The organism is Domibacillus sp. 8LH (assembly GCF_038806185.1).
GTDB classification, from domain to species: domain Bacteria; phylum Bacillota; class Bacilli; order Bacillales; family Domibacillaceae; genus Domibacillus; species Domibacillus indicus_A.
The window spans coordinates 1-57671 of the sequence record NZ_JAVJNG010000022.1; the positions used below are offsets into that span (position 1 = coordinate 1).

59 protein-coding genes, 2 pseudogenes and 1 riboswitch are annotated in these 57671 nt (G+C 43.0%); of the genes and pseudogenes, 52 read left to right on the top strand and 9 right to left on the bottom strand.

Going from position 1 to position 57671, the window contains the following annotated elements; translation table 11 throughout:
• The 31 genes and pseudogenes from nirD to RG959_RS18915 form a co-directional block, all read left to right on the top strand.
• The coding region (nirD, locus tag RG959_RS18765) for a nitrite reductase small subunit NirD (RefSeq protein WP_342798429.1) at positions 1–267 on the top strand (267 nt) is incomplete at its 5' end.
• Positions 268–299: 32 nt separating this feature from the next.
• On the top strand, positions 300–1121 hold the full coding sequence (locus RG959_RS18770) for a formate/nitrite transporter family protein (RefSeq protein ID WP_342798430.1): 822 nt from the start codon (positions 300–302) through the stop codon (positions 1119–1121).
• A gap of 441 nt (positions 1122–1562) precedes the next feature.
• Positions 1563–2309: an ABC transporter ATP-binding protein gene (locus RG959_RS18775; protein ID WP_342798431.1), complete on the top strand. Its 747-nt coding sequence runs from the start codon at positions 1563–1565 to the stop codon at positions 2307–2309.
• Between the two features lie 67 nt (positions 2310–2376).
• A complete protein-coding gene (locus RG959_RS18780; protein ID WP_483298906.1) occupies positions 2377–3327 on the top strand; it encodes an aliphatic sulfonate ABC transporter substrate-binding protein in 951 nt (316 codons plus the stop codon).
• Between the two features lie 41 nt (positions 3328–3368).
• On the top strand, positions 3369–4349 hold the full coding sequence (locus tag RG959_RS18785; RefSeq protein ID WP_342798433.1) for an aliphatic sulfonate ABC transporter substrate-binding protein: 981 nt from the start codon (positions 3369–3371) through the stop codon (positions 4347–4349).
• Entirely contained in the window at positions 4346–5176 is an 831-nt protein-coding gene (locus tag RG959_RS18790) for an ABC transporter permease (protein WP_342798434.1), read from the top strand. The genes RG959_RS18785 and RG959_RS18790 overlap by 4 nt, the downstream gene beginning before the upstream one ends.
• Before the next feature lie 16 nt (positions 5177–5192).
• Positions 5193–6338: an FMNH2-dependent alkanesulfonate monooxygenase gene (ssuD, locus tag RG959_RS18795; RefSeq protein ID WP_342798435.1), complete on the top strand. Its 1146-nt coding sequence runs from the start codon at positions 5193–5195 to the stop codon at positions 6336–6338.
• A 132-nt stretch (positions 6339–6470) separates the two neighbouring features.
• Positions 6471–7370: a LysR substrate-binding domain-containing protein gene (locus RG959_RS18800; protein ID WP_342798436.1), complete on the top strand. Its 900-nt coding sequence runs from the start codon at positions 6471–6473 to the stop codon at positions 7368–7370.
• A 134-nt stretch (positions 7371–7504) separates the two neighbouring features.
• A complete protein-coding gene (locus RG959_RS18805) occupies positions 7505–8521 on the top strand; it encodes an LLM class flavin-dependent oxidoreductase (RefSeq protein WP_342798437.1) in 1017 nt (338 codons plus the stop codon).
• Positions 8511–9836, top strand: a complete 1326-nt coding sequence (locus RG959_RS18810) for an LLM class flavin-dependent oxidoreductase (RefSeq protein ID WP_342798438.1) — start codon at positions 8511–8513, stop codon at positions 9834–9836. Before RG959_RS18805 ends, RG959_RS18810 begins: the two co-directional genes overlap by 11 nt.
• Positions 9837–9850: 14 nt before the next feature.
• Positions 9851–10135, top strand: coding sequence for a glutaredoxin family protein (locus RG959_RS18815; RefSeq protein WP_342798439.1), 285 nt, complete (start codon positions 9851–9853; stop codon positions 10133–10135).
• Positions 10136–10180: 45 nt separating this feature from the next.
• Entirely contained in the window at positions 10181–10711 is a 531-nt protein-coding gene (locus tag RG959_RS18820; RefSeq protein ID WP_342798440.1) for a GNAT family N-acetyltransferase, read from the top strand.
• 21 nt (positions 10712–10732) lie between these two features.
• Positions 10733–11563 carry an amino acid ABC transporter substrate-binding protein gene (locus RG959_RS18825; RefSeq protein WP_342798441.1) on the top strand — a complete coding sequence of 277 codons (831 nt, stop codon included), beginning with the start codon at positions 10733–10735 and terminating at the stop codon, positions 11561–11563.
• A 22-nt stretch (positions 11564–11585) separates the two neighbouring features.
• Positions 11586–12290 (top strand): amino acid ABC transporter permease, encoded by a 705-nt coding sequence (locus RG959_RS18830; RefSeq protein ID WP_342798443.1) that lies wholly within the window; start codon positions 11586–11588, stop codon positions 12288–12290.
• Positions 12291–12310: 20 nt separating this feature from the next.
• Positions 12311–13021 carry an amino acid ABC transporter permease gene (locus RG959_RS18835; RefSeq protein ID WP_342798444.1) on the top strand — a complete coding sequence of 237 codons (711 nt, stop codon included), beginning with the start codon at positions 12311–12313 and terminating at the stop codon, positions 13019–13021.
• Positions 13018–13842 (top strand): amino acid ABC transporter ATP-binding protein, encoded by an 825-nt coding sequence (locus RG959_RS18840; protein ID WP_342798445.1) that lies wholly within the window; start codon positions 13018–13020, stop codon positions 13840–13842. Before RG959_RS18835 ends, RG959_RS18840 begins: the two co-directional genes overlap by 4 nt.
• Positions 13832–13960 (top strand): hypothetical protein, encoded by a 129-nt coding sequence (locus tag RG959_RS18845; protein ID WP_342798446.1) that lies wholly within the window; start codon positions 13832–13834, stop codon positions 13958–13960. Before RG959_RS18840 ends, RG959_RS18845 begins: the two co-directional genes overlap by 11 nt.
• A 26-nt stretch (positions 13961–13986) precedes the next feature.
• Complete coding sequence (locus RG959_RS18850; RefSeq protein WP_342798447.1) at positions 13987–14595, top strand: GNAT family N-acetyltransferase; 609 nt, start codon at positions 13987–13989, stop codon at positions 14593–14595.
• Entirely contained in the window at positions 14519–15670 is a 1152-nt protein-coding gene (locus RG959_RS18855) for an amidohydrolase (RefSeq protein WP_342798492.1), read from the top strand. The genes RG959_RS18850 and RG959_RS18855 overlap by 77 nt, the downstream gene beginning before the upstream one ends.
• 28 nt (positions 15671–15698) lie before the next feature.
• A pseudogene (locus RG959_RS25625) lies at positions 15699–16217 on the top strand (LLM class flavin-dependent oxidoreductase); the annotation flags it as partial.
• The gene (locus tag RG959_RS18865) at positions 16148–16357 is read left to right on the top strand and encodes a hypothetical protein (RefSeq protein WP_342798449.1); all 210 of its coding nucleotides are present in this window, start codon (positions 16148–16150) and stop codon (positions 16355–16357) included. The pseudogene RG959_RS25625 and the gene RG959_RS18865, both read left to right, overlap by 70 nt.
• Positions 16358–16532: 175 nt before the next feature.
• A complete protein-coding gene (locus tag RG959_RS18870) occupies positions 16533–16961 on the top strand; it encodes a riboflavin kinase (protein ID WP_342798450.1) in 429 nt (142 codons plus the stop codon).
• Positions 16906–17229, top strand: a complete 324-nt coding sequence (locus RG959_RS18875) for a hypothetical protein (RefSeq protein WP_342798451.1) — start codon at positions 16906–16908, stop codon at positions 17227–17229. The genes RG959_RS18870 and RG959_RS18875 overlap by 56 nt, the downstream gene beginning before the upstream one ends.
• An 18-nt stretch (positions 17230–17247) precedes the next feature.
• Positions 17248–17793 carry an NADPH-dependent FMN reductase gene (gene ssuE, locus RG959_RS18880; RefSeq protein ID WP_342798452.1) on the top strand — a complete coding sequence of 182 codons (546 nt, stop codon included), beginning with the start codon at positions 17248–17250 and terminating at the stop codon, positions 17791–17793.
• Positions 17794–18879: 1086 nt separating this feature from the next.
• A complete protein-coding gene (locus RG959_RS18885; RefSeq protein WP_342798453.1) occupies positions 18880–19407 on the top strand; it encodes an immunoglobulin-like domain-containing protein in 528 nt (175 codons plus the stop codon).
• Between the two features lie 803 nt (positions 19408–20210).
• Complete coding sequence (locus tag RG959_RS18890) at positions 20211–20636, top strand: RrF2 family transcriptional regulator (protein WP_342798454.1); 426 nt, start codon at positions 20211–20213, stop codon at positions 20634–20636.
• A gap of 242 nt (positions 20637–20878) precedes the next feature.
• Positions 20879–21070 carry a YezD family protein gene (locus RG959_RS18895; protein WP_315691183.1) on the top strand — a complete coding sequence of 64 codons (192 nt, stop codon included), beginning with the start codon at positions 20879–20881 and terminating at the stop codon, positions 21068–21070.
• 104 nt (positions 21071–21174) lie between these two features.
• Positions 21175–22233, top strand: a complete 1059-nt coding sequence (locus tag RG959_RS18900; RefSeq protein WP_342798493.1) for a sulfate ABC transporter substrate-binding protein — start codon at positions 21175–21177, stop codon at positions 22231–22233.
• 64 nt (positions 22234–22297) lie between these two features.
• Positions 22298–23128 carry a sulfate ABC transporter permease subunit CysT gene (gene cysT / locus RG959_RS18905; protein ID WP_315691182.1) on the top strand — a complete coding sequence of 277 codons (831 nt, stop codon included), beginning with the start codon at positions 22298–22300 and terminating at the stop codon, positions 23126–23128.
• A gap of 11 nt (positions 23129–23139) precedes the next feature.
• Positions 23140–24003 carry a sulfate ABC transporter permease subunit CysW gene (gene cysW, locus RG959_RS18910; protein ID WP_342798455.1) on the top strand — a complete coding sequence of 288 codons (864 nt, stop codon included), beginning with the start codon at positions 23140–23142 and terminating at the stop codon, positions 24001–24003.
• 14 nt (positions 24004–24017) lie between these two features.
• Positions 24018–25067: a sulfate/molybdate ABC transporter ATP-binding protein gene (locus tag RG959_RS18915; protein WP_342798456.1), complete on the top strand. Its 1050-nt coding sequence runs from the start codon at positions 24018–24020 to the stop codon at positions 25065–25067.
• An 82-nt stretch (positions 25068–25149) separates the two neighbouring features.
• Here RG959_RS18915 and RG959_RS18920 read toward each other — a convergent pair whose 3' ends face one another.
• Entirely contained in the window at positions 25150–25776 is a 627-nt protein-coding gene (locus tag RG959_RS18920) for a YitT family protein (RefSeq protein WP_342798457.1), read from the bottom strand.
• Between the two features lie 158 nt (positions 25777–25934).
• Here RG959_RS18920 and RG959_RS18925 point away from each other — a divergent pair, with 158 nt between their 5' ends.
• From RG959_RS18925 to RG959_RS18940, 4 genes are all read left to right on the top strand, one after another.
• Complete coding sequence (locus tag RG959_RS18925; protein WP_342798458.1) at positions 25935–26381, top strand: Lrp/AsnC family transcriptional regulator; 447 nt, start codon at positions 25935–25937, stop codon at positions 26379–26381.
• Between the two features lie 155 nt (positions 26382–26536).
• Positions 26537–26740: riboswitch (cobalamin riboswitch) on the top strand.
• 178 nt (positions 26741–26918) lie between these two features.
• A complete protein-coding gene (locus RG959_RS18930) occupies positions 26919–28448 on the top strand; it encodes an ABC transporter substrate-binding protein (protein ID WP_342798494.1) in 1530 nt (509 codons plus the stop codon).
• Positions 28445–29383, top strand: coding sequence for a nickel ABC transporter permease (gene nikB / locus RG959_RS18935; protein ID WP_342798459.1), 939 nt, complete (start codon positions 28445–28447; stop codon positions 29381–29383). Before RG959_RS18930 ends, nikB begins: the two co-directional genes overlap by 4 nt.
• Positions 29384–29395: 12 nt before the next feature.
• Positions 29396–30235 (top strand): ABC transporter permease, encoded by an 840-nt coding sequence (locus RG959_RS18940; protein WP_342798495.1) that lies wholly within the window; start codon positions 29396–29398, stop codon positions 30233–30235.
• Between the two features lie 84 nt (positions 30236–30319).
• Here the strand turns inward: RG959_RS18940 and RG959_RS18945 are convergent, their stop codons facing one another.
• The gene (locus RG959_RS18945; protein WP_342798460.1) at positions 30320–31156 is read right to left on the bottom strand and encodes an alpha/beta fold hydrolase; all 837 of its coding nucleotides are present in this window, start codon (positions 31154–31156) and stop codon (positions 30320–30322) included.
• An 82-nt stretch (positions 31157–31238) separates the two neighbouring features.
• Positions 31239–31661 carry an organic hydroperoxide resistance protein gene (locus RG959_RS18950; protein WP_342798461.1) on the bottom strand — a complete coding sequence of 141 codons (423 nt, stop codon included), beginning with the start codon at positions 31659–31661 and terminating at the stop codon, positions 31239–31241.
• Between the two features lie 459 nt (positions 31662–32120).
• Between RG959_RS18950 and RG959_RS18955 the strand changes: the two genes are divergently transcribed.
• The 5 genes from RG959_RS18955 (at position 32121) to RG959_RS18975 (ending at position 38134) form a co-directional block, all read left to right on the top strand.
• Entirely contained in the window at positions 32121–32963 is an 843-nt protein-coding gene (locus RG959_RS18955; protein ID WP_342798462.1) for an STAS domain-containing protein, read from the top strand.
• Positions 32964–33347: 384 nt separating this feature from the next.
• The gene (locus RG959_RS18960) at positions 33348–34709 is read left to right on the top strand and encodes a cytochrome ubiquinol oxidase subunit I (RefSeq protein ID WP_342798463.1); all 1362 of its coding nucleotides are present in this window, start codon (positions 33348–33350) and stop codon (positions 34707–34709) included.
• A 12-nt stretch (positions 34710–34721) separates the two neighbouring features.
• Entirely contained in the window at positions 34722–35756 is a 1035-nt protein-coding gene (locus tag RG959_RS18965) for a cytochrome d ubiquinol oxidase subunit II (protein ID WP_342798464.1), read from the top strand.
• A 459-nt stretch (positions 35757–36215) separates the two neighbouring features.
• Positions 36216–37055: a class I SAM-dependent methyltransferase gene (locus tag RG959_RS18970; protein WP_342798465.1), complete on the top strand. Its 840-nt coding sequence runs from the start codon at positions 36216–36218 to the stop codon at positions 37053–37055.
• Between the two features lie 332 nt (positions 37056–37387).
• Positions 37388–38134 carry an alpha/beta fold hydrolase gene (locus RG959_RS18975; RefSeq protein WP_342798466.1) on the top strand — a complete coding sequence of 249 codons (747 nt, stop codon included), beginning with the start codon at positions 37388–37390 and terminating at the stop codon, positions 38132–38134.
• Between the two features lie 1124 nt (positions 38135–39258).
• Here the strand turns inward: RG959_RS18975 and tnpB are convergent.
• The gene (gene tnpB, locus RG959_RS18980) at positions 39259–40473 is read right to left on the bottom strand and encodes an IS200/IS605 family element RNA-guided endonuclease TnpB (RefSeq protein ID WP_342798467.1); all 1215 of its coding nucleotides are present in this window, start codon (positions 40471–40473) and stop codon (positions 39259–39261) included.
• 983 nt (positions 40474–41456) lie between these two features.
• Between tnpB and RG959_RS18985 the strand changes: the two are divergent.
• Together RG959_RS18985 and RG959_RS18990 are read left to right on the top strand one after the other, a co-directional pair.
• Positions 41457–42323, top strand: a pseudogene (locus RG959_RS18985) (PhzF family phenazine biosynthesis isomerase).
• A gap of 209 nt (positions 42324–42532) precedes the next feature.
• The gene (locus RG959_RS18990; protein ID WP_342798468.1) at positions 42533–42787 is read left to right on the top strand and encodes a DUF7660 family protein; all 255 of its coding nucleotides are present in this window, start codon (positions 42533–42535) and stop codon (positions 42785–42787) included.
• Here RG959_RS18990 and RG959_RS18995 read toward each other — a convergent pair.
• The 3 genes from RG959_RS18995 to rocF form a co-directional block, all read right to left on the bottom strand.
• Positions 42763–42903, bottom strand: coding sequence for a hypothetical protein (locus tag RG959_RS18995; RefSeq protein ID WP_342798469.1), 141 nt, complete (start codon positions 42901–42903; stop codon positions 42763–42765). The genes RG959_RS18990 and RG959_RS18995 overlap by 25 nt on opposite strands.
• A gap of 44 nt (positions 42904–42947) precedes the next feature.
• On the bottom strand, positions 42948–44378 hold the full coding sequence (locus RG959_RS19000) for an amino acid permease (protein WP_342798470.1): 1431 nt from the start codon (positions 44376–44378) through the stop codon (positions 42948–42950).
• A gap of 226 nt (positions 44379–44604) precedes the next feature.
• The gene (gene rocF, locus RG959_RS19005; protein ID WP_342798471.1) at positions 44605–45510 is read right to left on the bottom strand and encodes an arginase; all 906 of its coding nucleotides are present in this window, start codon (positions 45508–45510) and stop codon (positions 44605–44607) included.
• Between the two features lie 290 nt (positions 45511–45800).
• Here rocF and pruA point away from each other — a divergent pair, with 290 nt between their 5' ends.
• The 5 genes from pruA to RG959_RS19030 all read left to right on the top strand — a co-directional run bounded on the left by pruA (position 45801) and on the right by RG959_RS19030 (position 51272).
• Entirely contained in the window at positions 45801–47348 is a 1548-nt protein-coding gene (pruA, locus tag RG959_RS19010; protein WP_342798472.1) for an L-glutamate gamma-semialdehyde dehydrogenase, read from the top strand.
• A 93-nt stretch (positions 47349–47441) separates the two neighbouring features.
• Positions 47442–48632: an ornithine--oxo-acid transaminase gene (locus RG959_RS19015; protein ID WP_342798496.1), complete on the top strand. Its 1191-nt coding sequence runs from the start codon at positions 47442–47444 to the stop codon at positions 48630–48632.
• A gap of 176 nt (positions 48633–48808) precedes the next feature.
• Positions 48809–49321 (top strand): acyl-CoA thioesterase, encoded by a 513-nt coding sequence (locus RG959_RS19020; protein ID WP_342798473.1) that lies wholly within the window; start codon positions 48809–48811, stop codon positions 49319–49321.
• Positions 49322–49371: 50 nt separating this feature from the next.
• Positions 49372–49671, top strand: a complete 300-nt coding sequence (locus RG959_RS19025) for a hypothetical protein (protein WP_342798474.1) — start codon at positions 49372–49374, stop codon at positions 49669–49671.
• Between the two features lie 311 nt (positions 49672–49982).
• Positions 49983–51272 carry a Glu/Leu/Phe/Val family dehydrogenase gene (locus tag RG959_RS19030; RefSeq protein WP_342798475.1) on the top strand — a complete coding sequence of 430 codons (1290 nt, stop codon included), beginning with the start codon at positions 49983–49985 and terminating at the stop codon, positions 51270–51272.
• Positions 51273–51528: 256 nt separating this feature from the next.
• Here the strand turns inward: RG959_RS19030 and RG959_RS19035 are convergent, their stop codons facing one another.
• A complete protein-coding gene (locus RG959_RS19035; protein ID WP_342798476.1) occupies positions 51529–51882 on the bottom strand; it encodes a DUF5412 domain-containing protein in 354 nt (117 codons plus the stop codon).
• Between the two features lie 323 nt (positions 51883–52205).
• On the opposite strand from RG959_RS19035, the gene RG959_RS19040 reads away from it, so the two are divergent.
• Positions 52206–52946, top strand: coding sequence for an alpha/beta hydrolase (locus RG959_RS19040; RefSeq protein ID WP_342798477.1), 741 nt, complete (start codon positions 52206–52208; stop codon positions 52944–52946).
• 140 nt (positions 52947–53086) lie between these two features.
• On the opposite strand, the gene RG959_RS19045 is transcribed toward RG959_RS19040, so the two are convergent.
• Positions 53087–53959, bottom strand: coding sequence for a LysR family transcriptional regulator (locus RG959_RS19045; protein ID WP_342798478.1), 873 nt, complete (start codon positions 53957–53959; stop codon positions 53087–53089).
• Between the two features lie 137 nt (positions 53960–54096).
• On the opposite strand from RG959_RS19045, the gene RG959_RS19050 reads away from it, so the two are divergent.
• The 4 genes from RG959_RS19050 to RG959_RS19065 all read left to right on the top strand — a co-directional run bounded on the left by RG959_RS19050 (position 54097) and on the right by RG959_RS19065 (position 57454).
• Positions 54097–54672 (top strand): LysE family transporter, encoded by a 576-nt coding sequence (locus RG959_RS19050; protein WP_342798479.1) that lies wholly within the window; start codon positions 54097–54099, stop codon positions 54670–54672.
• Between the two features lie 648 nt (positions 54673–55320).
• A complete protein-coding gene (locus tag RG959_RS19055; protein WP_342798480.1) occupies positions 55321–56034 on the top strand; it encodes an ATP-binding cassette domain-containing protein in 714 nt (237 codons plus the stop codon).
• Positions 56031–56816, top strand: a complete 786-nt coding sequence (locus tag RG959_RS19060; RefSeq protein ID WP_342798481.1) for an ABC transporter ATP-binding protein — start codon at positions 56031–56033, stop codon at positions 56814–56816. Before RG959_RS19055 ends, RG959_RS19060 begins: the two co-directional genes overlap by 4 nt.
• A 497-nt stretch (positions 56817–57313) precedes the next feature.
• The gene (locus RG959_RS19065) at positions 57314–57454 is read left to right on the top strand and encodes a hypothetical protein (protein ID WP_242236026.1); all 141 of its coding nucleotides are present in this window, start codon (positions 57314–57316) and stop codon (positions 57452–57454) included.
• Positions 57455–57671 lie beyond the last annotated feature (217 nt).

The following is a 57671-nucleotide window of genomic DNA, read 5'->3' on the forward strand; positions in this document are numbered from 1 at the left end:
GAGAAAATGGGAAAAACCGTCCGGGTGGGAGAGCTGGAACTGGCTGTGTTTAAACTTGGAAATGGCACGGTCAGAGCGATTGAAAATCGCTGCCCGCATAAAGGCGGGGTGCTCGCAGAAGGAATTGTCAGCGGCGAGCATGTTTTCTGCCCGATGCATGACTGGAAAATTTGCACAACTGATGGTAAAGTGCAGGCGCCGGATACCGGCTGTGTATCTACTTATAAAGCTGTTATTGAAAATGACGACGTATTTCTACTTATATAAAAAAGGAATTTATTTAAGAGGGGAATAAAGCAATGAGTTTTGTGAAACCCGAACAGGTCGTAGAAAATATGGTTCACGCTGGAGCAGTGAAAGCGAATTTATCTGTAAAAGATTTGCTGATCCGCAGCGCACTTTCCGGTGTTTTTTTAAGCTATTCTGTTACACTCGCTATGACGGCAACAGAACAGACAGAGACTGGAATTATTGGGGCATTACTGTTTCCAGCGGGGTTTGTTTTAATCATTTTGCTTGGATTGGAATTGTTGACTGGTAATTTTGCTCTTATTCCACTTAGTGTAATTGAGAAAAAAGCATCAGTTCAGCAAATGCTATCAAACTGGTCTTGGGTATTTATTGGACATTTACTCGGTTGTTTATTTTATGCTTTTCTTTATTATGTGTCTTTTCATCATGCAGCAGACCAGTCGGTGATTGAACAAATTGTTAAAACAGCTGAAGCCAAAACAATTGGATATGCAGCACTTGGACCATCTGGACTTGCCATCGTTTTTACAAAGGCTATTTTATGTAACTGGCTGGTAGCGCTGGGTGCTGTAATGGCTATGACATCAAGCAGCGTAGGGGGAAAAATTATTGCCATGTGGCTGCCCATCTTCATCTTTTTCGCTCAAGGGTTTGAGCATGCGGTGGTTAACATGTTTGTGATTCCAGCTGGAATTTTTTTCGGAGCCAATATTTCTCTTGCCGATTGGTGGTTGTGGAATCAAATCCCTGTTACATTAGGCAATATTGTGGGAGGTTGTTTGTTTACTGGAATGGCTTTATATGCAACACATAAAAGTAAAAGAAAATCCCCTTCTACTGTTATGCTGGCGAAATCGGGGACAAAGTGAACCATTCCAACTAATTGCTATGCAATTTGAAGGAGTCTTCTGGCCGGTAATGCGATAAAAAAGGACCAGCTTGTACTTTAATGTACATATAAGCTGGTCTTTCTTTTTGCTAAAAGAGCGAAGTGAGTAATTTAAAAAGAATTAAATTTTTATCAAAAAGTGGTTGACGAATAGCTAACAACCATTTATGATAATTCTTATATAATTAATCGGATATAAAACGTGTTAGCAAACCTTATATCCCACGTGCTGATCAGACAGCTGAAAGCACACGCCTTTTTTTTATAGGCGTGTGCTTTTTTTGTTAAATAGAAAGGGTTGATGGCAATGGAAAGCGACTGCGGCATGATGGAGTAGACAATTGGATAAAAGCTGATCGGACAACCGAAGGCTCTCTGCTTTTTTTGGCAGGGAGCTATTTTTATTGAAGGAGAGGAAAACATGGTCGTTTCTATACAGGTAGCAGAAAAAGCATTTGGATCCAATGACAAACGGGCAGTTGTACTTGAAGATATACGGCTGGACATTGAGCGCGGAGAATTTTTAACGGTTATTGGGCCGAGTGGATGCGGCAAAAGTACGCTTTTAAAAATTGCAGCCGGGCTTGATACTTCATACAGTGGCAGCGTGACGGTCCATGATCGCAAGGTGACAAAACCAGGCATCAGCCAGGGATTTATTTTTCAAGAGCACCGTCTGTTTCCCTGGATGACGGTGGAGCAGAACATCGCGGCAGACTTGAATTTGCGTGATCCGGGCGTGAAAGCGAAAGTACAGGAACTCATTGATATTGTCCGGCTGACCGGTAATGAAAAAACATACCCAGCCGAATTGTCGGGAGGGATGTCGCAGCGGGTAGCGATTGCCAGAGCACTGCTTCGGGAGCCGGAAATTCTCCTGCTTGATGAGCCATTCGGAGCGCTTGATGCGTTTACCCGCAAGCACCTGCAGGATGTATTGGTCGATATTTGGCAGCGAAAAAAAATTACGATGATTTTAGTGACGCACGATATTGATGAGTCGATTTATTTGGGGACACAACTGGCCATCCTGCGGGCGAAACCAGGCCGTATTCAAAAGTGGATGCCAGTCGGGCTGCCGTTTCCGAGAAACCGTACGTCCTTATCCTTTCAACATTTACGCCAGAAAGTATTAGAGGAATTTGAAAAAACCGAACAATCTGTTTAAAAAAGAACACGGAGATTTAGGAGGAGTCCAGGTGAAAAAATGGCTGTTGCTTGTTTTAAGTGTATGGATGTTAGCCGCATGTTCCGCGGAAACAGAAGGAGAGACAAAAAAACTGAAGGAAATCAATATCGGCATTCAACAAAGCCTCAGCCCGATCTGGATTGCCAAGGAAAAAGGCTGGTTTGAAGAAGCGTTTAAAGAAGAAGGCGTGAAAGTAAACTGGATCGAGTTTCAAAGCGGGCCGCCCCAGTTTGAAGGGCTGGCAGCAGGCAAGCTTGACTTTTCTCAGGTGGGGAATTCACCGGTGATCAGCGGGCAGGCGGCAGGTGTGCCTTTTAAAGAAATTGCGATTACGGAAGAAGGACGCAAGGGCAACTCGATTATCGTCAAGAAGGGAAGCCCAATCAAATCCATTGAGGACCTAAAAGGGAAAAAGGTAGCCGTTGCGAAAGGAAGCGGAGGCTTTGACTTTCTGCACAAAGCGTTAAAATATGCGGGAGTATCCCCAGATGACGTAGAGATGATCCAGCTGCAGCCGGATGAAGCAATGCCGGCATTTGAAAATGGATCGGTCGATGCCTGGGCGATCTGGGAGCCGTTTGTTTCTTTGCAGTCGCTTAAAAATGGAGCAACGGTTTTAGCAAATGGTGAAACCATTGATACATATTCTCCGGGATTCACCATTGTGCGCAGCGAGTTCGCAGACAGTTACCCAAAAGAAGTAGAAAAATTTCTTCAAGTTTATGATAAAGCCATTCAATGGCAAAAAGAAAACAAGCAAGAAACCATTGCCATCTACGCAAAAGTAAAAGACCTTGATCCATTAATCGTAGAAAATGTGCTGAATAACACAGAAGCACTGAATGAGCCGATTACCAAAGAGATTATTCAATCACAGCAGGAAACAGCTGATTTTCAATACAAGCTTGGTGCGATTGATAAAAAGATCGATGTTTCGGAAGTAGTAGACAATCAATTTATTGAAAAAGTAAAACAGGGATCTGAAGAAGCCAAGTAAGCTGAATCAGTAAAAGAACAGATCTCGAAGGAGGAAACATCATGAGGAAGTGGCTGTTTTTAATCATCGCATCATTCCTTTTAGCTGCATGCTCCGCGAAAACGTCAGGTGAGCAGCAGGAAGTAAAAGAGATCAACATCGGCATTCAACAAAGCCTCAGCCCGCTTTGGATTGCAAAAGAAAAAGGCTGGTTTGAAGAAGAATTTGAAAAAGAAGGCATAAAGGTGAAATGGACCGAGTTTCAAAGCGGGCCCCCTCAATTTGAAGGGCTGGCAGCAGGCAAGCTGGACTTTTCGCAAGTCGGTAACTCACCGGTTATTGGGGGGCAGGCAGCGGATGTTCCGTTTAAAGAAATTGCCCTTTCCCAGGATGGACTGAAAGCCAACGCGATTTTAGTGAAGAAGGGAAGTTCCATTCAATCGATTAAAGATTTGAAGGGGAAAAAAGTAGCGGTGGCAAAGGGAAGCAGCGGCTTTGCCTTCCTGCATAAAGCATTAAAAGATGCGGGTGTATCACCAGACGATGTGGAAATCATTCAGCTTCAGCCGGATGAAGCAATGCCGGCATTTGAAAATGGATCGGTGGATGCCTGGTCGATCTGGGAACCGTTTATCTCACTGCAGACCATTGAAAATGGGGCGGAGATTTTAGCCAACGGCGAAACGCTGCACTCCTACTCACCAGGCTTTACGCTCGTCCGAAGTGAGTTCGCAGAGGCGCACCCGGAACAAGTAGAGAAATTCCTTTCTGTTTATAACAAAACGGTTGAATGGCAGAAAAAGAACCGAGACGAAGCCGTGTCCATCTATGCAAAGCTAAAAGAATTGGATGAAAACGTGGTGGAAAGTGTGCTAAACAATACCGAGCCTTTAAATGAACCCATCACAAAAGACATTATAGAAACCCAGCAGGAAACGGCTGATTTCCAATACAAGCTTGGTGTGATTGATAAAGAAATAGATGTATCCGAAGTAGTGGATAATCAATTTATCGAAAAGGTGAAGAAGGAGGAAGAAAAATGAAGTCAGCCGTATACACCGAACTAAGCACCCAGGAAAAAGCGGAAAAAACGAAAAAAGCCAGGACGGTTCCTCCGTGGCTGAAAGGATTTGTCGTTCCGATTATTATTCTGGCACTTTGGCAGTATACCGGAAGTGCCGGCTGGATTTCGGCGACCGTGCTGCCGACGCCGCTGGCCATTCTTTTATCCTTTTGGGATTTAACGGTGTCGGGAGAGCTGGCAGCGAATATGAAAATTAGTATCGCACGTGCAGCTGGCGGATTTTTGCTGGGCGGCGGGCTGGGTCTTTTATTTGGCATCCTCGTTGGATTTTCCAAAAAAACAGAGTCCTACTTGGATCCATCCCTGCAAATGCTGCGGACTGTTCCGCATTTGGCCGTCACGCCGCTTTTTATCTTATGGTTCGGGTTTGATGAGTTATCAAAAGTGCTGTTAATTGCACTTGGTGCGTTTTTTCCTATCTATATTAATACATTTCTCGGTATTCGAGGTGTAGATGCCAAGCTGTTTGATGTAGCGCGTGTGCTGGAATTCAGCTGGCGCCATCAAATTACACGCCTTATTCTGCCGGCTGCGCTGCCAAACATTTTACTTGGTGTTCGGCTGTCTCTTGGGATTGCATGGCTTGGCCTTGTAGTGGCAGAGTTGATGGGATCGAGTGCTGGTGTGGGCTACATGATTATGGATGCCCGCCAGTTTTCGCAGACAGAAAAGGTTTTTGTCGGGATTATCATTTTTGCAGTCGTAGGAAAATTAACAGATTCATTTGTGAGACTGCTTGAACGGAAATTATTAAAGTGGCGTAGCAGTTTTCAAGGAACTAACTAATAAAGGAGAGAGATAAATGGAAATTTTATGGTTTATTCCAACACATGGTGACGGTCGTTATTTAGGAACAGATATTGGCGGAAGAGAAGCAGACCATACGTATTTTCGACAAGTGGCCCAAGCGGCTGACCGGCTTGGCTACACAGGGGTACTGCTTCCAACTGGAAAATCATGCGAAGATCCGTGGCTTACTGCGGCTGCACTCGCAGCAGAGACTACAAGGCTGAAGTTCTTGGTAGCACTGCGTCCGGGTTTAATGCAGCCATCTGTTGCTGCACGTATGACGTCTACACTGGACCGCTTATCCAACGGGCGTGTGCTTATTAACGTTGTTGCTGGTGGTGATCCTGTTGAACTTGCAGGAGACGGCCTGTTTCTTAAACACGATGAACGCTACGAGGCGACGGATGAATTTTTAACAATTTGGCGCGGTCTGCTGAAGGGTGAGACGGTGAATTATGACGGGAACTATTTAAAATCAGAAGGCGGCGAATTATTATTCCCACCGGTTCAACAGCCGACACCACCTGTTTATTTTGGGGGCTCCTCACCTGCTGGCCAGCAGGTAGCAGCTGCCCATTCGGATGTGTATTTAACATGGGGCGAACCGCCGGCTCAAGTTAAAGAAAAAATTGACAGTGTACGCCAGCAGGCTCAAAAAGAAGGGCGCACAGTCCGGTTTGGCATTCGCCTTCATGTAATTGTACGCGAAACGAATGCAGAGGCGTGGGCGGCAGCAGATCGGTTGATCTTTCACTTAGATGATGAAGTTATAGAAAAAGCCCAGCAAAAACTAAGCCGTCATGATTCAGCTGGACAGAGCAGGATGGCTGCGCTTCATAGAAAAGGGAAAGAGGCAGATCTTGAGATAAGCCCGAACTTATGGGCAGGAATTGGGCTTGTACGCGGTGGTGCCGGCACAGCACTTGTTGGGGATCCTCAAACGGTTGCGGCTCGTATAAAAGAGTATCAAGACCTCGGAATTGAAAGTTTTATTTTTTCTGGATATCCTCACTTGGAAGAATCATATCGATTTGCAGAGCTTGTCTTCCCACTTCTTTCATTTGGCCAAGGTGAAGATTTAGGGCGTTCAAGAGGAAATGTTGGAGAAACGATCGGCAATAGCATTTTAGCTGGAAAAATTAAAAGTCATACAGTATAAATAAAGCAGCTGAACAAAATAGCTCTGACCTTATATGGGAAAAATAAGCCGCTGATTGGTCAGCCAAAAGCGCCTGAATGCACGAATGCGTTCAGGCGCTTTTTCTATACATTTGGGCGGGGAGGAAACCGGATGAATATTGATCACCTAGAAGCCTTTATATATGCAGTTCATTTTAATAGTATTCATAAAGCGGCGGACGCCTTATTTTTATCACAGCCCACAGTGACAGCGCGTATCAAAACACTAGAGCGCGAGCTGGAACAGCAGCTGTTTGACCGGAGCGGAAGAGGCGTTTCATTAACGGAAAAGGGAAGAGAGTTTCTGCCATATGCGGAGCAAATTGTTCAAACATACGAGCAGGCCAAAAAGCTGCTTCGGAGGGAATCTGCCCAGAAAGAATGTGTGATTGGCGCAAACCTGATTTCTTCTCAATACTTTCTTCCGCATGCATTGCCGTTATGGAAGGAAGCGTTCCCTGACTGGCGCTTTACTGTTGTATCGGCATCCAATGATCTGCTTGTTGAAAAGCTTTTACGCAAAGAATTGCACATTGCTTTTATGAAGGAAGCTGCCCATGATGCGTTAGCGCAGCAGCCTCTTCTGGACAATTCAGTCCGGCTGGTGACACTGCCGGGGCATGCCTTTGTTGGAAGAACGGATATTTCAGCGGCAGAGTTAGCGTTGGAGCCAATGGTGTTTTTTGAATGCGGCGCTTTTGACTGGAACAGGGTGCATAAAATTTTCGAGGCAGCCCATGTAAAGCCGCGTATTGAATTTCAAGTCGGGCATCTGGAAGTAGCCAAATCCCTGATTAAAAGCGGAGCGGGCATCGGTTTTTTACCCTCGTTATGCATAAAAAATGAACTGGAGCAAGGAGAGTTAATTGAAGCTGAAGCGTCTCATCTTCTTCAGTTAAAACAGCATATATATGGTGCCTATTACGGGACCGAACCGCCGCCATTATGGGAATTTGTCCAGCACTTTGCCGGTATATTCAGCGGAAGCGGCCAGCAGTTGAGCATTCATTAACTTTTTGAATGAAAACAATAAATCTTTCTATCGGCAAAAGCATTTCTTTTTCAATATCCGGGTGGTAGGATAAGTGTCAATCACCGAAAGCTGATTAATCTTACCAACTAACTATGAATAAGGAGGGAACAAAAGTGGCATACAAAATTAGTTTACTGGATCAAAGCCCGATCTTTGAAAATGAAAGTGCATTTGACTCCTTGCGGCATACTGTTCAGCTGGCACAAAGTGCAGAAAAGTGGGGATATTACCGCTTTTGGGTGTCAGAGCATCATAACGCGGAGCAGCTGGCCGGTTCATCGCCAGAGGTGCTGATTGCCTATTTGCTGGCTAAAACAAATAAAATCCGAATCGGATCGGGTGGCGTGATGCTGCAGCATTACAGCCCCTACAAAGTGGCGGAGAATTTTAATGCTTTATCTTCTTTAGAGCCAGGACGGGTGGACCTTGGCATTGGGAAAGCTCCGGGCGGGCTTCCGCTTTCCACAAAAGCACTTCAATATGGAACCGTCAATGACGGGCATGATTTTGAAGGAAGGCTGACGCTGCTTGGGCAAATTCTAGAAAATACCATCCCAGAGGGCCATCCACTTTCAGGAGTAAAAGCCAACCCTAATCCGCCAGAGCGGCCTGACTATTATTTGCTTGGTGCCAGCGCTAACAGTGCAGAACTGGCTGCAAAGAACGGCTGGAATTACGTTTTTGCCCAATTTATTAACAGTGATATCAGTATTTGGGAAGAAGCGGCTCAAGCATATCAAAAACAGAAAAAGAAAGGCAAACTTGTGATGGCATTATCGGTTTTTGCGGCTTCAAGCCAGAAAGAAGCAGAAGAGAGGGTGGAAAACCAGCTTGTTCATAAAGTCTTTTTAAAAAGCGGACGCAGCGTAACGGTTCAATCATTTGAACAGGCAGAGAAATTCGGCCGGGAGTCGGGTGAGGCATTCCAAATAAAAGAACAAAAAATAAGCACAGTAGCCGGAACACCAGATTACATTCAGGAAGTGCTCACTCATTATCATCAAGCATATGGAGTTGAAGAGTTTATTCTTCATACGCCAATCGAGGATAGAAGGGCTCGTTTTCAGTCCTTCCAGCTGCTAAGCCCCATCGAACTATTCAGTGAAAAGAGGGAAGAATATGTCTCGTAAAAAACACATTCAGTTTGGGATTATGCTGCATGGGCCGGGAGGGCATATGAATGCATGGAAGGACCCGTCCGTACCAGCAGATGCGAGTGTGAACCTGGCATACTACCAATCGGTCATTAAAAAAGCGGAAGAAGCAGGATTTACCTTTGCTTTTGTGGCTGACGGGCTTTATATCAATGAAAAGTCGATTCCGCATTTTTTAAACCGGTTTGAACCGATTACGATTTTGTCGGCTCTTGCATCCGTTACTTCTAAGATCGGTTTAGTTGGAACACTGTCGACTTCCTATAGTGAGCCGTTTACGGTGGCACGGCAATTTGCTTCACTGGATAAAATCAGCGGAGGACGGGCTGGCTGGAACGTCGTGACATCGCCGCTGGAAGGATCGGCAGAAAACTACAGCAAGGAGCAGCACCCGCCGCATGCACTTCGCTATGAAATTGCTGAAGAATACCTTGAGGTCGTAAAAGGGCTATGGGACTCGTGGGAAGACGACGCTTTTATCCGCAGCAGGGAAACCGGACAATTTTTTGACCGGCAAAAGCTGCATACCTTAAATCATAAAGGAACCTTCTTTTCGGTGAAAGGACCTTTGAACATTGAGCGGTCTGCTCAAGGACAGCCGGTTATTTTTCAAGCAGGCGCGTCGGAAGCAGGTAAAAGCCTGGCCGCAAAAGAAGCAGACGCTGTGTTTACCAATGCAGAAACATTAGAGCAGGCACAGGCTTATTATCGGGATGTGAAAAAAAGAGCGGAAGCGTTTGGTCGGAACAGGGAGGGAATCCGTGTGTTCCCGGGCATTTATCCGGTTATGGGAGCGACAGTAGAAGAAGCTGAAGAAAAGTATCGTGCGATTCAAAGCCTGGTCTCCATTGATGAAGCACTGAATTATTTAGGCCGCTTTTTTGACCACTTTGACTTTAGTGTGTATCCGCTTGATGAACCATTTCCGGAGATCGGCGCGGTTGGCCAAAACAGTTTCCGATCCACAACAGATAAAATTAAAGAACGTGCACGCAAGCACAAGTTGACACTTCGGGAAGTGGCACTTCAAGTGACAACACCGAAAAGTGCCCTGTTTGGCACATATGAGCAGGTGGCTGACCAGCTCATTCAATGGGCAGAGCAGGAAGGCGCGGATGGTTTTATTCTCGGTTTACCCGTTTTAAGCAGCGGGCTGGCAGACTTTATTGATCACGTCCTGCCGATTTTAAAATCAAAAGGATATTATGACTCAGAATATCAAGCGGATACACTGCGCGGCAATTTAGGACTGCCGTTTAAAGAAAATCGCTATACAAAACAAACCGTTTAAGGGAGGAAATAGTTATGTCAACATCACTATCAGTCGTTGTCTGGTCTAAAGAAGGCTGCCATTATTGCGGGGAAGTAAAAGAATACTTGAAGAAAAAACAAATTCCTTTTCGGACAGTAGACGTCACCAAAGCAGACGACCGCCGGGATATTTTAGAAACAAAGTATGGTGTGCGCCACGTTCCAGTTGTGGAAATCGGGAAAAACGGCATCTATGAAGGAATTACAGAGGTAGGCCTTGACCATATAAAAAAAGCGATTGCCCGCCATGCTGAGTCCGAAGAATTTTTATCACTTTAAACTGACTAAATAGATGAGAATAATAAGTTAAAAGGAGTGTTTGAAATGACCCATCTTATCCGGCTGGCATCTGCAGAAGATGCAGATGCCATTTTGGATCTCACATTGAAAGCGTATCAGCCTATTCGGGATTTGAACATTCATTTCTCCGCTGCCCATGCGGACAGGGAGCTTGTGCTTCACAATCTTACTCAAAATGCCACCTATCTGCTTGAAAAGAGTGGAAGAATAGCGGCTACCGTAACGGTTCGTTATCCATGGGTTGATCCAGGTCGTGAGACTTATCCGTTTATTTGGTGGTTTGCCGTGCATCCGGATTTTAAGCAAAAAGGAGTAGGGTCAGCACTGCTGTCTTATGTGGAAGAGGAGGTTCTGACCAAACAGGTCAAAGCGCCTGCTGTGTACCTGGCGACCGCAACGCGCCACCCCTGGCTGGTTGGAATTTATGAGAGGCGCGGCTACAAAGCATTTAAAGAAAAAGTGCATGAAGGAGATAACATTGTGTTTCTTCGAAAAATATTAAATCCATCTTTGTATGAACTGATTGAGAAAAGAGAATCCATCACCAGCACGTAAGGTGCAGACAGGAGAAGAATGATGAAAAAATATGTTGTATTCCTTTTAGCACTCTTACTGACAGCGGTAATGGCAGCCTGCTCGCCAAAAGAAAATGCCGGCACTACAGAAGCGGAAGCCGGCAGCGGAACGTCCTCTTCGAAGGCGAAAACGATTATCATCGGCACAGGGACCCAGTTTCCAAACGTGTGCTTTTTAGATGAAAACGGGAAGCTGACCGGTTATGATGTGGAACTTGTTCGTGAAATCGATAAAAAACTTCCTGAATACAACTTTGAATTTAAAACGATGGAATTTTCGAATCTTTTATTAAGCCTTGAAACAAACAAAATTGATTTTATTGCCCATCAGATGGAAGTAAATGAAGAACGTCAGGAGAAGTTTCTATTTAATAAAGAACCATACAACGTGTTTCCGCTTCATGTAGCCGTCAATCAAAAAAACAAAGATATCCACTCTATTCAGGACCTGAAAGGAAAAAAAGCAGTGGTTAGCGCTACAAGCAATTCAGCCGTCTTCCTTGAAAAATATAATAAGGAACATAATGCCGGCATTGAGATTGTCTACTCCGGACAGGGAGCGGACGACACAACGAACCAAATCCGAACTGGACGTGCGGATGCCACAATTACGACTCCGTTTGCCGTGGACTTTTTAAATGAACAGGCAGATGCCCAGCAAAAAGTAGTAGGAGAGCCTTTATTGAATTCAAAAGTTTATTTCCTGCTTCGTAAAGATGAAACAACGCTGCAGCAACGTATTGATGAAGCATTAGTAGAATTGAAAAAAGAAGGAGTGGTCAGTGAGTTGAGCAAGAAATGGCTGGGTGCTGACTACACAGTCGAATTTTAATCATAACAGGGAGGGAATTCCTATGGGCAAAGCATTCGACCTTACCTTGGTCTGGGGGTTTCTTCAGGAACTTATCCCTTATTTAGGTGTGACGCTGAATATTCTATTTGTTTCCATCCTGGCCGGAATGGTATTAGGGATTGCTGCGGCAGTCCCCAGACTTTTCCGCCTGCCCATTCTTGCACAGCTGGTGATGCTGTATGTTTCGTTCATACGGGGAACTCCGATTTTAATTCAGCTTTTCCTGGTGTTTTACGGCGTACCGGCTGTATTACTTTTCGCAGGAATCGATGTTTCCCGAATGGATGCCGTTTACTTTGTGATGATCACATATGCCATCAGCAACGGTGCTGTTTTTTCAGAAATTTTTCGAAGTGCTATTCAATCGGTTGATTATGGTCAGACAGAAGCAGCACTGTCTGTCGGGATGAAAGACTACCAAAGTTTTTTCCGTATCGTTTTGCCGCAGGCGTGGGGCATCGCTCTTCCGAACATAGCCAATTCCGTGATCGGCTCATTAAAAGATACTTCTCTTGCTTTTACGATTGGCGTCATGGATATGGTCGGGCGCGGGGAAACCTTAATTGCATCTACCGCCCATTCACTGGAAGTATATGTTTCACTTTCCATCATTTATTACATTGTTGTATGGATGATGGAGAAAGCATTCAAGGTCGTTGAAAAGCGGGCAAACCGCTATAAGGGAACCATATTCCATCCTGCTTAATGGAGAAAGGAGGAACCAGTATGACAATCGATATTCCATTTATTTGGACAGCTTTTAAGGAGATCAGCAAGGCCCTGCCTGTTACGCTGATGCTCACTGCCGTTCCGCTGGCGGCCGGCTTTTTCATTGGGCTGGCAGTAGCCCTGATAAGAATGTACAGAGTAAAAGGACTTACGGCTCTTGCGAATGGCTATGTATCGTTTTTAAGAGGCACGCCCATTATCATGCATGTGATGCTTATTTATTTCGGGCTGCCGATGCTGATCGACTCGGCTGCAGGAAAGCTGGGCCTGCAAGCACATTCTGAAGAAATCCCGATTAGTGTATTTGTTTTATTGGCCTTGTCCTTAAGTGCGGGTGCTTATTTATCAGAAATTATTCGGTCCGGTATTTTAAGTGTTTCTAAAGGACAGATAGAAGCCGCGTACTCTGTCGGGATGAGTACGTTTCAAATGATGAAGCGGATTGTACTGCCGCAGGCACTTGCGCAGTCTATCCCCAATTTGACGAATATTTTTATCGGTTTTCTGCATACCTCTTCCATCGCTTTTATTGTCTCTCAAAAAGAATTGACGGGAGCGGCGAACATTGTCGCATCCACCAACTTAAAGTTTCTAGAAGCTTTTATTGCCGCAGGCCTCATTTACTGGATACTGACGATCCTGGCAGAGAGTGTTTCATCTTTCGTTGAGAAAAAAGCAACGGCTTTTGCAAAAGGAGGAGTTCAATGATTGAGCTAAGGGGCATTAAAAAAACCTTTCACCAGCAGGAAGTACTAAAAGGGATTAGCATGGCGGTTCAAAAAGGGCAGGTCGTTACAATCCTTGGACCGAGCGGATCCGGGAAAACCACTTTGCTCAGATGCATGAATTTACTGGAACAGCCGGATGAAGGGAGCATTCAAGTGGGTGACGTGACCATTGGGGCACAGGGAGCCAAGAAAAAAGAAGTGATTGCACTGCGCAGGCAGTCAGCTATGGTTTTTCAGCATTACAATTTATTCGCCCATAAAACGGTGATTGAAAATGTGATGGAAGGCCTGATCACCGCTCAAAGAGTAAAAAAAGCGGAAGCAAGAGAGCGAAGTGAGCAGGTACTGGCAAAAGTGGGTCTATTAGATAAAGTCAATCATTATCCGAGCCAGCTTTCCGGAGGGCAGCAGCAGCGAGTCGGGATTGCCCGGGCACTGGCTTTAAATCCAAAAGTGATTTTATTTGATGAACCGACTTCCGCACTTGATCCGGAACTGGTAGGAGAAGTGCTGGCGGTCATTAAAAGTATCGCGAAAGAAGGCATTACGATGGTGATTGTTACCCATGAAATGAGCTTTGCACGTGAAGTGTCAGATCACGTTCTTTTCATGGACGGGGGGATGATTGTCGAGGAAGGAACACCAGAGGAAGTTTTTCAAAAACCAAAACAAGAACGGACAAAACGCTTTTTACGGCGGCTGTCTGGTGAAACGGATGAATTATTGCTGCAGCAGCCACAGGTGCAGCTTCAGAAAAATCCGAATACTCTGCCGAAGGGAGTTGCAGGTCATGTCGTATGAATACCGGGAAGAGCTGGAGAATGGTTTAGAAGCGTCATTCGAAATAAATAAACAAAGAAAAAGTAAAACAGCTGCTGCTGAAGAAGAGAATGAAGATATCACAAAAGCCGATAAATGAGTCCTTCAGAAAGGAGGAAGATGAAAATGATTCATCTGAAAATTGAACAGCTAATAGAATCGGACAAAGAAACTGTACGGAGATTATTATTAGAAAGCTACCATCAATATGAAAAAGAATTTACAGATAAAGAAGCTTGGAGGAACTATATTGAACAAATCAGCAGGTCAGTCGATAACCCGAATATTGCCTGCATCTTAGTTGCAAAGCAGAATGGAGAAGCGGTTGGGACGCTGCAGTTGTTCAAAAACGCTGAAGCAGCCTATGAGCGTCCAGAGCTTGATATTCAAGCCCCAATTGTCCGGCTGCTAGCCGTGCACCCGAAAGATCGCGGTCAGGGAGTAGCGAAAGCTCTGCTTAAAGAAAGCCTTTTATATGCGAGAAGCCAGGGAGCCGCTCACCTTTATCTTCACTCGGGAGACATTATGCAAAAAGCGATTCAATTATATGAATGGCTCGGCTTTAAGCGGGACCACTCAAAAGAGTTTTTTAACCGGGATGTGCATGTAAAATGCTTTCGATACGATTTAACAGAAAGGAGCGAATGGCTTGAACCGGATGACGTTAGAAAAGGATCTTATTCAGATACGCCGCCATCTTCACCAATTTCCGGAATTGTCAGAGAAGGAATTTGAAACAACGAAATTCATAGCCAGCCAGTTGCTTAAAAGAGGAATCAAAGTGCGGCCGACCGTTTTAGAGACTGGCGTATTTGCCGATATAGAAGGAACCCATCCCGGACCCACGATTGCGATTCGGGCTGACATTGACGCCCTGCCTATTCAGGAACAAACGAATCTGCCATATCGTTCCCGTATCCCCGGCAAAATGCATGCATGCGGGCACGATTTTCATACAGCGGCTGTGCTTGGGGCAGCTTACTTACTAAAAGCGGAACAGGCTGAACTGAGAGGGAAAATACGCTTGATTTTCCAGCCGGCAGAAGAATATGGGGCCGGTGCCCAAAAAGTACTACGTGATGGCCAGCTGAAGGACGTAGATGCGATTATCGGCCTTCATAACAAGCCTGATCTGCCGGTGGGGACCATTGGCATTAAAAGCGGGCCGTTAATGGCGGCAGTAGACCGGTTTAAAGTCGTCATAAAAGGAAAAGGCGCGCATGCTGCGCTGCCACAAAACGGGCATGATCCTATTACCGCTTCTGCTCAATTGATTACAGCTCTTCAGACGATTGTCAGCCGCAGCATATCGCCTCTGGAAAGTGCAGTAGTAAGTGTCACAAGAATTGAAGGAGGAAATACATGGAATGTGCTGCCGGAAACCGTCACGGTTGAAGGGACAATACGAACATTTGACCCCGAAATCCGTACACAGGTAAAAGAACGCTTTTATGCTATAACGGAACAAATAACAGGTGCGTTCTCAAGTGAAGCGGCTATCGACTGGTTTGAGGGACCGCCGTCGCTCATAAATCATGCCGCTGTGGCAGAAGCGGCATGGGTCGCTGCAGAGCGATACGGTTTAAAAGTAATGGAACCAGAACTTTCAACGGCTGGAGAAGACTTTGCTTATTACCTGCAGCATACACCCGGTGTCTTCGCGTTCTTTGGTACAAATGGAGACGAGGATTGGCATCACCCTTCGTTTACAGTAGATGAAACAGCGCTTATAGAAGCGGCTTATTTTTTATACCATAGCGCAAAAGAGCTTTTGCTCCAGCAAACAGTGCTCACTGAAATAAGTGGGTGAATTGAGTACGGAAAAAGGGAAAACGGCTATGAAATTTCTGCTGTTTTCATTAATGAGCAACGGGCCTCATCCTTTAACAGGGCGGGTGCCTGCAGAGCAGGACATATTCCAAAATATGCTAAAGTAAGCGGTGCTGTCCGAAGAACAAGGCTTTTATGGTTTTGGAGTAGGAGAGCGGCACGGCACACCTTTTCTTTCTTCTTCACCAGCGGTTGTTTTAGCAGGAATTGCTGCTAAAACCTCTCAGATCAGGCTTTTTACAACGGTCATGGTTTTAAGTGTGCTGGATCCGCTGCGTGTTGCAGAAGATTTTGCAACACTGGATTATGTATCGGAGGGCCGACTTGAACTGATGGTTGGAAAAGGCAACAACCCGAGGCATCCTCCTTTATTTGGTATCACTGAAGAAGAACAATGGAACTCACTTGAAGAACGATACAGCTTGCTGAAGCGCCTTTAGACAGAAGAGGGTGTATCGTGCAAAGGCAAATACCGGCCTCTTTTAAAAGAAGTAACAGTCAAACCGAGGCCCCTACAGCCCTCTATATTCTCGTCTATCAGCAGGCGTTTGGCCATCAATTTCAAAGTATCAGCGTAGATGCGCTTGAAGAAGCGGAACAGCAGGAACAAATTATCCGTTTTGCGGAAGAAGTCATGCCGCTTGTAAACAAAGAGCTGGCTGTATAGGGAAAAGAGTACAGAAAAGCATATTTTTATAAAACCAACTTTACAAATAGGATTAATTATTTTAAAATGAATATAAATCTTACATGAGCCGTCTGGACCACTAGAGGCCTTTTACGTAAAGCATATTTGCTTCACGTAAAAGGCCTCTTTTATTTTAAACGAAAGGGTGATAAACATGGCAGATGTACAGTATGTACAATGGATCAGCAAGCCGGTGATCAGCGGGGAGGTGGTTCATGGGATGAAGACCGGAAGAAAACTTGGATTTCCAACGGCTAACCTCAGCCAGTCACCTGATTGGGTTGAAAATGGAGTGTACGGCGTTCAGGTTCAAATTGAAGATGAATTACTGAACGGGGTTATGAACATAGGCGTAAAGCCGACATTTGGCTCTCGTTTTGAGCGCATCACAGAAATTCATCTCTTTGACTTCCAAGGTGATCTTTACGGAAAAAACATCCAATGTGTGCCTCTCTTTCGGATTCGGGATGAACAAAAGTTTTCATCCTTTCATACATTGCTGCAGCAGATAAAGGAGGATGTAAACTATGCAAGAACTATATTCAGCCGCCAGGGCGCCGTTCAAAGACAGCGCATTTCTTAATTTGCCTAATACCCGGTTTTATGAATGGTGCCATAAACAGTATGGGCTTAACCGAGGGGTGCTTAATACGATCGACAATTGGTTTTATGATTATGGAATTATCAACGTCATATCCCGGCGTATCTATATGTTGGCTTTTTTGGATTATGTAAGAGAAGCAGGGCTTCGGAGCAATGGACAAAAGTTTGTGAAGTTCGGGCATGGCGGCCTTTCAGAAAAGTTAAAGGAGTTCCTGAAGCTTCATGATGCCCATGCTTACAGCATTTAAAAGGAAAGGATGAATAAAATGACAAAAGCAGCCATTATCTATGGAGGCAACAGCAAGCAGTCCCGTTTAAAAGGAATTTTGGATAAAGCAGAATCTTATTTTAAAAAAGAGAGCATTGATACAGAAACCATTTTCGTTCATGATCTGCCGGCAGAAGATTTAATTTTAGCTAATTTTAATAGCGAGCCAATTTTAAAAGTAAATAAAATAGTAGAAGAAGCGGATATTGTCGTGGTGCTGACACCTGTTTACAAAGCTGCATATACTGGCATTTTAAAAACATACCTTGATTTGCTGCCCCAAAAAGGACTGGAAGGAAAAACAGTTCTTCCGCTCGTTCTTGGAGGCTCGTTTGGCCACCTGCTGGCTATTGACTACGCACTGAAACCAGTTTTATCTGCACTTGGCGCTACTAATATTTTAAGCGGTGTGTATGTACTTGATACACAAGTGGAAAAAACAGAAGACCTGGAATACGTTTTGGCGCCTGAAATTAGTGAACGGCTGGACCGGGTGCTGGCTTTATCGAAAGAAGAAGCCAGTCGTTATCTCGCTTTAAAATGAATGAAGTTTTTCATCCAGTAGTGTGTAGGTGCAAAGAAACACTTTCTATATATAAGAGAAACGCGATCGCTTAAGAGTTGTAAAGTAATCTCCGACATATATCCTGCTTGTAGAATTGAACAGCCAAAGACTTCACCTATAGCTTTTTGCTATAGGTGAAGTCTTTTTTAATAAGAGAAAAAATATTTTTCTTTTTTGAAAAACAGGAGAATAATTCGTGATTTGCAGGAGAACGAGATGCAACGTGGGGATATGCAGTAAGAAGCCGATGATTTAAGCCGCTTATCCATAGGGAAGTAGTGAAAGTATTTGGCGAAAGACTCTGCAGTGTAGGTTCTCAAACATACATTATTTTCAGTGAGAATTCCCTTATTTGAAATGTTAGGTACACAAGGGCAGTTGAAAATTTTAAAAAGGTCAAATACCTCTAACTGCTCCAGTATAATTGAGAAGAAATTCTTTTTAAACAGGCAAATATTATAACGTCAGAGCATACAATCATAGTATTCAATAGATCAGCCCAAAATGCTTGAATATACATCATATTAAAAGCCAATTAGGTTGGTGAAAACGTTAATCCAGCGTTTTGGAATACAGTTAAAAAAGAGGCTTTTCCACTTGGAGATCGACTTTAGATAGCCGAGATTTAAAAAAGGCGGAGGGAGTAAACCTTACCGAAAAACAATTCGATAAATAATAGCAATAGATTGAACAGATCTAAGTTACTGCAAAGAATTAAACAAACATTAGCGGTTCCCCTTAGAAAATTGAAGGGGGTTGAAAGTTTAATAAATGCCGATCAGACCAACTGAAGGCAGACTCTTTTCACACATTGTTAAAAGCGGTCTGTCTTTTTTGTATGGATAAACCTTAGAAGAAGGGGCTTTGGCAATGTGAAAAACGGCTTTGGGGCATTAACCGGACAGCAGCCGTTTTAGCAGGATACAACTACATTATATGAGCACAATCTGCAGGGCAGTCAAAAATAAACCATATAATTTATCAAGCAGTCTTCTATTAAAATAATTCCTTTGCATCTTATTCGAAGTGAGGGGCTTATATGCCTATAAGGAAGGAGGATTTATAGTGAATAAACAGCATTTTATTTTACTGTTTTTAATCATAAACGTATGTTTATTGACTGCGTGTCAGATAAGCGACTTTAAAAAGGTGGTAACAGCTGATGTAAAACAGGATAAAATAGCACCTATCCAGCATATTACACAATCAAAAGATGATGTCACATTAAAGATCGAAAAAAAGCAGGATAAAATATCTGTAAATGAATTAACCATTACAATTTTAAATGAAAGCAAATTTGCTCTTGTACCTGGTGAACGTTTTGCCATAGAAAAAAATATGGACGGTGTTTGGTATTCTGTTCCAATTCAATTGAAAGCTCCTCAAACAGGAGGCTCTTTTATTCGTCCGGAGGAAGCTTTTGCGCAAACGGTTTCTCTTGATCCTTATCTAGAAAATGATCTTCCCCCGGGAAAATACCGGCTCGTTAAGTTTTTTGGAGAGCTGATGGAGCCTAAGGCAGACAACAAACGAAAAAAACTCGTGCTCGCGGTTCCTTTTAAGGTCGTTAATAATGGTCTGTCCATCGAATAAAGAAACATTCTATGAATATATAATTGCCTTTTAAACTGCTTCTTAAGATGAACTCATAGCTTATAATTGGTTTTGTTTCAAACTGAGCTTTAATTAAATCATTCATTCATTCATTACAGTTAGATGGATGTTAAAATTCTTTAATTATTTCCAAATTATTAAAAAATATATGGGTGAGAAATTGCCCATTTAAAGCAAGCTGCTAGGAAGTTATCAGATAGAATAGGGATGTGGAAAGAAGGGGGGGGAATCAAAGAAAGCAAAAGGTATTTTAAGCTGCTTGGTGAATGCTCTGTAAAACATTAAGAAAAATAAATCCCTGTATATACTTGCTTTTATTTAATGGACGTTATGAGACCGCCCCGCACATTCACTTATTAAAGTGGCTTTTATATTGCCCTATTGTGTTGTGACCTTCGTTAAATAAGCTGACCCCAATCCAAAATGTTATGTATACGTTTCATTTTTTAACTTCCTCAATTTTTCCTTTTCCTCATTTTTTCATAAGTACGACCACCAAAATCCAAATCCACTATTTTTGCAAAAATTGGAATAATCGAAAGAGTACTGATTTAGTAGTCCACCCAGCCTGGATTTGTCACAAGGAACCAAATGATGAGTAGTATAACAATGCTTATGAAAGAAAAAAACGAATCAACCATTTTCTCTTTTCTTAAAATTTTTTAGAACAGTACAAAACATTTTTTCCCGGATGCTTTTTTATTTGAAGTGTAGACATAGTGAGGACAGATGCATATAATTTGAATAAATCCAATAGAAATAATGGGAATTGAGGTAAATAAATGAAGGTCTCCAGCCGGGGTGAATATGCACTGCGGGCACTCATTGTGCTTGGGCAAAAGAAAGAGCTGATGCCAATCAGCGAAATATCAGAAGGAACGCTTGTCACAGTAAAATACTTAGAAAAGATTCTGCTCAGTCTAAAGAAGCTTGGGTATGTCGAGAGTAAACGCGGCGTTCAAGGTGGTTACTTTTTAAGTAAGTCGCCGGCAGAGATCAATATTGGTGAAGTGATCCGGCAAATAGAAGGGCCATTGTCTCCAATGAGCTGTGCGAGTGTTACGGCTTATGAGCCCTGTCAGCTTGAAGGAAGCTGTTTGCTAAAGCCGCTTTGGGCTCTTGTAAGAGACACGATTGCTTACGTGCTGGAACAAACAACATTAGAAGACTTATTAAAAGGACAGCTGCGTCCCATTGTTCCTGTTTAATTCAGAAAAATATTTTTTTTGAAAAAACAGGTAGACATCATTTTCTGAATGGGCTATAATCCAATTATTCAAATAAAACAAACCGAAATACTTGGTTATAAAAAACTACATACTACGCCAATCAGACAACTGAAGGCTCCTTGTAATCTCTATCCAATATGTTTGGCCTGGCGATGAAAAGGAGCTTTTTTTGACCAAAAGTCGACTGAAAAGGTCGAGATTAAAAAATGGAGGGATGCAGCATGACCAAAAAACAAATTGATGAACAATGGATCGAACGGATTGTGAAATCACTGCAGGGAATTGAATACGGGTCAGTAGAAATTGTCATTCATGACTCACAGATTACTCAAATTGACCGACTGGAAAAACAGCGGTTTCCATTAAAAAAAAACCAAGTATACGAGAAACCAAAGCAGGTAAAAATTCAATAAATGCCGATCAGACAAACTGAAGGCAGACTCTTTTAACGGTTCTTTGTTAAAAGCAGTCTGCCTTTTTTATATGGATTACGAACTAGGAGAGAGAGGTTTTGGAGATGAAAAGAAAACCATTTACTTTAACATTTTTAGCGGGTATTACCGCAACAGCCACGATTTTGGCAGGATGCGGTAGCAATACCGAAAAGGAAAGCGGCGACAGCCAAGCCGCTTCTTCAAAAGAGCCGGTTGAGCTTTTAAATGTGTCTTACGATCCGACACGGGAATTATATGAAGAATTTAATAAAGAATTTGCCGCTCACTGGAAAGATGAAACAGGCCAGGATGTCTCGATTCAGCAGTCGCATGGCGGTTCAGGAAAACAGGCGCGCGCCGTGATTGACGGGCTTGAAGCTGATGTGGTGACATTGGCGCTTGCCGGGGATGTTGATGAAGTTGCCAAAGCAGGGTTAACAGCAGAAGACTGGCAGACACGTCTTGATGACAACTCTACACCGTATACTTCTACGATCGTCTTTCTTGTCCGGAAAGGAAATCCGAAGCAGATCAAAGACTGGGATGATTTAGCGAAAAAAGGCGTGTCGGTCATTACACCAAACCCGAAAACGTCCGGTGGGGCGCGATGGAACTACTTGGCTGCCTGGGCGTATGCCGATAAAAAGTTTAATGGAGATGAAAAGAAAATTAAGCAGTTTGTAGGTGACATTTATCAAAATGTTGAAGTGCTTGATTCAGGTGCGCGCGGCTCTACGACTACCTTTGTGGAACGGGGAATTGGAGATGTCCTGATTGCCTGGGAGAATGAAGCATATCTTTCGCTAAATGAGCTGGGCAAAGACAAATTTGAAATTGTAAATCCGTCTTTAAGTATTTTAGCGGAACCGCCGGTAGCCGTTGTCGATAAAGTGGCAGAGAAAAAAGGAACAGAAAAAGTGGCCGAAGCGTACCTGGAATACCTGTATACGGAGAAAGGCCAGGAAATTGCCGCCGAAAACTACTACCGACCTCGCAATGAGGAAGTACTGGCAAAATATGCAGACCAGTTCCCGGACATCAGTCTTGTCACGATCGACGAAGAATTTGGCGGCTGGAAAGAAGCACAGCAAAAACACTTTGATGACGGCGGGACGTTTGACGAAATTTATCAGCCGAAGTAAGCATTCAAAGCGGCAGGCTTTTGCCCGCCGCTTTAGCTACCTCTAAGGAGATGCAGGTGACATAATGAGAAAGACAAAATGGAAAAAACATAGTATACTGCCGGGCTTCGGTTTATCGGTCGGCTTTACAACGTTATATGTAAGTTTGCTTGTGTTGCTGCCGCTGGCCATGATTTTTGTCAATACCGCTTCTATGAGCTGGTCCGGCTTTTGGGCAGCTGTAACAGAGCCGCGGGTTCTCGCTTCCTACCGGCTGAGTTTTGGGGCCTCCTTTGCGGCTGCTTGTATCAACGTTGTATTTGGCGTACTGATTGCCTGGGTGCTTGTGAGGTATTCCTTCCCTGGTAAACGTGTTATTGATGGATTAGTTGACCTGCCGTTTGCGTTACCAACAGCTGTAGCCGGTATTGCACTCACCACTCTTTACACGGAAACAGGCTGGGTCGGACAGTTTCTGCCTTTTAAAGTGGCTTTTACACCCATTGGCATTACGATTGCCTTAACGTTTATTGGTCTTCCGTTTGTAGTCCGGATGGTGCAGCCTGTTTTGCAAAATTTTGACCAGGAAACAGAAGAAGCCTCAGCTATTTTAGGTGCCGGACGGATGCAGACGTTTTTTAAAGTCATTGTCCCAGAAATTATTCCAGCGGCACTGACAGGATTTGCTTTGGCTTTTGCCCGGGCACTCGGAGAGTACGGGTCCGTTGTGTTCATTGCCGGCAACATGCCGATGAAAACGGAAATCACTCCACTGATGATTATGACAAAGCTGGAACAGTATGACTATGAAGGAGCAACGGCGATTGCAGCGGTTATGCTGGTTATCTCGTTTGTATTGCTGCTGTTTATTAATGGCTTGCAGTGGTGGACGAATCGGAAATATTCACATTCTTAAGGAGGAAAACCATGGCTGGACATATTCCACTGCAGTATGGCAGCAAGCAAGCGGTCAAACAAACAGCCCGCGAGCCGTTTCTGATACGATTTCTTTTGATTACTGTCGCACTTGCTTTCTTATTTTTCTTTCTCCTGCTGCCGCTGGCAGCCATTTTTATCAAAGCATTTGAGCAGGGATTAGGGCTTTATATCGCTTCTATTACCGACCCTGATGCGCTTTCGGCCATTAAACTGACGCTGCTTGTAGTGGTGCTGACGGTTCCGCTCAATGCGCTGTTTGGGCTTGCCGCAGCCTGGGCTATTACCAAGTTTGAGTTCAGGGGAAAAAGCCTGCTCATTACGCTGATTGATCTGCCGTTTGCTATTTCACCGGTTATTGCAGGTTTGGTCTTTGTTCTGTTGTTTAGTACACACGGATTGTTTGGAGATTTCTTATTTCAGCATGACATTAAAATTTTATTCGCTGTACCGGGTATCGTACTGGCTACATTATTTGTTACGTTTCCTTTTGTCGCACGTGAGTTAATTCCTCTTATGCAGGCACAAGGATCCGCGGAAGAAGAAGCCTCTCTTACTCTAGGGGCGAATGGCTGGAAAACATTCTGGCTCGTTACGCTTCCCAATATAAAATGGGGGTTATTATACGGCGTGATTTTGTGCAATGCGCGGGCAGTAGGTGAATTTGGAGCCGTATCGGTTGTATCCGGCCATATTCGCGGATTAACCAACACGATGCCGCTGCATATAGAAATATTATACAATGAGTACCAATTTTCTGCCGCGTTTGCGGTGGCATCTTTGATGTCCATTTTGGCTATTGTGACGCTGATCTTGAAAAATATTGTGGAATGGAAGTCCGGCCAGCATGGCTGAAGGAGGAGCAGAAGGTGAGTATTCAAATAAAGGGAGTATCTAAAACATTCGGCTCTTTTGAAGCGCTGAAAAATATCAACCTTGATATTCAAACAGGAGAGCTGGTGGCACTGCTTGGACCATCCGGCTCCGGTAAAACATCTCTTCTTCGTATTATTGCAGGTCTTGAAGAAGCAGATGACGGCGTGATCTTTTTTGGAAATGAAGAAATAACCCATATTCGCACCACTGAGCGGAAAGTCGGCTTTGTGTTTCAGCATTACGCTCTGTTTAAACATATGACTGTTTTTGACAATGTCGCATATGGTCTCAGGGTACGGTCTAAAAGAGAGCGCCCGTCTAAAAAAGACATCAAGAAAAAAGTAACGGAGCTCTTGTCACTTGTGAAGCTTGAAGCTTTTGCAGATCGTTATCCAGCCCAGCTGTCAGGCGGCCAGCGCCAGCGTGTAGCACTAGCACGTGCCCTGGCCGTGGAACCGAAAGTGCTTCTTTTAGATGAACCATTTGGTGCACTTGATGCAAAAGTGCGCAAGGAACTGCGCCGGTGGCTGCGCCGCCTCCATGACGAGTTTCATATCACAAGCATTTTCGTTACGCATGACCAGGAAGAGGCCTTAGATGTTGCGGACCGCATTGTAGTTATGAATGAAGGCAGGATTGAGCAGATCGGCAGCCCGGAAGAAGTGTATGAGCAGCCGAACAGCCCGTTTGTGTATGATTTCCTTGGCAATGTAAATGTATTTCATGGCCGACTTGAAGACGGGCAGTGGAGAAATGGAAATCAAGCAGACACTGAACAGCAGGCGCTTGCTTATGTGCGGCCGCATGACATTGTCATTGAGCGGGAAAAGCCGGCAGAGGATGCTGTGGAAGCGAAAGTGATACACGTTCATGCCGTTGGCCGTACGGTGCATATTGAATTAAAAGAAGAGAAAGCGGACCGCTTTTTAGAAGCCGAGTTACCGAAGGAACAGTACCGGGAGCTCGACATTCAAACCGGAGAAACGGTGTTTGTCCGTCCAAACCAGTTAAAAGTCTTCGTTCCGGCGGATTTTTCGATCTAAGCATCTATACAACTAAACAGAAGAGCAATAAAAAAACGGACCCGCGTGAACGGCGGTCCGTTTTTTTATTTTTGATCGATTATCAGCTTGTTGCGACTGTTCCTTCCACAGAAGCAGAAGTTTCTTTTTCTTTTACAGATTGATTGCTTGCGCCGATCTTCTGTTTAAAATGACTAATAATACTTGACGTAACCATAATCGACAAAACAGAAAGCGCTCCGTTTAAAACGCCAATGGAATAAAAACCGTATAGGACGACTACAAAATCAAAAAGAAAATTTAGTTTTCCAGGATTCCAGCCCAGCTTTTTCTGAAGAATGAGCGCGACAATGTTAGAGCCGCCAAGAGAGGCACGGTTCATAAACATGATGGACAGCCCAAATCCGATAAAAACTCCTCCAACAACCGCTCCAACAGACATTGGAATTTCAAAAGCAGGAAGCCATCTATCCAGACCTGTCATCACAGACAGGAGAGTGACCGAAAGAATGGTGGAAACAGTAAAATTCCAGCCCATAAAGATAATCGACAACACATAAAATGGTACATTCACAAGAAAAAAGACCAATCCAAAAGGAAGATCAGATGCATAGCTTAAAAGCAGGGACAGTCCTGCAGTGCCGCCCGTCATGACTTCACCATGCTGTAAAATCACGGCACCGATGCTTGTGAGCAGGCAGCCTAATATAATGTATAGAATTCTTTTCATTGCTTTCTCCTTCTCATACAATTTCATGCAAAATGGTTACCTTCATGATACAATCTGAATAACGATTTATATATGCAATAATGAATACATTTGATCAAACATATTTACAAATTGAATCGATTTTAGAGATAAAATATTCATTTTGAAAAGGAGAAAAGATGGACAAAATTGATATTGATTTGCTCGCGCTCCTGCAGGAGGATGCCCGCATGACGATTAGCGAGCTTTCCAAAAAACTGGCTCTAAGCCGGCCCAGCATTACCGAGCGGCTGCACCGGCTGCAGGAGCAGGGTGTAATTGAAGGGTTTGCAGCACGGGTCTCCCCGGCCAAAATAGGCAGAGATACGCTGTTGATCATTCAAATCAGTGATTTGAAAGTGTCAGCCAACGAATTCGAGGAAATGATTGCAGGGGATTTGGATGTTATCGAATGCCATCGGGTAACGGGTCACTTTGGTTACTTTATTAAAGCAGCCGTTGCCGGAATGGACAGTCTGAGGCTGCTCGTGGACAGGCTGATGCCTTACGGTAATGTTCACACATCTATTATTCTCACATCACCGGTCACATTTCGGCCAATTCTGCCCAGGCCGGAAGAAAAGTAAGTAAACGTATAGAAAGAAATCAGCGGATCATATAGGAAAGAAGCCGGCCGTTTGTTGACTTTTCTCTTTCTTGAACTTAACATGGAAGGGGATTTTAAAAGAAGCATGTGAGAATCATCACCGATTTTGCTGCTCAAATGATTATTCACAAAACATGATATTGTATGGAAACAGGTGCGCAACATAACATGTATTCTGCGCTGAAAAGGGAAGCCGGTTCCAATCCGGCACGGACCCGCCACTGTATGGGGAAGGATATCGGCCGTGCCGATTTCTTTCAGAAAAGCCACTGATTAAGCCCGGGAAGGCCTGAAAGAGATGCCCCAAGTCAGGAGACCTGCCTGTTTTAACATCACTGTTTGACCTACGGGACTTGGGAAGGTGGTTAGGATGCTTACGGCCAGCTGCATGGGTCTCTTTCTGGGGGATGGTGTGCAGTTCCTTCCTTTTTTAATGAAAAGCATTTCTGACCTCCAAACCTGGTCGGAAATGCTTTTTTTCGTTTATCACAACATAGGAGGTGTTCACAGGGTGAGAATGAGAACACAAACATTTACTTTTCTTTTATGGATCGCGGTCGCGGGGCTGTTTTTATTATCCGGGTGCGGATCGGAAAAGGGGGCAGATGCCTCAAAGGAGCCATCAGCAACATTCGCTTTTCCTTGGAGCCCGTCAAGCCTGGATCCTCACGGGAGCGACAGCTGGGAGATCATGCGTTCAGGCGCTGGAGAAACACTGGTCAAGCTGAACAAAGAGCTGGAGCCTGTTCCGTGGCTCGCAAAGGAATGGAAACAGGAAACCCCTACGACATGGACGTTTCAGCTGCAGGAGAATGTAACTTTTCATAATGGAAAACCAATGGACGCGGCTAGTGTAAAAGCATCTCTGCAACGGTCCATCGAAAAAGAAGCAAAAGCGAAAGACTTATTGAAGATCAAAGCGATAGAAGCAGCCAGCAATCAACTGAAAATCGAAACGACCGAGCCGAATGCAGCTCTGCCCGCTCATTTAGCAGATCCATCGGTCATGATTGGGGATGTGGGGACGCTTGGAAAAAGGGGTACGTATCCAGCCCTGACAGGTCCTTTTCAAATGGAAGAGTTTCATAAAGACGAGTCACTCGTTTTAAAAAGATATGAGCAGTACTGGGGAGAGAACGCCCTTCTTTCAAGGGTTACGATCCGGTTTATTTCGGAAGGGAATACACGTCTGATGGCTCTGCAATCGGGAGATGTAGATGCAGCAGTAGACATTCCCGTTGATAACATAGACGTGCTTCAAAAAAGTAATCAGTTTGAAATATTGACAGCGCCGTCTCTTCGTACGCATATGATGCTGTTTAACGTTCAGTCTTCTCTATTTAAGGATGCGGCATTTCGGAAAGCAGTGGACGTTTTAGTTCCCAAAGAGGAAATTGTCCGATCTGTGATGAAAGGAAAAGCATCAGCCGCAAATGGGCCATTTCCTAATTTGCTCCCATTCGGCCAGGTGGAGGAAAAAAAGGAAACAGGTTCCTTTGCAGCCTTTATGGAAAAAGAAGGGTGGCAGAAAAACGAAGAGGCACGATGGGAAAAGAATGGAAAGCTTTTTGAAATAAATATGCTGACATTTCCGCAGCGCCCGGAACTGACCGTGATGGCTGAAATTATTCAAAGTGAGCTCCTGGCAAATGGAGTCCAAGTCAACCTCCGTCAGGTCGAAAATATCGATGAAGCACTGGCAAAAGAAAAATGGGATGTGGCGATGTACAGTATGCTGACTGCTCATACGGGCGATCCAGAGTACTTTTTAAACCTTTTTTACCGTTCAGACAGCAGTTCGAATGTAAGTCATTATGCTTCACCTGTACTTGACCGGCTGATTGCCCAGTTAAATGAAACGGCTGATCGGGAACAGCGGAATGAGCTGGCACTGAACATGCAAAAAGTCATCAATAGTGATGTACCGCAGTCATTTCTCGTACATCCCGAAACCATTTTTGCTGTCAGAAAAGGCCTGACAGGATTTGAGCCGCAGGCAAGCGAGTTTTACTATATCCATTCTCAAATAAATGTGGCTGGCGAATGAAAATAGTGATTCGTTTCGGAGTTGAGCGTATTGCCCAGCTGGTGCTCATTATTTTTTTTGTTTCATCGCTTACCTTTTGGCTCCTGCGGCTGGCACCGGGAGATCCGGCTTATTTGCTGCTCACTGCCCATAATATTCCGGTGTCAGATGAAGCGCTGGCTGATTTACGGAAAGAGCTTGGATTAACAGACAGCTTGGGCAGTCAATACATGAACTGGCTGCAAGATGCTTTCACCCTGCAATGGGGAACCTCTTACGTATCCAAAGAACCGGTCGCCAGTGAACTGCTTAGCCGGATACCCGCTACACTGGAGCTGGCCGGTGCAGGGCTCCTTGTAATGGTGCTTGTTGCCTTCATCATGGGCGGGGCAACCGCTCTTTATTCGAGCGGATGGCTCAATCGGATCGGAAGGGGTGCCGCATTGCTTGGCTCATCCGTTCCTTCCTTCTGGCTGGGCTTTTTGCTTATCTACGTTTGTTCTGTACAATTCGGCTGGCTTCCTTCAATGGGCCGGGGGACGGCCGCGCATCTTATCCTGCCGGCTCTGACACTTGGGTTAGGACTTGGTAATGTTTATGCCCGGGTGCTGCGCTCCAGTCTGCTCGAAGTAATGGACCAGCCATTTGTTCAAGCTGCAAAAGCGAGAGGATTATCAAAAAGGCGTATTTTGTTTCTTCACGTATTTAAGCATGCACTACTGCCGGTAGTGACGATGATGGGAACAAGCTTTGCTTTTATGCTGGGGGGAAGCATGATTGTGGAATCGATTTTTTCGTGGCCAGGTTTAGGAAACTATATGATTGAATCCATTAACAAGCGGGACTACCCGGTGATTCAAGGCTATGTGATTCTCACCTCGTTTTTATTTGTATCCATCCATATTGCCGTTGATCTTCTCTCTAAACTTGTAGATCCACGAATGCGCGCACGTTAGGAGGAGAGGGAACTGAAAAATATAGCTTATTCTATCAATAAGAGCTTTGCAGCAGGTGTTGGTTTATTTCTTTTGATTGCGTTAACGGGTCTGTTTGCGCCGTGGCTGGCTCCACACGACCCGCTCGTCATTAACCTTTCTAACCGGCTCGCTCCTCCAAGTTGGGATTACCCGTTTGGGACGGACCATTTAGGCCGCTGTGTTTTGTCACGCGTACTGTTTGGCACACGTGTAAGTGCTCTGTTTGCGTTTTTGATTGTTTTATGCACAGTGGTCATCAGTCTGCCAATTGGGCTGTTCACCGGTTATATACGCGGAAAAGGCGGTCATTTATTTATGAGAGTGGTGGATGGCATTCTGGCCATTCCAGATATCGTATTAACGATTGCGATCGTCGGCGTGCTCGGTCCAGGACTTTTCAATATGACCATTGCAATCGTTTTGGTAAGATGGGCTGGCTATGTCCGCTTTATCCGCAGCCTTGTTTTAAACGTCTGCCAGGCGGATTATATTTGGTCTGCCAGAATGTCGGGAAACTCTCATATCCGTATTATGCGGCGTTATATTCTTCCTAAAGTTTCTTCACCGCTTCTTGCCTACAGCGTATTGGATACAGGGAAAGCCGTATTGTTGATGGCGGGGCTGTCATTTCTCGGATTAGGCACACAGCCGCCGGCTCCGGAATGGGGAGTTATGCTTCATGATGCGACTGCTTATTTCCAAGCAGCACCGCATGTTATGATTTTTCCGGGGCTCGCTATTCTCCTTTTTGTGGCAGCCTGCCAGCTAATCGGTGAAAAGAGGGAAGTGTTAAAAGTTGATAGAATCAAAGGGAAGAAGTGGACAGCATAAGTTTGTGTATAAAGCAGCTTTTTTGGACAAGCGGTGAAAGTAAAGAGTAAAAAAGGGAACTGACTATACAGTTCCCTTTTTTGATTATTCCGCGAGAAATTTCAGTAAAGCGGTATTGAATTGTTCCGGGTGTGTAGCATTTAGTCCATGCGGTCCGCCTTCAATCACGACGAGCTGGCTGTTGGGAAGAAGTTCATGCGTCAGTTTTCCGCTTGCTTCAAATGGTACAACCGAGTCTGAATCTCCATGAATAATCAAGGAAGGTACATTAATATTAGCTACATTAGAACGGAAGTCTGTGCGTGCAAACGCGCTGACACAGTCGATCGTGCCCTTTGGCGAAGCGAATGCAGCAATATCACGGATATAATGACGGAACTCCTCACTAACCAAATCTGTTTTGTTCCCAGCAGTAAAAAAGTTCTTGGTGAATGTTTCAAGGAAAGCAATACGGTCTTTTTTGATACTAGTTTGAAAATCCGCGATAGTGGCATCATCTAATGCGCCTTCCGGATGGTCTTCCGATTTATACAAATATGGAGGAACCGCTGCAGCAAAAACCGCTTTCTTGACTCTTTCGTCTCCATATGTGCCCAGGTAGCGTGCCACTTCGCCGCCGCCCATTGAAAAGCCGACAAGCGTTACATCACGGAGATCTAAATGCTCCAGTAGTTTGTGTAAATCCGCTGAAAAGGTGTCATAGTCGTAGCCTTCCCACGGCTGTGAGGAATTCCCAAAGCCTCTGCGGTCATACGTGATGACCCGGTAGCCTGCTTCCACTAAAGCAGGAACCTGGGATTCCCAGGAGCGTCCGCTCAGCGGCCAGCCGTGAATTAAAACAACCGGTTTTCCGTTTCCTACATCCTCATAGTATAGATCGATCGATGCACTATTTTCCATGCCAACCTGTATAAACGCCATATCTCCATTCTCCTTTATTAAAGCTGCCGCAACAGCGGGAATGATGGTTTAAGGATTGCTATTTATTTCAGGAAGCGCTTATTTATACCACTTTTAAATTGACTTCGATATTTCCTCTTGTTGCTTTAGAGTACGGGCATACTTGGTGAGCAGCTTCTACAAGCTCCTGTGCCGTTTCCTTATCTACACCTTCGATTTCCACTTCGAGGTTAGCTGCAATCTTAAAGCCGTCGTCTGCTTCATCATTTAAAATGGACACATTTGCCGTAACAGCAGTAGAAGTAACCCCTTTAACTCCTTTTTTACGGATGACCAGGTTCAAGGCTCCGTCAAAGCAGGCAGAGTAGCCAGCCGCAAATAATTGCTCCGGATTTGTTCCGTGGCCGCCCGGGCCGCCGAGTCCTTCTGGCGTTTTTAAATCCAGATCAAGTACGTTGTCAGAGGAAACCACGTGTCCTTGTCTGCCACCTGATGCTGTTGCACTGCCTGTGTATAATACTGCCATGTTTACATTCCTCATTTCTTTTTGGATTTTGTTAAAGCTTATTTCATTTGTACCAATAAACTTCGGATCTTATGTAACATAAAAAAGAAAATACTTTCTGCACAAATATTTCTTCCCATGAAAAGCATTTGCTTTTTTGTTACCCTAACCCATTGATTATTTTTCCCCTGCTATTAGTAAAGTAAACATCTTCATAAACTGGTACGCTTGACTCTTTTTCAAGAAACCGTTTCAGCTTTTTCTTCTTATGTTTGGGTATTTTATATTAAAAAACACTGGATGATTGAACAGTAATATATTTTCAATTCTTGTAGGTACAGGGGCTTGGCAATGAATTTAATTCAGCAGATAACAGGTTTGTATAAACATCCAGGATCTAGAGATTTAAAAATATCTACTTCATGCCTCGTAAGCTAGAATAATATATTGGTGTATAATTAATCAGCTGGAGGACATGTCGTGCATAAAAGTAAAGAACTACAAGAATTTTTATTAGAAAAAGCCTGGCAATTAACGGAGGAATGGTACGAATCTCTGGATAAAAGTGAGACATCAGGTGTTTATAGAACAAAAGACCCTAAAGCGATCAAATTGCTCAAAGAGCAAAACTATAGCTTTCATCTGCATTTTTGCAATTTATTCGTTCAAGATGAGCCTGTCTTTTTAAAAGAGCTGGAAGGGTGGGTGCTTAAAGTTGCATCAGATGAACAGCATTTATCAACACCTGAGTATCTGATTGTGAGAGAATTCTTTAGAACGCGAGATCAGTATTTGACATTTATTAACGAGTTTCTTTTTCACAATCAGGATACATATTCACAAGAAGTGATCGATTTATGGAATCACTATATTGTTAAAACAATTGATAAAATTGTGGTTTGGTATATAGAAAGATACCATGAATTTTCACTGAAGAGACTTCAAAGCCAGCAGGAAATGATTAATGAATTGAGTTCTCCAGTGATTACCCTTCACGAAGAAGTGGCCCTGCTTCCTTTAGTAGGCGATATTGATACGATGAGAGCCAAATACATTCTTGAGCAAACACTGCAGCAGTGTTATGAAAAGGGTGTAAACAAACTTTTAATTGATTTGTCTGGAGTGGTGATGGTCGATACGATGGTTGCCCACCAGATTTTTCAGTTGATCGAAAGTTTAGAGTTAATAGGCGTGCACGCTATTATCTCAGGGATACGGCCAGAAATTGCTCAAACAGCCGTTCAATTAGGGTTGAATTTTGACAATATAGATGTGTCAGTAAAATTAGCAAACTCCATCCAGGCGCTTGCATTAAATAAGTAAAACCAGCTTCATTTTACATAAAGGTATTTTTTTGAAAGGCCGAGACAATCGGTCTTTTTATTTTCGTTAAAAGCTTAAATAGTGGGGGATCCAGGATGAGAAAAGGAGGGTAGCCTACCAGGAAATATAGCAGTTGGATGTATGATCGGATTTAACGGATCTTGAGCCCCGGCTGACCAAACCAGCAGTATAAAAAGCTTCATCATCATAAAGCTGTTTTATAACCTAAAAAGCACCAGCCCTTGAACTATCAAGAACTGATGCTTTTTTGTGGTGTGTCAGGAGCGGTGTTCCATAAAACACTCATCCTAGGCAGATTGTATAGTATTTAGTGAAATGGGGATAAATATGGACGAATCTTAACCCTGAGAGGACGAAAAAATAGTGGATGATTTAGTAATAGCCCGTTCTTTATTTGGGACGACGATGGCCTTTCATATTATATTTGCCACAATAGGCGTAGGGCTGCCGCTAATGATTTTAGTGGCTGAACTGCTTTATCAAAAAACAAAAGATTTGGACTACGTTGTCATGGCTAAGCGATGGACAAAGACATTTGCTATCCTGCTTGGCGTCGGTATTCCGACCGGCACGATTGCGGGCGTTCAGTTATCCTTGCTCTGGCCCGGTTTTATGGAAGTTGTCGGCCGAGTTATGCCGCTTCCTTTCCAAATTGAAATATACGCTTTTTTCGTAGAAGCTCTTTTCATGTCCATTTATGTGTATGCTGCCGAAAGAATTAAGCCCTGGATGAGAATTGTAAGCCTCGTACTCGTCGCTTTAGGTGCTTTGGCTTCAGCTGTATTGATTACAAATGTCCATGCCTTTCAGGGAACACCGGCGGGCTTCCGGTATGAAAACGGAGAGTTCTTAGACATTGACCCGTGGGCGGCATTTTTCAATCCAAGCTTTTTAGTAACGGCCGGGCACGTGGCACTGTCTGCCTACGTAGTCGGCGCCTTTGCGGTTGGTTCTGTTGCGGCTTTTAAAATGATGAAAAATGAACGGGGATCCAGGGTTTATTTGTTTCATCAGAAAGCACTCCTGATCAGTTTAGTAGTAGGGGGCGCCTTTGCGTTCTTTACCGCTTTGAATGGGCATGAATCTGCTCAGTATTTACATGAATATCAGCCGGAAAAACTGGCTGCTGCAGAAGGGCTGTTTGAAACTCAATCCCATGCGCCGCTTGCCATTGGGGGGTTTACAGACCGGGAAACGCAGGAGGTAAAGTGGGCGATTGAAATTCCCTGGGCGCTGAGCTTTCTCTCTGGAAACAGCTTCGACACGGTTGTAGTGGGCTTGAATGATTTTCCGGAGGAATTTTGGCCGCCGCTCTATATACATACGTTATTTAACGTGATGGTCGGCATCGGCTCTCTGCTTATCCTGATTCCCATCCTCGTATTGATCTGGAAAAAAGGCTTGAAAAAGAAGCACTATCCGAAGCCCGTGCTTTGGACATTAGTAGCCACAGGCCCGCTAGCCGTGATTGCTCTTGAATGCGGATGGATTTTTGCTTGTACAGGCCGCCAGCCATGGGTTATCTACCGGATTTTAAGCACAGCGGAGTCAGCCACAACCGCTACTAATTTAGGGACATTGTTTATCTTATTTATTATTGTATATGCGATATTGGGAACTGCAGTTGTATTTGTACTGCTGTACTTCTTCAGAAAAAATACAGAACTGGATGATATAAAGCGTGCAGAGAAAAAAGGGAAGCCGTTATACGGTTCCAATTCATAGGAGGATAGACAAATGGCTGATGCTCTGATTGCGATCACCGTGCTCTGGGGGTTTGTTTTTATTTACGCCGTTATGGCTACCATGGATTTCGGGGCGGGATTTTGGTCGATGATTTACATTAATCACGAGAAAACAAAAGCGACGAATGTAGCCAATCGATATTTATCTCCCACCTGGGAAGTGACGAATACGTTTATTGTTGCGCTTGTTGTGGCGGTTTATAGTCTTTTTCCAACTGCAGCTTACACGCTGGGCACCATCCTGCTCGTTCCTGGAAGTGCGATCCTGCTTCTGCTTGCTTTGAGAAGTGCTTTTTTAGTTTTTTCAAACATCGCCACAGAATATAAAAAGCCATTGACCTACATTTCAGGTATTGCAGGGATGATTATTCCCGGTCTGTTAATCAGTGTATTGCCCATTACGCATGGAGAGTTTGTTGATTACACAAATGGTACAGCCAATTTAAATTTGGTCAGGCTGTTCACAAGCCCGAATGTGTATACATTTATCGGCTTTGCGGTCAGCAGTACTCTTTTCCTCTCCTCTTTATTACTAGCGGATTATTCGAAAGCATCGAAGGAAATGGAAGCTTATAAAGTGTATCTTCGGAATGGCAAAATATTAGGGCCTGTAACCTTGCTGATGGCTTTTCTGATCATGCTTACATTAGCCAATGAGGCTGAATGGTTATACGAGCGTATGATGGAAGACTTTTCGCTTCTGCTGCTTTCTGTCGGCTTCTTTTTAATTGTAGGAATCGGCTTGTATGGATCGTCACCTTTTCAAAAAGGAGTCAAGGGAATGCCAAGGCTTTCCGTAATTGCCGTGGTCATTCAATACCTTATTGCCAGCTACGTTTATGGAAAAGCGCATTTGCCTTATATCATTTATCCAAATGTGACCATTCAGGCCGCTTTTACAGATCCTAATTCATTCAGGGCTGTGTTTATCACGTATATCGTCGGCTTCGCCATTCTGTTCCCCGGCTTTTTTTACTTCTGGAGCTTATTTATGAATGATAAACGATATTTGCGGCAAAAAGGGTGACTCGTCTCTACAGTGATCTTGCGTGACAATGAAGGGGCAATATATCAGGAAGCATTGGTTCGGAAGTGATATTTATCATCCCTGCTTGTCGTCTATATAGCCTGTTAAACATAAGCCAGCAATCATATTGCTGGCTTTTCCTTTTTGATTTAATTTCCTTCCTTGATAAAACAGAAATGAAAGAGGGAGCGGGCAGGAAAAATATTGTGTTCATTCTTGTATCTTGCTTTATGTTTCCTTTATGATTAAATATACTTTTGGGTCAATAAAAACAGCTTTGTCGATTTTACATATTCAGAGCTGTTTCATCATCATGCATGCTGCATGTGTTGGAAAAGTAAATGATTTAAAACGAGAACTATTAAAGCTTTTGACTTGTTTGCGTGTGAACCGAAGCCGTTTGCATAATGAGCATATCCTATTCGAAAATACTATTGAGTTAGACTGGGAGAGAATGAGATGAAGGCGGTAATTCAAAAAGGTTATGATTACATTGAGCTGTGGCAGGAATCGATGAAAGATGGTAATGGATATATGCCCGAGCGGTTAAGGGATGACCAGGCAGAAGAAGCTTTTTGGGCCTCTATGATGGAAAAGAAAACATCGCACAAGCTTGATCCGTATGCAATAGCCGTGCAGCAGGAGCTTCTTTCTCTTTTACACAGCGACGACCATGTACTGGAAATCGGTCCTGGATGGGGCAATTATACGTTTGATATTGCCGATCATGTTCAAAAGCTGACCTGTGTAGACAGTTCAAAAAGTATTGTAAAGTTTTTAGAGTCGCAGGCTGCTGCTAAAGGCGTGAGGAACATGGAGCTGATTTGCGATAAGTGGGAAAGTGACAAAGAAAGTGAAAAGTATGATGTTGTATTTGGTTTTAATTGCTTCTATCGAATGTACGACATAGGGAAAGCTTTATTGAAAATGAATGAGTCTGCAAACCGGCTGGCCATCGCCGGAATGACAACAGGTCCTGAAAAGCCGCATTATATGGAGCTGCATCAAATGGGATACAGCATTAATCTAAGGCGTCGGGATTATATCCACATCTTAAATGTGCTGCACCAGCTTGGCATTGTGGCCAGCTGCAAGATGGTGAAGCTGCAAAGCCGGAAAAGCTATTCTTCTTATGAACAGTTAGTGAAGGATAATATTACGAAGATTTTAGATGCTCACTACGACGTTCAAGAAGTAGAGCATGTGTTACGTAAATATGTGATAGAAAAGAATGGTACATACGAATACGTATATCCATTTCATGCTGCTTTAATGTATTGGGAGACAGTGTCTATGTGAAAGGAAAGGCTGAATGAGTAAACAAAAAGTGCGGGGCTTAAAAAGAAAAACAAAAAATATAATTGCGCAGATTGAATCTCATACGAGGGAATTTCCCGATGATTTCACGTTAATACTAGTGATTAGCCTATCCGAATTCCTGTGTAAGCGAGCAAAAGAATTACCATACAATGCGTCCGATTATCTAGCTTTTTAGCTTCAGCAATAAACGCTTTTTTTTATGTATTCTCTTTGTCATAGAAAAAATAAAAATGCATAAAAAATAAGGAACACCAACAGTGAGAAGCAATTTATAAAACTGTAAAAGGTAAATCTTGGGAGGGGAGCTCAAATTGATAAAACAATCAGTGTTTACGTTTCTATCCCACGATGGGCTAGATTTGTTTGCAAGCAAGTGGATAAAGGAAGAACAACAAAAGCCGAGAGCTCTCGTTCAGATAGCTCATGGTATGGCAGAACATATTATGCGCTATGATTCCTTTGCAAAGGAGCTGGCTGCTCAAAATATCTTTGTGTATGGGAATGATCATCGTGGTCATGGTGAAACGGCAAAAATGGCAAATAGTTATGGATATTTTTCTGATGAGCATGGGTTTGAAAAAGTCTTTCAGGATATGCGTACCTTGACCACTATTATGGAAAAGGAGTATCCGGATGTCCCTATCTTTTTGTTTGGCCATAGTATGGGGTCTTTTTTATCGAGGCGATATATTCAATTGTTCGGAGACAAGCTTTCAGGCGTGGTTTTGTGCGGAACGGGAGGAAATCCGGGAATAATGGGGAGAATCGGAATCATGATTGCTTCCAGGGAGAAGAAAAAGAAGGGAAGCAAGGCACCTAGCCCCTTGTTAAATAAGCTTACATTTGGAAATTTCAATAAAGCATTCCAGCCAAATAGAACAGAATTTGATTGGCTGAGCAGGGATGAAAAAGAAGTAGACAAATATATTGAAGACGCTATGTGCGGAGGGATCTTTTCCAGTGGCTTCTTCTTCGACTTTCTTAGTGGTCTTCAGACGGTACATAACCCACAAAATATAAGTTCTGTTCCTTTAGATCTTCCTAATTTCCGGAACTAAGGATCCTGTAGGAGGGAAAAATGGAAAAGGAGTAATAAGGACCTTTAATTCATTTAAACAAGTTGGTATTGAAGATGTAAGCTATAAATTATATGAAGATGCACGTCATGAATTATTGAATGAAATCAATAAGGATGAAGTACAGAAGGATATTATAAATTGGGTTAATAACCATTTGAGGTTAAGCGGTTCTCATAAAAACTTATGATCATTAAGCAATTGTCTATGTCTTTATATGGGGATAACTATATGTCCCGTTGATCTTATCAATACGCCCTTCAGAATTCTGTTTTTATGATTTTCTATGGTTCTACACTAAAAAGTTCAGACATATTATTTTTCAAAATTAGAAATGATAAGGAAGTGAGACATTTTGTTTAAAGTAAAACATATTCACGAAGATAAAATATACACAGTGTATAGTATTAGGACGATATCGATTACTATGGAGATTGGTGAGAATATCGATAATCATGAATTCCTGCTTTTTAAAAATGGAAAATGGTTATACGATTCTGCCAAAGACTATTTACCAATTACTGATTAAAATATGTCCCATGACGGCGGATCATTACAGAAGTTTTTCAAGACAGCTAACTTGTAACCGGGTCTTGTTTGACGCCGTGTGTTTTGCTTACAAAAATCCCATTCTTTCTTCCACGGTATGGCCTGCTTGTTAAATAAATATTAAACCCTGCTCTTAACCAAACTGCCTTATTATCTTAACAAGAGAAGTAACAATGAAGTTCAATGGTGCCTGTATAAAAAGATATTACACGTCGCAGCCTATTATTTTTTATTTAATCCTCTTTTTATTATTATCTCCCAAAACTCCCGTAACTATTTAATCCGTTCTTCCGGTAAATCCGCACATTCTTTAAAGAAAAAGCGACTGACCAGTATGACCCATAAACTCACCAAGAGTAACGAGTAAATATAAACCTGTTTTCTCAAAACACCCACTTTCTTTTTAAATAGCTGATTCATTCAGTTTACTTTTATATTCGTCCAATTGAACTACCACCCACTTACCTGACGGTTGAAGTGGGGGATTCCTGGGCAAGAGGATCTTCGACCCCCAGTAATCAGGCTAACCCCGTATTCCAACGGTTTTATGACCAATCTTAAATAGACTGAAGTGAAAGAAGCCGAAGGGCTTCTTTTTTAATATTCAGGCTCGCATTCAAGTCCCGGTCGTGACGCACGCCGCAGGACGGACACTCCCACACCCGGACAGCGAGATTTTTCACATCCTTATGCTGGTGGCCACACTCGGAACAGAGCTGGCTTGATGGGAAGAACGGATCGACTTTTATAATCGTCCGTCCGTACCACTTCGCTTTGTAAGCGAGCATTTCGTTGAACCTCGACCATGACGCATCGTGAATCCCCTTGCTTAGTTTTTTGTTTTGGACAAGATTCTTCACTGACAAATTCTCCACTGCGATCACTTGGTTTTCATGAACGAGCCTGGTCGTCAGCTTGTGTAGAAAATCTTCTCTTGTGTGTTTGATTTTTTCGTGCAGTTTAGCAATCTGGGCTTTATTTTTTTCCCACGATTTCGAACCTTCTTTTTTACGTGCAAACGCACGCTGAAGAAAGGCTAACCGTTTTTCGTATTTTTGGTAGTATTTCGGGTTGGCAATGGATTCACCGTTGGAGAGCACGGCAAACTCTTTTAATCCCAGATCAATGCCAACGGCATCGCTGGTGCTTGGTTTGTACGGGGAATAAGGCATCTCGCAAATGACCGAAATAGAATACCGGCCGGTACTGCTGCGGCGCACGGTGACACGCTTAATGTCGCCTTCGATGTTTCGGGACTTGGAAAAACGAATCCAGCCGAGTTTTGGCAGCTGAATGTGGTTGTCTATCATTTTAATATTGTTGTTTGTCATTTTGGTCGTATAGCTCTGAATCGAGTTTTTCTTACTTTTGAATGTCGGATGGCCTTTGAAATCATACGCCGTCGGCGTATAGCCTTCTGCGCATTTTTTTGCGGCGCGTTTTTTTAATTCTTTTTTTGGCTGATCCTTATATTTTTTGAATCCTTCGTACTGATATTCGATGCTTGCCTGAAGAGCAATACTATCAGGACCAGACAACCATTTAAATGTTTCTTTTAGCCCAGGGAGAAGCTTTTTGGCAGCTGTTTCTGTATACCGTTTTTTTGTTTTTTCGAAACTCTTGATGTTTTCATTTAATATATAATTGTAGACAAACCGGCAGCAGCCGATCGTTTGGTTAATCAGTTGTTTTTGCTCGTCACTTGGATGGATTTTAAACCGAAAGGCTTTAAAATGAAGGTTCTTTGTTTCATCTGTTTTGGTTTTCATCATTTTCCCCACCCTCCTGAACGTTTGTTCGTACCTAATTATACCATTTTAGCAATAGTGCGTTCAAGGAAAAAGAATGACTGAAAGAGCAGCGATTCATCCCCCACTTAGCAAGCTTGAAGTGGGAGTGCTCTCGCGGAAAATGATAAAAGATAAATGAAGGGGCCTGAGAATGTTATTTCGCCAAGGGGCCCCCCTACAGCCAGAGAAGCTAGAATAAAGGCAAGAATCGAAAGAAGAATTTTATCCATTTACCGTATAGAGCGCAAATGTTCATAAAGCCTATCCATTAAGTGGAAGGATAGTAAAATAAGGAAAGCGGATATGCCTATTACGAAGAGCTCTGTACGGTCAAATGGTTTGCTGATATGTTCATTATAGTAAGATTCCACCGCGATAAATCCACTAATGAGGATGAACGGATAAGCGAAAAATCTAAAATGGCTCACGTTTAAATGGCTCCTATTCTATAGGTTTCTTCATAGATGCCCGGATGATAGCAGGCTTTAGGTTAGTGCAACATATATAAAGCCGGAAAGGATTAAAGCGAGCAATATAGTAAAGAAGCGGGACCGTCCTTTTATGAGCTTTTCACCTCTAGCGATAGAGCTGCCGATAATGATAACACCTATAGTCGCAATAATCTGATTAAATTCATTTAAAAGATGAAATTTCCATTCCATTGTTGAAAAATGCAAATAAAATAGGGATAAAAATAGATACGTAGAAAAAATGAATATCGTTTCTTTTACCAATCGAAGCTTCAAAGAAAACATCCCTTTTTGTATGATGCTTTATTATACAAAAAAACAACACGTATTCATACAAATGGTTAAATGAACCGGGATAGACTAGCAGTCATTCATTTCTGATGGAGAAAGTAAAGGCTGTTGTGTCACAAATTATGTGTAATTTAACCAATTAAGGTCTAATAATGATGATTTTTGCAGCGAGCAGGCACGTTTACATAAGCAAGGCGACTCATTGTGGTAAAGGTGGATGTACAGCATATTGATGCGTTTAGTTCGATTCCTGAGAAAGGGAATCCGGCTGGCGTTGTGTTAAACGGTAATGATTATATGGAAAAACAGATGTTAGCCATCGCAGCGGCAGTAGGATTTAACGAAACCGCTTTTGTTGTTTCTTCAGATGAAGCTGATTTTTGCATTCGGTACTTCACACCCGGACATGAAGTAAATTTATGCGGCCATGCAACAATGGGAACGGTTTACTGGAATAATCACATTTTATGATTGAAACAAATGCTGGTGTCCTGCCTATATATATTAGTAAAGAACATGACCAATTATGGATCACCATGCACCGTACAAAGTCCGAATTCAATTATTCAATGGTTCAAGGTCTGATTTGGCAGCATTGAGATTCGATTAAAAAAGACTTACACGAAACGTATCCTATTGTTTATGGCTGTATAGGAATTTGGACATTAATTATACCGGTTAAGAAGCTGGCAGGCTTTAAAAAAATGAATCCGCTGACAGAAAGATTTCTCGGCGTTTTAAAGGAAATGCCAAAAGCATCTTTGCATCCGATTTGCTTTGAAGTTCAAAATAAGGAAAGTGATATGCATGCTCGCCACTTTTCATTCCCCTTATTCGGGTACCGTTGAGGATGCTATTATAGGAACGGCTTCAGGCGTGATGGGAGCGTATTTTAAAACCTTTGTAAAGAAGGATAGGACATTGCCGGCAACGCTTATTGTAGAACAAGGTCATGGAATTCATAAGGGCGGGCGGGTATATGTACATGTAAAAGAAGGACAGGAGCAATTAGATAGTTCTATTTCAGGAACGGCTGTTTATGTTAAGAACATTGAAGTGGACATTGACTGAGTGTCCATGCAACGGATGAACGTTCCAGGCAAATAAAACAAAACAATTATTTTGAGTATAATAAACATAAAAAGCAGCCTGCTTTTTTCATGTACAGATAGGTCACTTGGTCAGATGTTTTGTCTTTTGAAATATCTTTTATCACTTCTGGCGGGAATCTTCTATTTTCGCCGCCAGTTGAGGAACCTATAAAAGAAGGAGATATAGGAATGGAACTATATAAAAGTATAGATTCTATCACAAGCAGGGAAGATTTAGCGAGGTTTATTTCTCTCTTAAGGATAGACTTGCAAAACAATAAAGCTCAATGGGAGAACCATACACTTGAAAGGTATTTAGAAGCGATGGAGGCGTGGGTAATCGGCATGGATGGATATTATCAAAACAGAGAAGAGCCCATGCCAGAACAGCCATCATGGAAGACAGTAGCAGATGTATTTTACGCCTCAAGTATGTATGAGTAAAAAAGACGTGCAAAAGGCATTTCTTGTTTACATACACCTTTCGTTACAATCGTTTTACCATAAAAAAAGCGATCTTTCTTTTTAGAAGAAAGATCGCTTTTTTTAATTTCATCCATTGCTGGCCTGTCCTTAATTTAGCGGAAAAGCACAGTTATCTTTTTTAAAGCAGCATTTTTTTATCAGCGGACAATTGAATTTCCTGCTGTTCTTTTTCAATCGCCTGGTTTTTCTTGATCTTCAGGTGATAGATCGCATAGCAGGCCAGCATAAATGGAACTCCGCAGTAAAGGGCAAGCCGCTGGTCTGGATTAAAGGCCATGCTGACCAGGACAGTGCAGTTCAGCACAAGGCCCAGCAGCGGGAAAAACGGATAAAGAGGGGCCTTGAATTTCAAGTCTGCCACATTGCCGCCTTCCCGGACGTATTTTCTGCGAAACGCAATCTGGGAAGCGGTGATGGAAATCCAGCCGACCTGGGCGCCGAGACCGGCAATAGAAAGCAGCCAGAGAAAGACGGTTTCTTCTGCAAAAAAGCCGGATAACAGCGATAGAAGGGCGATGCCAAGCGTCAAAATAAGCGAGTTCATCGGAATGCCTTTTTTGTTTACTCTTGCCAGGGCAGGGGCAGCCATGCCCTCTTTCGAAAGCGAGTACAGCATGCGGGAAGCCGCATACAGGCCCGAGTTTCCAACCGATAAAAGAGCCGTCAAAATAACAAAGTTCATAATATCAGCCGCATACGGAATACCGATGCTGTCGAGCACCAGAACAAACGGGCTTTCCGTTACGCCTGCCTGGTCCGAAGGAATTAAGCCGGCCAGGACAAAGATGGATAAGACAAAGAATACAAGTGTGCGCCACACCGACTGTTTGATCGACTTCGGAATGGTTTTTTCCGGGTTTTCACTTTCCCCAGCCGCAATCCCGATTAATTCAGTTCCCTGGAACGAGAAGTTAACCGCAATCATCGTAATCAGCAGGGCAGTGACGCCGTGTGGAAGCAGGCCGTCCGAAGCATAATTCGAGAAAAAGGGTGCTTCCTGGCCGCCTTTCATGTCAATCAGTCCAAACATCGCGGCACCGCCGAGAATAATAAACAAAAGGATCGCTACAATTTTAATGCCGGAGAACCAGAATTCCGCTTCCCCAAATGCCTTGGCCGAAAGGGCATTGAGTGAGAAGAGCAGAACGGCAAACACCGCACACCAAATCCATGTCGGTGTATCAGGAAACCATCTGCCCATCAGCTGTCCGGCAGCCAGAAACTCCAGGGCAACCGTAACAGCCCAGCCGAGCCAGTACGTCCAGCCGAGAGCAAAGCCTACGCCAGGTCCGATAAATTTCGTTGTATAGGTTTGAAAAGAGCCGGATACCGGCATCGCCACTGCCAGTTCCCCAAGGCAGACCATCGTTAAATACATGACGAAGCCGCCGACTAGAAATGCTAAAATGGCGCCGCCGGCCCCGGCTTGATTAATCGTATAGCCCGATCCGAGGAACAGACCGGAGCCGATGACCCCTCCAAGCGAGATCATAAATAAGTGCCTGGTCTTCATCGTTCGTTGTAGTTCTTGGTTTTCAGTTACTTTCATTGTATTTCCTCCCTTGCTCCATATTTTGGTAACGCTTTCATAGAATCCATGCCTTATACTCTTTCTTATGCAATTTTCGTGCCAGCTTAAAGTGTCTGCAGAAAGAGCTTGAAATAAAGGGATAATCTAAGATTAGCGTGAAGCAGTGCAAATTTTTCTGTCGTTTAGACTGAAAAATTTGCACTCATGAAAAGATTCTTACTATTTTTTATTTACATTTAGATGATTAAAGCAGCTTTTCCCCAAACAAAGAGCAAATAAGTGCAACGGCAGCATTTCCTGTTTTATTCTTTTCATCTAAAATCGGGTTTACTTCCACAAATTCCGCAGATGTAATAATGCCTTCTTCCTCAAGCATTTCCATTGCAAGATGGCCTTCGCGATATGTAATGCCGCCTGGCACAGGTGTTCCAACGCCTGGTGCTTCCTGCGGATCCAGTCCATCCAGATCAAGAGAAAGGTGAACCCCATTCGTTCTTTCCCGCAAGTAGCTGATCGTTTCCTGCATAACGGAAGTCATGCCAAGGCGGTCAATTTCATGCATCGTGTACACTTTAATACCTTTTTCTTTAATTAATTCTCTTTCCCCATCATCCAGGTCACGGGCACCGATAATAACAATGTTTTCAGGTTTGATTTTGGGAGCATAACCGCCAATGTTGGTAAGGAGAGGATGTCCAATTCCAATGCTTACAGCAAGAGGCATTCCATGAATATTTCCTGAAGGAGACGTTTCCGCCGTATTTAAATCTCCATGGGCATCGAACCAAATAACACCTAAATTCGGATTATCTTTTGCGACTCCTGCGAGCGTACCGATCGCAATACTATGATCGCCTCCAAGAATCAAAGGGAATCGATCCTGCGCGGTACTTTCCTGGATTTTTTTTGCGAGCAATTCATTTCCTTCTGCAACGGCTGCAAGATTTTTTAAATTGGTATCGGGATCAGCAGCCGCTCTTTCTTTTAATTCTACGGTGATATTGCCTTCATCGTATACGGCATAGCCGAGCTGTTCAAGCTGCTCTTCGACTCCGGCGTAGCGGATCGCACTTGGACCCATATCTACACCGCGGCGGGTTTGTCCTAAATCCATTGGTACACCAATAATTGAAACGTTTCTGTTTTTCATTTTTGTAACCTCCCTGGCTGTTGTACTATCGCTATCTATTAAAAACACAAAAATGAAAACGGTTCAACTAGACATTTTCTTGAATAAATATACATTTATATTCATTTGTGAGAATTGAAGACTTTTTCGATGAATACAAAATAATTTTATTTTTTGCTTTTCGCAAAAAAAATTTGCGCTTTAAACAAAAAGCCTCAGGGAAAAACGCAAAGAAATTAGCTTTTTCAAGTTGGCACGGATATTGCAATAGATTGGGTGATAGTGAAAAAAACTTATTGGAGGGACACATCGTGGTGATTACGTACAAACATGAACCATTTACGGATTTTTCAAGAGAAGAAAACAAGCAGGCATTTAAAGAGGCGCTTGCCTATGTAAATACACAGCTTGGAAAAGAATACCCACTTGTGATCGGGGAAGAGAAAATCACTTCGGATAAAAAAGCTGTTTCTATCAATCCAGCCAAAAAAGAAGAAGTGATTGGAACGATTTCGTTAGCGGATAAAGAGCGTGCAGAACAAGCGATACAGGCAGCACTGCAAGCCTTTGAAAAATGGAAAACAACAGACCCGGAATTTCGTGCCCATATCCTGTTCCGCGCAGCGGCGATCATTCGCCGTTGCAAGCATGAATTCTCCAGCTACCTTGTGAAAGAGGCAGGAAAGCCATGGAAAGAAGCCGACGCAGATACAGCAGAAGCCATCGACTTTTTAGAATATTACGCCCGCCAAATGATTGAACTGAAAAATGGCGCGCCGGTAGAAAGCCGTCCTGGTGAGAACAATAAATTTTCATATATTCCGTTAGGTGTTGGGGTCGTAATCTCGCCGTTTAACTTTCCGCTTGCGATTATGGCTGGCACCGTCGTAGCTGCTCTTGTGACAGGAAATACGGTTCTATTAAAACCAGCTGCCTCTACTCCGGTTATCGCTGCAAAGTTTGTAGAAGTGATGGAACAAGCAGGATTGCCGGCAGGCGTTTTAAATTATGTGCCGGGCAGTGGAGCAGAAATCGGCGACTATCTTGTTGACCACCCTAAAACACGCTTTGTTTCTTTTACAGGCTCCCGTGAAGTTGGATGCCGGATTTATGAACGGGCTGCGAAAGTACACCCAGGACAAATCTGGTTAAAGCGTGTCATTGCTGAAATGGGCGGAAAAGATACCATACTCGTGGATAAAGATGCGGACCTAGACTTGGCAGCTTCTTCGATCGTGTATTCTGCTTTCGGATTCTCCGGCCAGAAATGCTCAGCCGGCTCCCGGGCAGTTGTACACCAGGATGTGTATGACGAAGTGCTTGAAAAAGCGGTTACTTTAACAAAAAATCTGACACTGGGCAGCCCTGAAGAGAGCGGTACATATATGGGCCCTGTAATTGATGAGAGAGCATACAATAAAATTATGGAATACATCGAAATTGGCAAGCAGGAAGGTCGCCTTGTGGCCGGCGGTGAAGGAGATCAAACAGAAGGCTATTTTATTCAGCCAACGATTTTTGCGGATGTAAAAGAAAAAGACAGACTGATGCAGGAAGAAATTTTCGGTCCTGTAGTGGCTTTTTGCAAAGCGGATGATTTTGACCACCTGCTTGCGATTGGAAACAACACAGAATACGGCTTAACGGGTGCACTGCTTTCCAAGAACCCTTATCACCTTGAGCGTGCCGAAAAAGAATTTCATGTAGGGAACCTGTATTTTAACCGGGGCTGTACGGGTGCTATTGTCGGCTACCAGCCATTTGGAGGTTTCAATATGTCGGGTACAGACTCTAAAGCAGGCAGCCCGGATTATTTACTGCTGCATATGCAGGGAAAAACGATCTCGGAAACATTTTAAGTAAAAAAGCATCTGTATATCCGGCTGGTGTACAGATGCAGTTTTTCGAATTGAATCAAACAACTAATAGGAGGAACTAACATGACAGTATCGATGACACATTCAGAAAAAGTGATTCAGCAAACAGAAGAATTTGGCGCCCATAACTATCATCCGCTGCCGATCGTCGTTTCAAAGGCGGAAGGCGTTTGGGTAAAAGACCCGGAAGGCAGCCGTTATATGGATATGCTGAGTGCGTACTCCGCGGTGAATCAGGGACATCGCCATCCGAAAATCATTCAGGCGCTGAAAGACCAGGCAGACCGGGTTACCCTGACTTCACGTGCTTTTCACAATGACCAGCTCGGGCCTTGGTATGAAAAAATCTGCACGCTGACGAGAAAGGAAATGGCTCTTCCGATGAACACAGGGGCAGAAGCTCTAGAAACAGCGATCAAGGCTGCCCGCCGCTGGGGTTATGAAGTCAAAGGGATTGCAGACAACCAGGCTGAAATTATTGCGTGCATTGGAAACTTCCATGGCCGTACAATGGCAGCGGTTTCTCTTTCTTCAGAAGCAGAATATCAAAGAGGGTTTGGTCCGATGCTTCCTGGCATGAAGCTGATTCCATACGGCGATCTTGAAGCACTTAAAGCAGCAATTACGCCGCAGACAGCTGCTTTTATCATAGAGCCGATTCAAGGAGAAGCAGGAATTATTGTGCCACCGGCAGGATTTTTAAAGGAAGCAGCTGCTTTATGCAGAGAGAACAATGTTCTATTTATTGCTGATGAAATCCAGGTAGGACTGGGACGGACAGGCCGTCTGTTTGCTTGTGAGTGGGAAGATGTAGATCCGGATATGCTGATTCTTGGAAAAGCACTGGGGGGCGGAGTATTCCCGATTTCTTGTGTGGTCGCTAACGCTGGTATTTTAGGTGTTTTCAATGCCGGATCTCATGGCTCGACATTTGGAGGCAATCCGCTTGCTTGTGCGGTATCCACCGCTTCACTTGATGTGATTGAAGAAGAACAGCTTGTACAGCGTTCAGAAGAGCTGGGCAATTATTTGAAAGGGCAGCTTTCCAGCATCGATCATCCTTCTATTAAAGAGGTAAGAGGACGCGGACTGTTTATTGGAATGGAACTGAATGAACCTGCCCGTCCATACTGCGAACAGTTGAAGGAAAAAGGGCTGTTGTGTAAAGAAACACACGAAACCGTAATCCGCTTTGCACCTCCTTTGGTCATTTCCAGAGAAGAATTAGACTGGGCCATTGACAAGATCAAGCAGGTATTTGCTTAAGGATAAGCTTCAGAAATAAGGAAGGCTTGTTTTGAGCCGCTTATGAAAAAATAACATTTTATAAGCGGCTCCCCATTTATAAAATCCGATAGAATTCTATGTCATAAGGTAATTGATGCATGTGAAGATCTCATCACTAAATAAGAATAAGAGAAGAAGGAACGAGGAAAAGAAGCATGGGTGCAAAGTATTGCAGGGAGTCAAAGGTTATACGAACAACAAGAGTATTTCCCAGTGATGTGAATAATCATAATACACTGTTTGGCGGCCGGTTAATGAATCATTTGGATCAAGTTGCCTCCACATCCGCAGCACGCCACAGCCGGAGAGACTGTGTAACAGCATCGGCCGATTCAATTGATTTTTGGAATCCGATTCAAACAACCGACTCGGTTTGTTTTGAATCTTATGTATCGTGGACCGGCGTATCCTCGATGGAGGTATTTGTAAAAATCATTACAGAAGACTTGAAAAGCGGGGAAAGAAAAATCGCAGCGACCGCATTATTAAACTTTGTGGCGCTGGACCAGCATAAAAAACCGACACCCGTTCCGAAGGTGATTCCTGAAACAGAAGAAGAAAAAAGATTGAATGAAAGTGCTGCTGAGCGTGCCAGAATGAGAAAAGAAAGAAAGCAAAAAAGTAAAGAATTAACCGTTTTTATTACCACTGACCATCCTTGGGACTGATTCAAGCAAAAGAATGCAATTAATACATTTGAGGAGAAAAAGACACTGCAATGATCAAGAACTGCTCAAGTTTTCAAGAAATGAAACGCTGCTTCGAAGAAAACGCTGATATTGTACAGGAAATTGACGAGATTCATATTGCGGAAGAAGGCTTTACCGACTTAACGTATAAACTGTACGCGCCAAATTCTATTACCTTCTCCAATAAAACGTATTATAGGCTGGCCAAGTATCAAAAATGGCTGACCGTTTACTTTGACGGGAAAGCAGACAAGATTTTAAAAATGGAGTATGGAATGATCGGCTCTAAATGGAAAGAGCATAGCTGGGAAAAAACAGTTAGCAGCTGATCCGCCAGCTTATTGTAATAACAGAGACAAAAACATATAGAAGCTAACGACAGCTAAAGAGGTTTGGCTGTACGGGAGACTTTCTTGACGTACTATTGGAAGCGATTTCAAAATTGTGAAAATCAAACTCTAAAGCGGGAGTCATTTATCATGCTCAATCAAAGCGGTTATCATCCCACAAAAGATTTTGCGCAGGGAAGCAGATGAAACATAGATCCGGTTTGCGCTTTCTTCAGTGATTTGGCACAAAGAAAGGCACTCGTTAAACAGACACGTATTTAAAACAAAACAAACTACTATGAGGTGAGAACATGGCTATTATTAAAAAAACAGCACCAATTCCTAAAGAACAAAAGAAAAAAGAGAACGTCAGCTTATTCCGGTCAACACAAGAAATTATTCATCAAGCGCTTACAGAGTTAGGATACTCAGAATCTTTATATGAGCTGCTAAAAGAGCCAATGCGGATGATGACTGTTCGGATTCCGGTAAGAATGGATAACGGAGAAGTAAAAGTATTTACCGGTTACCGTGCGCAGCACAATGATGCGGTCGGACCTACAAAGGGAGGCGTCCGCTTTCATCCTCATGTGACAGAAGAAGAAGTAAAAGCGTTATCCGTATGGATGACGTTAAAGTGCGGTATTACGAACCTTCCTTATGGAGGAGGAAAAGGCGGTATTATCTGCGATCCGCAGCAAATGTCAATGAGAGAGCTTGAACAATTAAGCCGCGGATACGTACGAGCCATCAGCCAGATTGTAGGTCCGTCCAAAGATATTCCAGCTCCAGACGTTTACACAAATTCACAGATTATGGCCTGGATGCTTGATGAATACAGCCACATCCGTGAATTTGATTCACCTGGATTTATTACAGGAAAGCCTCTTGTACTCGGAGGGTCACATGGAAGAGAAACAGCGACTGCCCAAGGGGTTATGATTTGTATCGAAGAAGCTTTAAAGAAAAAGGGGATTGAATTAAAAGGTGCCCGTGTGGTTATACAAGGGTTTGGGAATGCCGGCAGCTTCTTGGCTAAATTCCTGCATGCAGAAGGCGCAAAAATTATTGGCGTTTCCGATGTGTTCGGTGGCATTTATGAGCCGGACGGGCTGGATATTCCGTATTTGCTGGACCGCCGGGACAGTTTTGGCAATATCACCAATCTTTTTGAAGACACGATCACCAACCAAGAGCTGCTGGAGCTGGACTGTGATATCCTAGTTCCCGCTGCTATTTCAAATCAAATTACGGAAGAAAATGCAGACAGAATTAAAGCATCCGTTGTAGTGGAAGCAGCGAACGGTCCGACTACGCTGGAAGCTACCAAAATATTAAGTGAACGCAATGTGCTGCTTGTACCAGATATACTGGCGAGTTCGGGCGGGGTGACGGTTTCTTACTTTGAGTGGGTTCAAAATAATCAAGGCTACTATTGGACAGAGGAAGAAGTCATGGAAAAGCTCCAAAAAGTGATGGTTTCATCATTTGAAAATATTTATCAAACGTCAAAATCTTTACAGGTTGATATGCGCCTGGCTGCTTATATGGTCGGAATCAGACGTGTAGCAGAAGCTTCAACGTTCCGCGGCTGGGTTTAAAAAAGAAAAAGAGAGGACGTTTCCTATGTGGGTCATAACAGTGTGGACGGAAAACAGGATTTGTATGTATGAATTTGAAACGAAGACGGAAGCGGACAAGACATTTAAAGAAGTGAAAGGATGCAAAATCTTGTCGGAGATTGTTTATTCTGGCGAGGCAGTTCTTTCATCCATTTAAATCATAAAAATATAAGAAAGGGGCCCATACGTTAAATGGTATGGGCTTTTCTTTTGATTTAGGGATCAAGGTGCTTTTTCAATTTTTCCGAAAATTAAATACATCATAAGGGACATCCAGCCGATGGCCGTTAATAACGACTGTATCCTGATCCAGCCATTTCATCACGGCTTGTTGCTCATGATAATTCCAGTAAATATTTTTTGGCTTTTTGTTTTCTTTATTAAAATGTAATTCACCACGAACCGCAAAATCAGTAGTGGCTCCTCCACTGGAAACGTAGGCTTTAACGGTATAGTCTCCATTTGGAGAATCTGCTTCTGAAATGAAGTCTCCTTTTGGTAAACGGCCCATGTCAAAAAATGCCCAGTACATACCGTACCCTAATAAGATCAAGAGGAGCAGAGGGATAATTATCTTCTTTTGCCTCAATTCTTTTCCTCCAAAAGATTCAGCTCTAAAATAGTTTTCTTTTCAGTACAATTTTTTATTATACGTGGAGACGCCGGATCTGAATACGGACTAAACTGAAAAAGTAAGAAAAATTTACTGATATATAGGTGCCAATCTAGTAAAAGACCTCACTGGTTGATCCAGGTAACTTCTAATGGTTAATATGCATAAAACATATGATTAATAGGTATTATCTGTTTATAACTTCACTTGTATAATAAAGAGAATAGGTATCGATAAATGTATAGAAATAATTCGGAAATGAAATGGATGATCATGCCATTTTTGGTTGGAAGGAAAGAATGAAAGTTGTTGCACCTAAGTCTTTTACCTGCCGTGGTGGAAATAAAGCAGTTCTTTTATTGCACGGGTTTACAGGAAGTACGATTGATGTAAGAAAGCTGGAAAAGTATTTACAAGAACGCGGTTTTACGTGTCACGCTCCTTTATATAAGGGGCACGGACAAGATCCTGAAGAACTGATCCAAACGGGTCCAGCGGATTGGTGGCAGGATGTACTAGACGGCTACCATTTCCTCAGAAAAGAAGGATACGATGACATTGCCGTGGCGGGTGTTTCGCTTGGCGGGGTTTTCTCTTTAAAAGTGGGAATTGAACTTCCTGTAATAGGGGTTGTGTCCATGTGTGCACCTGTTAAGGCGAAGAATGTAGATGACTTATTTAAGCGGGTTCTCCATTATGCCAGGGGATACAAGAAGCTGGAAGGCAAAGAAGAGGAACAAATTACTGAAGAGATGAAGAGGTTAGCACAAACGCCTATGCAGTCTTTAACAAGCCTGCAACAGCTTATACTCCAAACGGGCAAACAAATCAACTTGATTACTTCACCGATTTTTGTGTTACAGGGATCACTGGATGATCCCCTGTACAAAGAGAGTGCTGAAGTGATTTACGAAAACGCAGCAACGAAAGAAAAACAAATAAAATGGTATGAACAATCGGGCCATATTATTATGTTGGGTAAGGAGAAAGAGAAAGTTTACGAAGACGTGTATGCATTTTTAAATCAATTGGACTGGTAATGAAAGTTCATGATTAAAAAATCAATGAATACTGCCTTATATCAATCAAGAACCCCCTTGCTCAGCAAGGGGGTTCTTGATTTGATTGCTTTTATCCTGTTTACATATGAGGAATAAATAATTCGCTTCAGCGCGGGTTATTAAATAGATTCTAATGTTAATTCAATAAACTTTTCAACCGCGGGAGATTGCCACTTTTTTGCTTTAATGAGCAAGTGCGAGTAGATAGGCTCGAATTGTTCATTGTGTTCAATCATAATTAATAACCCTTTTTCAATTTCGTTTTTTACCGTGACGTAAGGCAGGACAGAAAACCCTAAACCGCTCATGACAGTTTGCTTTATGGCTTCCAGGCTCCATAATTCCATTGTTTGAAATTTGGTTATTTTATGATTAGCCAGATGCGTCTCAAACATCGAACGATAACTGCATCCGTCTTCATTTGTGATAAAGTAATCAGTCGTTTCTTTATTTTTATAATCATCGAAGTGATGGTTTTTGTTCGGACTGGTCACTAACACAATTTCTTCTTTATGCAGCTGATGGTGAATACAATCCGCTGCTTCTAACTGCGGCCAGACCATAAACGCGATATCGACATGCCCGCTCATCAGGTCTTTTTGATTTTGTCCGCAGGTTCCGTTGCTCAATATAATATTAACGTCTGGATACTTCGTTGTATATTCTCTTAGAATAGGTCCTAGTCTGGAAATCGTTAATGACTCAGGCGCTGCAATTTTTAATTCTCCACTTACTTTGTGGTCGCTCTTTATCTGAGCGATGCGATTATATGTATCTAACAATTCATCCGCTAAAGGAATTAATTCTTTTCCCAGGGAGGTTAATTTTAAATCGCGCTTGATGTAAGTGAATAATTCCCCGCCCATTTCTTTTTCCAGTGCTTTAATATGGGATGTAATGGTTGACTGAGTATAGCCCAATTTTAAAGCAGCATTTGTGTAGCTTCCAACATCGACAATAGTTCGAAAAGTGATAAATTGTCTTATTTCCATTAGGGAAACGCTCCTCTTATTATTTAAAAAAATGATGATGATTATTTGTAATTTCAATTTTACCGATAGATAGACCTATACTACAATGAATCACGAAACGTATTCAACTTTTTTATCGAGAGGAGAGACAAACCAAAATGAATATGACAGCATTCCTTTCCTATGTTATCATCACGTCTATTACTCCGGGACCGAGTAACATTTTGGTCATGAATGAAGCAAGAAGGTTTGGATTGAAAGGATCCATACCGTTCAATATTGGTATTATTTCGGGTTTTATTATTCTTGGAATCGTAACGTCATTGTTAACGACAAGTCTTTACCAGTGGCTACCCATGATAGAGCCTTACTTTAAAGTGGTCGGTGCGGCGTATTTATTGTATCTAGCATGGAAAATTGGTTTTTCTAAAAAAAGCAAAGAGCAGGAGACGCACAGCCAATCTTCTTTTTTTTCAGGTTTATTTTTTCAAATTCTCAATGTCAAAAGTATCTTGTATTTTTTAACAGCCATGTCCACATTCATCCTGCCTTATCATAATTCGAACGCATCTGCATTCTTTTTCATGTGTGTCACCATAGGAATAGGCTGTGCGGCATTGTTATTATGGGCTGCATTTGGCTCGGCTTTTAAAAAGCTATTTGCCAAATACGATAAAATTATAAATATAATCATGTGTTTGTTACTCGTCTATTCAGCTATTACTATTTTTTAAAGGAAAGAGCCGTTTTACATGGAATGGTGCTCAATCTAGGGAGCATTGTTTGCTTTTAGAGAAGAGAGAGGAAGAAGAGGGGCTAACCTTTTGATATAAAGGACGTTTTATTATATTTAAAAATAGAGAATAAAGGAATAAAACACTCAATGGGTTTTATTCTATTAGAAATGCCTTGGATGATAGAATCTGAGGCATTTTTTATGGGTATTCACTATTTTATTTTTTGAATTAGCTCATCTGTACAGGAAATCACTGGGCATATAATTTAGTTTAAAAAGAAGCGATCAACATGATTGGGATCAAGATGAATGAAAAGCTGGTGTTCTCTTTACGGTACAAAATGACTGTTAATAAGCGTCAGAAAAAATAAGGCAATATAAATGTAACGTCGCTGCGTTTACCCATTTAAATGTAGCATCTGCAGCATCCAACCCTTAAATTAAAAGCATGATTCCTGCTAGGAATCATGCTTTTTTTGTTGTCCGTGTTAAAAAAGGGTTCAACAAAGCTGTCGGTATCAGTGGTTTCTTACATCATATTTTTCATTCGGTTTGCGATCATGTAAAATAGATGGATACATATTAATTTAAAGCAATTGTATTCAAATAGATTGTTCACCACTTTAAAGAGGATTTGATAAGCAGTATGGAACAACCTTTATTGAAAGTCGAAAACATAGAGATTTCCAGCCTTGAGGGCAGGCAGGCTAAACCGCTTGTTCGAGATGTGTCATTCGAGCTGTACAGGGGAGAGATGGTCGCTTTAACGGGACCGAGCGGCTGTGGAAAAAGTGTAACCGCTCATGCACTGGCTGGGATGCTCGAAAAGAGCTGTATGGTCACCAGTGGACGCATTTATTATAAAGGACAGCCTATTATGTGCAATGACGAAGCAGGCTGGCAGCAGCTGCGCGGCCGGAAAATTGCGCTTTTGATCCAGCACTCGCTTAACGGGTTAAATCCGATTCGTACGGTAAAAAAGCAAATGGTCGAGACGCTGAACCAAACAAAAAAGCGGTCTAAAAAAGAAGCTGCTGCCTGTCTGCATTCACTTTTAACACAAGTCGGTTTTACGGAGCCGGAAGCCATTTTATCTGCTTATCCGTTTGAACTCAGCGGAGGCATGCGCCAGCGTGTGCTGCTGGCTATGATGCTGAGCCTAGAGCCTAAACTTTTAATTGCCGATGAACCGACTACCGCGCTCGATGTCATTAATCGGGAAAAGGTATTAAGGCTTTTTAAAAAGCTTCAAGCCGAATTAGGGCTGACAATTTTGCTTATTTCCCATGATCACGATAGTGTAAGCCGATTTGCTGACCGGGTCTTGCAGATGAAGGAAGAAGGGCTGGTACATATATGATTCTTGAACTTCAAAATGTCACAAAGGAATACACGAAGCGGAGAGGGCTGTTTAAGCCAGCCGCTTCGTTTAAAGCGGTTCATGGAGTCAGCTTCTCCATTGCAAAAGGAGAAAGTATAGGGCTTGTGGGCGAAAGCGGCTGCGGAAAAAGCACGCTGGCCAAGCTGATTATGAATATGGAATTTCCTACATTGGGGCAAATCAAAGTAAAAGGACAGCCGGTTGGCAGAAGAGGGAAAGACACATATTTATACAAGCATGCTCAGCTTGTTCTTCAGGATTCCTCTTCTTCTTTATATCCGGGTATGTGTGTAAGGGAGGTACTGGAAGAGCCTTTACGGAACTTTCATTCTTTTGATAAAGAAGGCCGTTTAGCGGCATGCAGGGAACTGCTCGATTTAGTGGGCCTTGATGCTTCTTTTTTGTCTCGATATCCGCATGGGCTGAGCGGGGGACAGAAGCAGCGGGTTTGTATCGCGAAAGCATTAGCCGCCCGGCCGGATTTAATCATTTTTGATGAATCAATCGCGAGCCTTGACCCGCCTTCACAAAACGCGATTGTTCGTATGCTGAAGCAGGTTCAAACACAGCAGCAAATCGCCTTCTTATTTATTACGCATGACCTTCAATCGGCCGAGCAGCTTTGCGACCGCATCATGGTCATGTACGAAGGAGAGATTGTTGAAACGGTTCAACCAGGGAGTCACCATAGCTTCGTTCATCCTTATACCCGCTTGCTTTTTCAGTCACGGCTAAATGAAAAAGCTGAACAGCTTATTTAGCTGCCAGCGAAAAAGGACGATGTATAATGGATTTTTCACAGAAAAGGTAAAATCCATTGTTTAAGGAATTTACCTTTTCTAACGAATCCTATATTGTTTACGTTTTCGATAAGGAAAATAAATCCTTTTTCTGTTATCCATGCATTTACATTAGTAGTATCAGCTGGAGGGATCTATTCCTTTTAAATGAGCAGCTTTTTCCTGCTCAAAAAATCAGCAGAAGTGATCGTAAACGAATAGAAGGAGATCAGGGTGGGAAACAATTAAAATTGCACTAGTGCATTAGTGAAAAACCACAATTTAAGACCTGACGAATTGAAAGATAAGCTGGTAAATAGAGCAGAAAAGCTAAGTAAGAAATTTCCCTGCGGTTGAATACAAGTAGATGAATCTACAAATTACTGAAAAGTCAAATAGGGTGTAGCCTGGTACAGGAAGTTGTTCAAAGAATGGATTAAATTTATCTAACTTCGCATAATAACCTTGAGGTGAATATGATGGCTGAATTAGACATCTTGAAATGCCCAAGCTGCAAATGGGAAGGCCAGTTTGAGGAAACAGAATTGGATGAAAGAGTAACAGAAGATGGTTCTTATTGGGAGCATTATTGCCCTAAATGCAAAACAGTCATTGGTTAGGCATCCTATAGGGTGCTTTTTTTTATGAAATAGAAACATTATCTCCTGAATGCCGGGATCTGTGGAACCAGCAGATAAAAAGCCGTTGCTTATCTTTGCTTAACGGACATTAATCCAGAATACTAGAGCGTTTTATTGCTTATCTAGGTGCTTGCTCTCAACTTCTTGTTTAAAGGTACAAAAGTTTGGGCATAAGATCTCCTGCTTGTTCATCAAT

What these genes read in the sequence shown, in the direction of transcription:
- RG959_RS18770 (WP_342798430.1), top strand. Translation starts at nt 300, where the DNA reads ATGAGTTTTGTGAAACCCGAACAGGTCGTAGAAAATATGGTTCACGCT.
- RG959_RS18775 (WP_342798431.1), top strand. Translation starts at nt 1,563, where the DNA reads ATGGTCGTTTCTATACAGGTAGCAGAAAAAGCATTTGGATCCAATGAC.
- RG959_RS18780 (WP_483298906.1), top strand. Translation starts at nt 2,377, where the DNA reads ATGTTAGCCGCATGTTCCGCGGAAACAGAAGGAGAGACAAAAAAACTG.
- RG959_RS18785 (WP_342798433.1), top strand. Translation starts at nt 3,369, where the DNA reads ATGAGGAAGTGGCTGTTTTTAATCATCGCATCATTCCTTTTAGCTGCA.
- RG959_RS18790 (WP_342798434.1), top strand. Translation starts at nt 4,346, where the DNA reads ATGAAGTCAGCCGTATACACCGAACTAAGCACCCAGGAAAAAGCGGAA.
- ssuD (WP_342798435.1), top strand. Translation starts at nt 5,193, where the DNA reads ATGGAAATTTTATGGTTTATTCCAACACATGGTGACGGTCGTTATTTA.
- RG959_RS18800 (WP_342798436.1), top strand. Translation starts at nt 6,471, where the DNA reads ATGAATATTGATCACCTAGAAGCCTTTATATATGCAGTTCATTTTAAT.
- RG959_RS18810 (WP_342798438.1), top strand. Translation starts at nt 8,511, where the DNA reads ATGTCTCGTAAAAAACACATTCAGTTTGGGATTATGCTGCATGGGCCG.
- RG959_RS18815 (WP_342798439.1), top strand. Translation starts at nt 9,851, where the DNA reads ATGTCAACATCACTATCAGTCGTTGTCTGGTCTAAAGAAGGCTGCCAT.
- RG959_RS18820 (WP_342798440.1), top strand. Translation starts at nt 10,181, where the DNA reads ATGACCCATCTTATCCGGCTGGCATCTGCAGAAGATGCAGATGCCATT.
- RG959_RS18825 (WP_342798441.1), top strand. Translation starts at nt 10,733, where the DNA reads ATGAAAAAATATGTTGTATTCCTTTTAGCACTCTTACTGACAGCGGTA.
- RG959_RS18830 (WP_342798443.1), top strand. Translation starts at nt 11,586, where the DNA reads ATGGGCAAAGCATTCGACCTTACCTTGGTCTGGGGGTTTCTTCAGGAA.
- RG959_RS18835 (WP_342798444.1), top strand. Translation starts at nt 12,311, where the DNA reads ATGACAATCGATATTCCATTTATTTGGACAGCTTTTAAGGAGATCAGC.
- RG959_RS18840 (WP_342798445.1), top strand. Translation starts at nt 13,018, where the DNA reads ATGATTGAGCTAAGGGGCATTAAAAAAACCTTTCACCAGCAGGAAGTA.
- RG959_RS18845 (WP_342798446.1), top strand. Translation starts at nt 13,832, where the DNA reads ATGTCGTATGAATACCGGGAAGAGCTGGAGAATGGTTTAGAAGCGTCA.
- RG959_RS18850 (WP_342798447.1), top strand. Translation starts at nt 13,987, where the DNA reads ATGATTCATCTGAAAATTGAACAGCTAATAGAATCGGACAAAGAAACT.
- RG959_RS18855 (WP_342798492.1), top strand. Translation starts at nt 14,519, where the DNA reads ATGACGTTAGAAAAGGATCTTATTCAGATACGCCGCCATCTTCACCAA.
- RG959_RS18870 (WP_342798450.1), top strand. Translation starts at nt 16,533, where the DNA reads ATGGCAGATGTACAGTATGTACAATGGATCAGCAAGCCGGTGATCAGC.
- RG959_RS18875 (WP_342798451.1), top strand. Translation starts at nt 16,906, where the DNA reads ATGCAAGAACTATATTCAGCCGCCAGGGCGCCGTTCAAAGACAGCGCA.
- ssuE (WP_342798452.1), top strand. Translation starts at nt 17,248, where the DNA reads ATGACAAAAGCAGCCATTATCTATGGAGGCAACAGCAAGCAGTCCCGT.
- RG959_RS18890 (WP_342798454.1), top strand. Translation starts at nt 20,211, where the DNA reads ATGAAGGTCTCCAGCCGGGGTGAATATGCACTGCGGGCACTCATTGTG.
- RG959_RS18895 (WP_315691183.1), top strand. Translation starts at nt 20,879, where the DNA reads ATGACCAAAAAACAAATTGATGAACAATGGATCGAACGGATTGTGAAA.
- RG959_RS18900 (WP_342798493.1), top strand. Translation starts at nt 21,175, where the DNA reads ATGAAAAGAAAACCATTTACTTTAACATTTTTAGCGGGTATTACCGCA.
- cysT (WP_315691182.1), top strand. Translation starts at nt 22,298, where the DNA reads ATGAGAAAGACAAAATGGAAAAAACATAGTATACTGCCGGGCTTCGGT.
- cysW (WP_342798455.1), top strand. Translation starts at nt 23,140, where the DNA reads ATGGCTGGACATATTCCACTGCAGTATGGCAGCAAGCAAGCGGTCAAA.
- RG959_RS18920 (WP_342798457.1), bottom strand. Translation starts at nt 25,776, where the DNA reads ATGAAAAGAATTCTATACATTATATTAGGCTGCCTGCTCACAAGCATC.
- RG959_RS18925 (WP_342798458.1), top strand. Translation starts at nt 25,935, where the DNA reads ATGGACAAAATTGATATTGATTTGCTCGCGCTCCTGCAGGAGGATGCC.
- RG959_RS18930 (WP_342798494.1), top strand. Translation starts at nt 26,919, where the DNA reads ATGAGAACACAAACATTTACTTTTCTTTTATGGATCGCGGTCGCGGGG.
- nikB (WP_342798459.1), top strand. Translation starts at nt 28,445, where the DNA reads ATGAAAATAGTGATTCGTTTCGGAGTTGAGCGTATTGCCCAGCTGGTG.
- RG959_RS18945 (WP_342798460.1), bottom strand. Translation starts at nt 31,156, where the DNA reads ATGGCGTTTATACAGGTTGGCATGGAAAATAGTGCATCGATCGATCTA.
- RG959_RS18950 (WP_342798461.1), bottom strand. Translation starts at nt 31,661, where the DNA reads ATGGCAGTATTATACACAGGCAGTGCAACAGCATCAGGTGGCAGACAA.
- RG959_RS18965 (WP_342798464.1), top strand. Translation starts at nt 34,722, where the DNA reads ATGGCTGATGCTCTGATTGCGATCACCGTGCTCTGGGGGTTTGTTTTT.
- RG959_RS18970 (WP_342798465.1), top strand. Translation starts at nt 36,216, where the DNA reads ATGAAGGCGGTAATTCAAAAAGGTTATGATTACATTGAGCTGTGGCAG.
- tnpB (WP_342798467.1), bottom strand. Translation starts at nt 40,473, where the DNA reads ATGATGAAAACCAAAACAGATGAAACAAAGAACCTTCATTTTAAAGCC.
- RG959_RS18990 (WP_342798468.1), top strand. Translation starts at nt 42,533, where the DNA reads ATGGAACTATATAAAAGTATAGATTCTATCACAAGCAGGGAAGATTTA.
- RG959_RS18995 (WP_342798469.1), bottom strand. Translation starts at nt 42,903, where the DNA reads ATGGATGAAATTAAAAAAAGCGATCTTTCTTCTAAAAAGAAAGATCGC.
- RG959_RS19000 (WP_342798470.1), bottom strand. Translation starts at nt 44,378, where the DNA reads ATGAAAGTAACTGAAAACCAAGAACTACAACGAACGATGAAGACCAGG.
- rocF (WP_342798471.1), bottom strand. Translation starts at nt 45,510, where the DNA reads ATGAAAAACAGAAACGTTTCAATTATTGGTGTACCAATGGATTTAGGA.
- RG959_RS19015 (WP_342798496.1), top strand. Translation starts at nt 47,442, where the DNA reads ATGACACATTCAGAAAAAGTGATTCAGCAAACAGAAGAATTTGGCGCC.
- RG959_RS19020 (WP_342798473.1), top strand. Translation starts at nt 48,809, where the DNA reads ATGGGTGCAAAGTATTGCAGGGAGTCAAAGGTTATACGAACAACAAGA.
- RG959_RS19025 (WP_342798474.1), top strand. Translation starts at nt 49,372, where the DNA reads ATGATCAAGAACTGCTCAAGTTTTCAAGAAATGAAACGCTGCTTCGAA.
- RG959_RS19030 (WP_342798475.1), top strand. Translation starts at nt 49,983, where the DNA reads ATGGCTATTATTAAAAAAACAGCACCAATTCCTAAAGAACAAAAGAAA.
- RG959_RS19040 (WP_342798477.1), top strand. Translation starts at nt 52,206, where the DNA reads ATGAAAGTTGTTGCACCTAAGTCTTTTACCTGCCGTGGTGGAAATAAA.
- RG959_RS19045 (WP_342798478.1), bottom strand. Translation starts at nt 53,959, where the DNA reads ATGGAAATAAGACAATTTATCACTTTTCGAACTATTGTCGATGTTGGA.
- RG959_RS19050 (WP_342798479.1), top strand. Translation starts at nt 54,097, where the DNA reads ATGAATATGACAGCATTCCTTTCCTATGTTATCATCACGTCTATTACT.
- RG959_RS19055 (WP_342798480.1), top strand. Translation starts at nt 55,321, where the DNA reads ATGGAACAACCTTTATTGAAAGTCGAAAACATAGAGATTTCCAGCCTT.
- RG959_RS19060 (WP_342798481.1), top strand. Translation starts at nt 56,031, where the DNA reads ATGATTCTTGAACTTCAAAATGTCACAAAGGAATACACGAAGCGGAGA.
- RG959_RS19065 (WP_242236026.1), top strand. Translation starts at nt 57,314, where the DNA reads ATGGCTGAATTAGACATCTTGAAATGCCCAAGCTGCAAATGGGAAGGC.